Origin of the sequence: Ralstonia sp. ASV6 (genome assembly GCF_016429285.1) — a bacterium.
GTDB classification, from domain to species: domain Bacteria; phylum Pseudomonadota; class Gammaproteobacteria; order Burkholderiales; family Burkholderiaceae; genus Ralstonia; species Ralstonia flaminis.
On sequence record NZ_JAELUI010000013.1, the window covers coordinates 1 to 55,414 of the forward strand.

Annotated in this window: 54 protein-coding genes and 2 pseudogenes (1 of these 56 cut by a window edge); 23 read left to right on the top strand and 33 right to left on the bottom strand. The window is 64.5% G+C overall.

Annotated features, from left to right (window positions below; genetic code table 11):
- The 4 genes from JHD73_RS29710 to JHD73_RS03780 all read right to left on the bottom strand — a co-directional run.
- Nucleotides 1-896, bottom strand: an 896-nt coding sequence (locus JHD73_RS29710; RefSeq protein WP_368735494.1) for a TniQ family protein, incomplete at its 3' end; no start/stop codon positions are given.
- Nucleotides 781-1,680 (bottom strand): TniB family NTP-binding protein, encoded by a 900-nt coding sequence (locus JHD73_RS03770; protein WP_199027913.1) that lies wholly within the window; start codon nucleotides 1,678-1,680, stop codon nucleotides 781-783. The genes JHD73_RS03770 and JHD73_RS29710, both read right to left, overlap by 116 nt.
- Nucleotides 1,677-3,554 (bottom strand): Mu transposase C-terminal domain-containing protein, encoded by a 1,878-nt coding sequence (locus JHD73_RS03775; RefSeq protein WP_199027915.1) that lies wholly within the window; start codon nucleotides 3,552-3,554, stop codon nucleotides 1,677-1,679. Before JHD73_RS03775 ends, JHD73_RS03770 begins: the two co-directional genes overlap by 4 nt.
- Complete coding sequence (locus JHD73_RS03780; RefSeq protein ID WP_199027917.1) at nucleotides 3,533-4,222, bottom strand: TnsA endonuclease N-terminal domain-containing protein; 690 nt, start codon at nucleotides 4,220-4,222, stop codon at nucleotides 3,533-3,535. Before JHD73_RS03780 ends, JHD73_RS03775 begins: the two co-directional genes overlap by 22 nt.
- Before the next feature lie 57 nt (nucleotides 4,223-4,279).
- Between JHD73_RS03780 and JHD73_RS03785 the strand changes: the two are divergent.
- A pseudogene (locus tag JHD73_RS03785) lies at nucleotides 4,280-4,936 on the top strand (ATP-binding protein); the annotation flags it as partial.
- Here the strand turns inward: JHD73_RS03785 and JHD73_RS03790 are convergent.
- The gene (locus JHD73_RS03790; RefSeq protein ID WP_199027919.1) at nucleotides 4,933-5,430 is read right to left on the bottom strand and encodes a MarR family winged helix-turn-helix transcriptional regulator; all 498 of its coding nucleotides are present in this window, start codon (nucleotides 5,428-5,430) and stop codon (nucleotides 4,933-4,935) included. The pseudogene JHD73_RS03785 and the gene JHD73_RS03790 sit on opposite strands and share 4 nt — an antisense overlap.
- 163 nt (nucleotides 5,431-5,593) lie before the next feature.
- On the opposite strand from JHD73_RS03790, the gene JHD73_RS03795 reads away from it, so the two are divergent.
- Complete coding sequence (locus JHD73_RS03795) at nucleotides 5,594-7,021, top strand: MFS transporter (protein WP_199027921.1); 1,428 nt, start codon at nucleotides 5,594-5,596, stop codon at nucleotides 7,019-7,021.
- A 3-nt stretch (nucleotides 7,022-7,024) separates the two neighbouring features.
- Here JHD73_RS03795 and JHD73_RS03800 read toward each other — a convergent pair whose 3' ends face one another.
- The gene (locus JHD73_RS03800; RefSeq protein ID WP_199027923.1) at nucleotides 7,025-7,666 is read right to left on the bottom strand and encodes a LysE family transporter; all 642 of its coding nucleotides are present in this window, start codon (nucleotides 7,664-7,666) and stop codon (nucleotides 7,025-7,027) included.
- Nucleotides 7,667-7,848: 182 nt separating this feature from the next.
- A complete protein-coding gene (locus JHD73_RS03805; protein WP_199027925.1) occupies nucleotides 7,849-8,418 on the bottom strand; it encodes a hypothetical protein in 570 nt (189 codons plus the stop codon).
- 81 nt (nucleotides 8,419-8,499) lie between these two features.
- Between JHD73_RS03805 and JHD73_RS03810 the strand changes: the two genes are divergently transcribed.
- From JHD73_RS03810 to JHD73_RS03820, 3 genes are all read left to right on the top strand, one after another.
- Nucleotides 8,500-9,015: an O-acetyl-ADP-ribose deacetylase gene (locus JHD73_RS03810; protein WP_199027927.1), complete on the top strand. Its 516-nt coding sequence runs from the start codon at nucleotides 8,500-8,502 to the stop codon at nucleotides 9,013-9,015.
- 101 nt (nucleotides 9,016-9,116) lie between these two features.
- Nucleotides 9,117-9,668 carry a TlpA disulfide reductase family protein gene (locus JHD73_RS03815; RefSeq protein WP_199027929.1) on the top strand — a complete coding sequence of 184 codons (552 nt, stop codon included), beginning with the start codon at nucleotides 9,117-9,119 and terminating at the stop codon, nucleotides 9,666-9,668.
- Between the two features lie 133 nt (nucleotides 9,669-9,801).
- The gene (locus tag JHD73_RS03820; protein WP_199027931.1) at nucleotides 9,802-10,539 is read left to right on the top strand and encodes a DUF2278 family protein; all 738 of its coding nucleotides are present in this window, start codon (nucleotides 9,802-9,804) and stop codon (nucleotides 10,537-10,539) included.
- A 57-nt stretch (nucleotides 10,540-10,596) separates the two neighbouring features.
- On the opposite strand, the gene JHD73_RS03825 is transcribed toward JHD73_RS03820, so the two are convergent.
- From JHD73_RS03825 to JHD73_RS03835, 3 genes are all read right to left on the bottom strand, one after another.
- Nucleotides 10,597-11,913, bottom strand: a complete 1,317-nt coding sequence (locus tag JHD73_RS03825) for a sigma-54 dependent transcriptional regulator (RefSeq protein ID WP_199027933.1) — start codon at nucleotides 11,911-11,913, stop codon at nucleotides 10,597-10,599.
- Between the two features lie 38 nt (nucleotides 11,914-11,951).
- The gene (locus JHD73_RS03830; protein ID WP_199028020.1) at nucleotides 11,952-13,943 is read right to left on the bottom strand and encodes a sensor histidine kinase; all 1,992 of its coding nucleotides are present in this window, start codon (nucleotides 13,941-13,943) and stop codon (nucleotides 11,952-11,954) included.
- A 121-nt stretch (nucleotides 13,944-14,064) separates the two neighbouring features.
- The gene (locus JHD73_RS03835) at nucleotides 14,065-15,351 is read right to left on the bottom strand and encodes a dicarboxylate/amino acid:cation symporter (RefSeq protein WP_199027936.1); all 1,287 of its coding nucleotides are present in this window, start codon (nucleotides 15,349-15,351) and stop codon (nucleotides 14,065-14,067) included.
- 449 nt (nucleotides 15,352-15,800) lie between these two features.
- On the opposite strand from JHD73_RS03835, the gene JHD73_RS03840 reads away from it, so the two are divergent.
- From JHD73_RS03840 to JHD73_RS03855, 4 genes are all read left to right on the top strand, one after another.
- Nucleotides 15,801-16,130, top strand: coding sequence for a ferredoxin (locus tag JHD73_RS03840; RefSeq protein WP_199027938.1), 330 nt, complete (start codon nucleotides 15,801-15,803; stop codon nucleotides 16,128-16,130).
- Between the two features lie 31 nt (nucleotides 16,131-16,161).
- Nucleotides 16,162-16,818, top strand: a complete 657-nt coding sequence (locus JHD73_RS03845; protein WP_199027940.1) for an alpha/beta hydrolase — start codon at nucleotides 16,162-16,164, stop codon at nucleotides 16,816-16,818.
- Nucleotides 16,819-16,894: 76 nt separating this feature from the next.
- Complete coding sequence (locus tag JHD73_RS03850) at nucleotides 16,895-18,088, top strand: D-alanyl-D-alanine carboxypeptidase family protein (RefSeq protein WP_199027942.1); 1,194 nt, start codon at nucleotides 16,895-16,897, stop codon at nucleotides 18,086-18,088.
- Between the two features lie 20 nt (nucleotides 18,089-18,108).
- Entirely contained in the window at nucleotides 18,109-18,408 is a 300-nt protein-coding gene (locus JHD73_RS03855) for a YbeD family protein (RefSeq protein ID WP_199027944.1), read from the top strand.
- Between the two features lie 79 nt (nucleotides 18,409-18,487).
- On the opposite strand, the gene JHD73_RS03860 is transcribed toward JHD73_RS03855, so the two are convergent.
- Complete coding sequence (locus tag JHD73_RS03860) at nucleotides 18,488-19,450, bottom strand: transcriptional regulator GcvA (RefSeq protein ID WP_199027946.1); 963 nt, start codon at nucleotides 19,448-19,450, stop codon at nucleotides 18,488-18,490.
- A 149-nt stretch (nucleotides 19,451-19,599) separates the two neighbouring features.
- On the opposite strand from JHD73_RS03860, the gene JHD73_RS03865 reads away from it, so the two are divergent.
- The 3 genes from JHD73_RS03865 to lipA all read left to right on the top strand — a co-directional run bounded on the left by JHD73_RS03865 (nucleotide 19,600) and on the right by lipA (nucleotide 21,898).
- Nucleotides 19,600-19,959, top strand: coding sequence for a DUF2917 domain-containing protein (locus JHD73_RS03865; RefSeq protein ID WP_199027948.1), 360 nt, complete (start codon nucleotides 19,600-19,602; stop codon nucleotides 19,957-19,959).
- A gap of 178 nt (nucleotides 19,960-20,137) precedes the next feature.
- Nucleotides 20,138-20,839 (top strand): lipoyl(octanoyl) transferase LipB, encoded by a 702-nt coding sequence (gene lipB / locus JHD73_RS03870; RefSeq protein ID WP_199027950.1) that lies wholly within the window; start codon nucleotides 20,138-20,140, stop codon nucleotides 20,837-20,839.
- A gap of 57 nt (nucleotides 20,840-20,896) precedes the next feature.
- Entirely contained in the window at nucleotides 20,897-21,898 is a 1,002-nt protein-coding gene (gene lipA / locus JHD73_RS03875) for a lipoyl synthase (RefSeq protein WP_199027952.1), read from the top strand.
- Between the two features lie 78 nt (nucleotides 21,899-21,976).
- Here the strand turns inward: lipA and JHD73_RS03880 are convergent, their stop codons facing one another.
- Together JHD73_RS03880 and JHD73_RS03885 are read right to left on the bottom strand one after the other, a co-directional pair.
- Entirely contained in the window at nucleotides 21,977-22,438 is a 462-nt protein-coding gene (locus JHD73_RS03880; protein WP_199027954.1) for a hypothetical protein, read from the bottom strand.
- A 328-nt stretch (nucleotides 22,439-22,766) separates the two neighbouring features.
- Nucleotides 22,767-23,756 (bottom strand): zinc-dependent alcohol dehydrogenase family protein, encoded by a 990-nt coding sequence (locus JHD73_RS03885; protein ID WP_199027956.1) that lies wholly within the window; start codon nucleotides 23,754-23,756, stop codon nucleotides 22,767-22,769.
- A gap of 101 nt (nucleotides 23,757-23,857) precedes the next feature.
- Between JHD73_RS03885 and JHD73_RS03890 the strand changes: the two genes are divergently transcribed.
- A complete protein-coding gene (locus tag JHD73_RS03890) occupies nucleotides 23,858-24,751 on the top strand; it encodes a LysR family transcriptional regulator (RefSeq protein ID WP_199027958.1) in 894 nt (297 codons plus the stop codon).
- 55 nt (nucleotides 24,752-24,806) lie between these two features.
- On the opposite strand, the gene JHD73_RS03895 is transcribed toward JHD73_RS03890, so the two are convergent.
- The 4 genes from JHD73_RS03895 to JHD73_RS03910 all read right to left on the bottom strand — a co-directional run bounded on the left by JHD73_RS03895 (nucleotide 24,807) and on the right by JHD73_RS03910 (nucleotide 29,250).
- Nucleotides 24,807-25,109 (bottom strand): hypothetical protein, encoded by a 303-nt coding sequence (locus tag JHD73_RS03895; RefSeq protein WP_021196288.1) that lies wholly within the window; start codon nucleotides 25,107-25,109, stop codon nucleotides 24,807-24,809.
- A 63-nt stretch (nucleotides 25,110-25,172) separates the two neighbouring features.
- Nucleotides 25,173-25,991 (bottom strand): TorF family putative porin, encoded by an 819-nt coding sequence (locus JHD73_RS03900; protein WP_199027959.1) that lies wholly within the window; start codon nucleotides 25,989-25,991, stop codon nucleotides 25,173-25,175.
- Complete coding sequence (gene betA / locus JHD73_RS03905; protein ID WP_199027961.1) at nucleotides 25,991-27,712, bottom strand: choline dehydrogenase; 1,722 nt, start codon at nucleotides 27,710-27,712, stop codon at nucleotides 25,991-25,993. Before betA ends, JHD73_RS03900 begins: the two co-directional genes overlap by 1 nt.
- 14 nt (nucleotides 27,713-27,726) lie before the next feature.
- On the bottom strand, nucleotides 27,727-29,250 hold the full coding sequence (locus JHD73_RS03910) for an aldehyde dehydrogenase family protein (protein WP_199027963.1): 1,524 nt from the start codon (nucleotides 29,248-29,250) through the stop codon (nucleotides 27,727-27,729).
- Between the two features lie 268 nt (nucleotides 29,251-29,518).
- On the opposite strand from JHD73_RS03910, the gene JHD73_RS03915 reads away from it, so the two are divergent.
- The 3 genes from JHD73_RS03915 (at nucleotide 29,519) to JHD73_RS03925 (ending at nucleotide 32,493) form a co-directional block, all read left to right on the top strand.
- Nucleotides 29,519-30,964: a helix-turn-helix transcriptional regulator gene (locus tag JHD73_RS03915; RefSeq protein ID WP_199027965.1), complete on the top strand. Its 1,446-nt coding sequence runs from the start codon at nucleotides 29,519-29,521 to the stop codon at nucleotides 30,962-30,964.
- A 183-nt stretch (nucleotides 30,965-31,147) separates the two neighbouring features.
- Nucleotides 31,148-32,221 carry a DMT family transporter gene (locus tag JHD73_RS03920; protein WP_199027967.1) on the top strand — a complete coding sequence of 358 codons (1,074 nt, stop codon included), beginning with the start codon at nucleotides 31,148-31,150 and terminating at the stop codon, nucleotides 32,219-32,221.
- Nucleotides 32,218-32,493, top strand: a complete 276-nt coding sequence (locus JHD73_RS03925) for a hypothetical protein (RefSeq protein WP_199027969.1) — start codon at nucleotides 32,218-32,220, stop codon at nucleotides 32,491-32,493. The genes JHD73_RS03920 and JHD73_RS03925 overlap by 4 nt, the downstream gene beginning before the upstream one ends.
- 210 nt (nucleotides 32,494-32,703) lie before the next feature.
- Here the strand turns inward: JHD73_RS03925 and JHD73_RS03930 are convergent, their stop codons facing one another.
- The 7 genes from JHD73_RS03930 to JHD73_RS03960 all read right to left on the bottom strand — a co-directional run bounded on the left by JHD73_RS03930 (nucleotide 32,704) and on the right by JHD73_RS03960 (nucleotide 40,159).
- A complete protein-coding gene (locus JHD73_RS03930) occupies nucleotides 32,704-34,809 on the bottom strand; it encodes a phosphocholine-specific phospholipase C (protein WP_199027971.1) in 2,106 nt (701 codons plus the stop codon).
- Between the two features lie 75 nt (nucleotides 34,810-34,884).
- Entirely contained in the window at nucleotides 34,885-35,058 is a 174-nt protein-coding gene (locus tag JHD73_RS03935; protein ID WP_199027972.1) for a hypothetical protein, read from the bottom strand.
- Nucleotides 35,059-35,245: 187 nt separating this feature from the next.
- A complete protein-coding gene (locus JHD73_RS03940) occupies nucleotides 35,246-36,451 on the bottom strand; it encodes a VanZ family protein (protein WP_233176773.1) in 1,206 nt (401 codons plus the stop codon).
- 74 nt (nucleotides 36,452-36,525) lie between these two features.
- Nucleotides 36,526-37,194, bottom strand: a complete 669-nt coding sequence (locus JHD73_RS03945; protein WP_199027977.1) for an ABC-type transport auxiliary lipoprotein family protein — start codon at nucleotides 37,192-37,194, stop codon at nucleotides 36,526-36,528.
- Between the two features lie 9 nt (nucleotides 37,195-37,203).
- Nucleotides 37,204-38,163 carry an MlaD family protein gene (locus JHD73_RS03950; protein WP_199027980.1) on the bottom strand — a complete coding sequence of 320 codons (960 nt, stop codon included), beginning with the start codon at nucleotides 38,161-38,163 and terminating at the stop codon, nucleotides 37,204-37,206.
- The gene (locus JHD73_RS03955; protein ID WP_199027983.1) at nucleotides 38,163-39,038 is read right to left on the bottom strand and encodes an ABC transporter ATP-binding protein; all 876 of its coding nucleotides are present in this window, start codon (nucleotides 39,036-39,038) and stop codon (nucleotides 38,163-38,165) included. The genes JHD73_RS03950 and JHD73_RS03955 overlap by 1 nt, the downstream gene beginning before the upstream one ends.
- The gene (locus JHD73_RS03960; protein WP_199027986.1) at nucleotides 39,035-40,159 is read right to left on the bottom strand and encodes an ABC transporter permease; all 1,125 of its coding nucleotides are present in this window, start codon (nucleotides 40,157-40,159) and stop codon (nucleotides 39,035-39,037) included. The genes JHD73_RS03955 and JHD73_RS03960 overlap by 4 nt, the downstream gene beginning before the upstream one ends.
- Before the next feature lie 188 nt (nucleotides 40,160-40,347).
- On the opposite strand from JHD73_RS03960, the gene JHD73_RS03965 reads away from it, so the two are divergent.
- From JHD73_RS03965 to JHD73_RS03975, 3 genes are all read left to right on the top strand, one after another.
- Nucleotides 40,348-41,232, top strand: a complete 885-nt coding sequence (locus JHD73_RS03965) for a biotin--[acetyl-CoA-carboxylase] ligase (protein WP_199027989.1) — start codon at nucleotides 40,348-40,350, stop codon at nucleotides 41,230-41,232.
- On the top strand, nucleotides 41,229-42,092 hold the full coding sequence (locus JHD73_RS03970; RefSeq protein ID WP_199027991.1) for a type III pantothenate kinase: 864 nt from the start codon (nucleotides 41,229-41,231) through the stop codon (nucleotides 42,090-42,092). Before JHD73_RS03965 ends, JHD73_RS03970 begins: the two co-directional genes overlap by 4 nt.
- A gap of 90 nt (nucleotides 42,093-42,182) precedes the next feature.
- Nucleotides 42,183-42,959: an SPOR domain-containing protein gene (locus JHD73_RS03975; protein ID WP_199027992.1), complete on the top strand. Its 777-nt coding sequence runs from the start codon at nucleotides 42,183-42,185 to the stop codon at nucleotides 42,957-42,959.
- Between the two features lie 4 nt (nucleotides 42,960-42,963).
- On the opposite strand, the gene rfaE2 is transcribed toward JHD73_RS03975, so the two are convergent.
- Together rfaE2 and JHD73_RS03985 are read right to left on the bottom strand one after the other, a co-directional pair.
- Entirely contained in the window at nucleotides 42,964-43,461 is a 498-nt protein-coding gene (gene rfaE2, locus JHD73_RS03980; protein ID WP_199027994.1) for a D-glycero-beta-D-manno-heptose 1-phosphate adenylyltransferase, read from the bottom strand.
- Nucleotides 43,462-43,535: 74 nt separating this feature from the next.
- Nucleotides 43,536-44,471: pseudogene (locus JHD73_RS03985) on the bottom strand (DUF2138 family protein); the annotation flags it as partial.
- Nucleotides 44,472-44,810: 339 nt separating this feature from the next.
- On the opposite strand from JHD73_RS03985, the gene JHD73_RS03990 reads away from it, so the two are divergent.
- Complete coding sequence (locus JHD73_RS03990; RefSeq protein WP_199027998.1) at nucleotides 44,811-45,509, top strand: glutathione peroxidase; 699 nt, start codon at nucleotides 44,811-44,813, stop codon at nucleotides 45,507-45,509.
- A gap of 4 nt (nucleotides 45,510-45,513) precedes the next feature.
- Here JHD73_RS03990 and JHD73_RS03995 read toward each other — a convergent pair whose 3' ends face one another.
- The 6 genes from JHD73_RS03995 to JHD73_RS04020 all read right to left on the bottom strand — a co-directional run bounded on the left by JHD73_RS03995 (nucleotide 45,514) and on the right by JHD73_RS04020 (nucleotide 51,574).
- A complete protein-coding gene (locus tag JHD73_RS03995; protein ID WP_199028000.1) occupies nucleotides 45,514-46,698 on the bottom strand; it encodes a patatin-like phospholipase family protein in 1,185 nt (394 codons plus the stop codon).
- Between the two features lie 3 nt (nucleotides 46,699-46,701).
- A complete protein-coding gene (locus JHD73_RS04000; RefSeq protein ID WP_199028002.1) occupies nucleotides 46,702-47,658 on the bottom strand; it encodes a PhaM family polyhydroxyalkanoate granule multifunctional regulatory protein in 957 nt (318 codons plus the stop codon).
- A 38-nt stretch (nucleotides 47,659-47,696) separates the two neighbouring features.
- Complete coding sequence (locus JHD73_RS04005; protein ID WP_199028004.1) at nucleotides 47,697-48,515, bottom strand: enoyl-CoA hydratase/isomerase family protein; 819 nt, start codon at nucleotides 48,513-48,515, stop codon at nucleotides 47,697-47,699.
- A gap of 62 nt (nucleotides 48,516-48,577) precedes the next feature.
- On the bottom strand, nucleotides 48,578-49,747 hold the full coding sequence (locus JHD73_RS04010) for an ABC transporter substrate-binding protein (protein WP_199028022.1): 1,170 nt from the start codon (nucleotides 49,745-49,747) through the stop codon (nucleotides 48,578-48,580).
- Nucleotides 49,748-49,847: 100 nt separating this feature from the next.
- Nucleotides 49,848-50,510 carry a hypothetical protein gene (locus JHD73_RS04015; RefSeq protein ID WP_199028006.1) on the bottom strand — a complete coding sequence of 221 codons (663 nt, stop codon included), beginning with the start codon at nucleotides 50,508-50,510 and terminating at the stop codon, nucleotides 49,848-49,850.
- Nucleotides 50,511-50,569: 59 nt separating this feature from the next.
- Nucleotides 50,570-51,574, bottom strand: a complete 1,005-nt coding sequence (locus JHD73_RS04020) for an LLM class flavin-dependent oxidoreductase (protein WP_199028008.1) — start codon at nucleotides 51,572-51,574, stop codon at nucleotides 50,570-50,572.
- A gap of 104 nt (nucleotides 51,575-51,678) precedes the next feature.
- On the opposite strand from JHD73_RS04020, the gene JHD73_RS04025 reads away from it, so the two are divergent.
- Nucleotides 51,679-52,587, top strand: coding sequence for an IclR family transcriptional regulator (locus JHD73_RS04025; RefSeq protein WP_199028010.1), 909 nt, complete (start codon nucleotides 51,679-51,681; stop codon nucleotides 52,585-52,587).
- A gap of 3 nt (nucleotides 52,588-52,590) precedes the next feature.
- Here the strand turns inward: JHD73_RS04025 and JHD73_RS04030 are convergent, their stop codons facing one another.
- Entirely contained in the window at nucleotides 52,591-53,583 is a 993-nt protein-coding gene (locus JHD73_RS04030) for a fumarylacetoacetate hydrolase family protein (protein WP_199028012.1), read from the bottom strand.
- Between the two features lie 85 nt (nucleotides 53,584-53,668).
- On the opposite strand from JHD73_RS04030, the gene JHD73_RS04035 reads away from it, so the two are divergent.
- Both JHD73_RS04035 and JHD73_RS04040 read left to right on the top strand, forming a co-directional pair.
- The gene (locus tag JHD73_RS04035; protein ID WP_199028014.1) at nucleotides 53,669-54,562 is read left to right on the top strand and encodes an IclR family transcriptional regulator; all 894 of its coding nucleotides are present in this window, start codon (nucleotides 53,669-53,671) and stop codon (nucleotides 54,560-54,562) included.
- On the top strand, nucleotides 54,528-55,414 hold the 5' portion of the coding sequence (locus JHD73_RS04040; RefSeq protein ID WP_199028016.1) for a DUF3108 domain-containing protein. 241 nt of this gene lie beyond the right edge of the window; 887 of the gene's 1,128 nt are visible here — the first part of the coding sequence; it begins with the start codon at nucleotides 54,528-54,530; its stop codon lies off the right edge, out of view. Before JHD73_RS04035 ends, JHD73_RS04040 begins: the two co-directional genes overlap by 35 nt.

Consider the following 55,414-nt stretch of genomic DNA (forward strand, 5'->3'; position numbering starts at 1 on the left):
CCGACTGCCAACCCACCTGAACAGCCGCATTGACGAGCTGCTTCCTCACAATTGGCGCCTGGCGCGCTGAAGATACTCTCACTCACAACGCAGTTCGACTGGCAAGGTGGTATCGCCGGACGCTTACAGCATAGCGACAACAATGCGTGGAATATTTCAGCTACGCGCCCATCTGGCCAAGCATAGTGAAGCGCAGGGGCTCGGGTAATGTCGGTTCCGCATCGGTGGCACCTTGTAGGTGGATGAGCTTCCAACTGCGATTTGTGCCCAATGTCGCCTCGAAAGAATGCGATCGGCGCATCGCACACATGACAGGCATCTTGCATGAGAACGCGATGGACATCGCATTCCGTATAAAAGGCTAGGCACCAGCGAGCGCGAAAGTACGGTACTGCATCGGTCGAGAGGCAAGCCGGGCAATACTGCATCCCATGACATTTCCGCGTTCGATGGTAAACACCGGCTGGAAGTAGCCAGCGCGTAGCTCCATACAGATTGATCTGCTCGAATACGAGGCTCTCGAACTTGTGTAGCGAGGTCGCCTCGATAGTGCTTTGAGGTATGCCAGAAAGTTCAGACAGCCCCGCCAGAAGCCAACTGGGCGCAAGTACGTCGATATTACGGTTCCAAACCTGCTTGTCTCGTCCAAAATAGCTCTGGCAAAAGCTATGCACCTTGAGGCCGTTGCCGTGCGCCAACCGAAGCATCCACGAAGACAACAGCTCGTCGGGACGGGGATGCGGATGGACGGGAAGCAACCACGCAACGGCTAACGCGACATCACACGCGCGCGACAGCCGCCCTCCGCTCTGCCGGCGGGACGTAACCGCATGAATCCAGCGCGCGGGCGTCAATCCGTTCCGTCTTCCGCTTGATCGCGTAAATCGCCGCAGCATTGAGCAGCTTAGATAGCTCGCCGATCGTACCGCCGGTCATGTGTAACAGACGAGACGCCATCGCTCGTTCCGTCAGATTCGATGGAAGTGCCAGCGGTATTACCCGCTCGAAACTTGAAAGTAATCTCGCATAGTCGGCGTTGAGCTCCCAGCGGGGCAGCACTGCGGGAGTAAAGCGGTTTTGTAGTTGAAGGTCCACCTGGACAGCGCGAACGGCATCTCCCGTTCCCACACCGACGAGCGGCACTCGCAACTCGTTACCAACGTACTTGAGAACGTTCAGAAAATTCCGCTGCTTCAGCAAGGGCCCCGCGAGAAGATGGTGAATCTCATCGATGACAATCATGCCAAGATCGACCTGCCGCAATATACCTATCGTCCGGTCTCGCTTTTGATCAGTCGATTCGGATGGACGTAGCCGCTGAAATAGGCGGCTAAGGATCGCGTTGTAAAAGCCTCGTTCATCTGGCCCTGGTGGTGCTTGCACGTAAAGGACCGGAATGCGTACCGCTTCACCGTTTGGGTTGGGATCGGCCGGATGCAATGCGAGGAAATGCTCAATCAACACCGTCTTTCCGTTGTTGGTCTCACCAACGAGGAGCATGTTCGGCATGCGCGCTTGGCGCGGATGCCGCAATAGCAGCTCAAGGTCATCGAGCACTTCCTGTGCTCGTGGGTAACCAATCCAACGAGGTTTCAGGATATGTTCGATGCGGTCCCCAAGAGGCAAGCACAGCTTTTCCGCTGCCTTGGGAGTCAGGTGCGTAAACTCGGCCGCGCTCATTCGGCCTCCAGGATGTCGTCAAAGGGACGAATACTGGTCCCTGGGTAGCTGTCCACTGCCTCCGCTTGAGGCTCTATGTTGCCAGCCATGCCCGAAGATTTGGCTTGCCTCCATTGCTTCCTGCGCTGTTCATTTCGCCGCGCCTGCTTTGCTGCTCGCGTCTTGCCTAGTGCGCCGTTCTCAATCTCGCGCATCTTTCGGATGCCCTCGAAGATCAAATCCTCGTTGGGCTGTAGAAAATCATCCTCCTCAATACGTTTAAGCGCGGCGCGCAACTCCCACAGACTTATTGCTGGTCGAGATGAATCCCGATAGGGGACCACTACGTAGCTGCGCGTTGTTGGATCCAGGAAGTAGACAACACTGATATCACGCGGGTCCCGCGCGAAAATGAACCGCCGCTTGAGCTTTGGATTGACCTCATCACGTGCGTGAATCCAGGGCCTGAGTACGTCGGCGTAATAGTGAATGTTGTCGATGAGCACGCCATACTCTTGAATCGTGCGCTCAACATAGGGAAGAAAATCCAAACGCAGCCTGTCCTCATCCGCAACGAGTGACGGAAGACCGATGCCCGGTCGGTCGGGCGTGCCGAGGATGGATTGCTCGAATAGCTTGATTGGCGGCACATTGCTGATGCCCTTATGCACCCGCTGGTGGTAGACCTCCACAACGAATGTGGTGAACCACCGCTCGAACTCGTCCAGCGTCATGCTCGCGGTGTCATCAGAGCCATAATCCCCGCGTTCTCCGACATTGGAGAACGTTGTACCTGAAACCGTGTGGGTCTTGCTCATGAACGTCCGGAAGGCCCGCTCGACATGTCCCCCATAGTTGGGCTGCCCCTTCGGGCGGTACTCAAGGATGATTCCATGCTCGTTACAAGCTCGCTCAAGCATGGAGCCGCGAAATTCCTTCGCGTTATCAACATGGATCTTCCTCATCCGTCCCCATATTGGCCAGGGTGTGCTTAGTTCGCATTTTGCGAGCCACATATCCTTCTTGAGGATCGCGCGCGCGATACAAAGCCCAGCTGAAAGAGCGCCCGGCGGGTCGAGCGTGACGTAAAACCCAGCGATCATTCGCGAGTAGACATCAATTGCGATCGTCAGATAGGGGCGACCGATCGGCAGCCTATGCGTATCGTCAACCAGAATCAAATCGACTGGTGTGTGGTCGATTTGCACCACAGCGAGCGGGAAATCTGCACCTGGGAACTCGCCTCTGATCGGTTGGAACCGCTCGCGCGCGGCCTTGTGGCCGAGTCGCTTAGACATGAGCAACTTCTCGGAAAGCAGGGCGATGCGATTGCGCACTGTGTTTGGATGGGGCTCGGGAAGATTCTGCTCCCGGCAGCGCCGCGCAACTTCAAGGCACGTTTCGCTAACAGGTCGCCGCTGTTTCGTGAGATGGAATGTGTTGATGACCTCGTCGATCAGCTTTTCGATCTCTGGCGCTAAACGCCGGCTACCCTTGTCTTGCCGCCCGCTGCGCAACAAGGCCGAAACTCGGCCTGTCTCCTCATATCGCTGGATCCACCGATAGATCGTAGCCGGGTTCCGGCCAGCCGCATCTGCCACTGCGCGGACTGCTTCCGCTGATCGGCTCGAACCAGCTTCGAGCAGTGGAAGGATCATCTCGTACCTCGTCCATGCCTCCCGCCAGTCCTCGTCCTCAACGAGCATCAGATCCTGGCGCACAAACGTCTGCTCGACTGCTGCAGGTACAAGCTCGCCAATCGGCGCGAGATTAGTCTCGCCAGTTGCTGCGTCGCGAACAACGGCCTGCCCTAGATTGGCCAGGTCCAGAACAATATGGTCTCGATTGTGCCAACGCACCGGCACACCTGGAATCAGTCGCCCACGTGCCGGCATGTAAGCCCCCCCTTCGTCCAGATGCGCGACCGCATGGTAATTGGCTCGGATAAATCACAGCCGATCTCAAAGTTTGCGATCAAGTTCCACAGGCTAGGCAGAGCTTCAGCACGCTTCCATACGTCTGGGAACAATGACGTGATCAACGCTTCTGGATCCGACTCGCGCAAATCCGCGAGCTTGTCCAGCATCCGCATTTTGTCGTTGACGCTACCCGGCGCCGCCAAATAACCCGCCAAGAACCGGACGTTGGCCAAATATGGCGTACGTATCTCGTTCTCGGTAAAAACTCGAAAATCCCACCCTCGCTCGGAGGCATAGCGCTTCGCAACCCTGAACTTCGTAAGCAACGGTCTCCAGTTCGCTCGGAAGTCTGCCCTGTACTTCACTTCACATAAAACGTGGCGCATATCCCTAGCCGGCTCGATGTCCCGCCGATACTCGATCAAGCCGTCCGGGGTGTATCTGGATCGGCGGCCATCGTGATCCAGATAGCGGATAGTCAAAGGCTGCGGGGAATAGGTGAGGATATTTTTGTCGAAGCGAATCAGCTCCATGAAGTCTCGCTCCAGGGATGATTCGTACTGCCCTAGATTGGGCACGGTGCCCGTCATGCAACGAGAACTCAGGCCAATGCGGCGGACGGGAGAGGGATTCTGGATGCTCATTCGCGTCTAACCATGTAAGGTTGGCCGATTCTCGCACTTAGCGTTGGAATTTACAGCGGTAATACGCCGAGGCCCGGCGAGATCTCGCTGGCACATCAAGGCGTTCTATTTTTGGACGAACTCCCCGAGTTCGAGCGCCGCGTCCTCGAAGTCCTGCGCGAGCCACTGGAAACCGGCCACATCACCATCTCGCGCGCTGCGCACCAGACCGACTTTCCTGCCAGCTTCCAGTTGATTGCCGCGATGAACCCTTGCCCGTGCGGCTATCGCGGCCATCCGCTACGCGCGTGCCGCTGCACGCCAGACCAGGTGGAGCGCTACCAGGCACGTATCTCCGGTCCGCTCCTCGATCGCATCGACGTGCAGATCGAAGTGCCAACGCCTTCGCAGGAAGAATTGCTGGATGGCCCGCCAGGCGAGCCGACCGCCGATGTGGCCGAGCGCGTATCGGCGGCGCATGCCCGGCAACTCGCGCGGCAAGGCAAACGCAACGCACTGCTGGCTGGCCACGAGATCGATCTGCACTGCGCCCGCACGGATGCTGCCGATGGCTTGCTGCGTCATGCCATGACGCGCTTCTCGTGGTCCGCCCGCGCCTATGCACGCGTGCTCAAGCTGGCCCGCACCATTGCTGACCTGACCGGCGACGCGCAGATCGATGCCGTGCACGTGGGCGAGGCGATCCAGTATCGGCGTGGGGTGAAGGCAGACTAGTTCTCGTCCGCGCGCTGCCCGTCGATCAACTTCGCCAACAGCTTTGCCAGTTGCCGCTGCTCGGCGTCTGTCAGCACCGATAGCACGGCGCGCTGGTTCTCGACATGCGCGCTGACCGCCTTGTCGATCAACGCAAACCCCGCCTTGGTAAGCGCGACCAGCGTGCCGCGGCCGTCTTCCGGGTTGGGCCGGCGCTCCACCCAGCCGGCCTGCTGCAGGCGATCGATGCGATTGGTCATGCCGCCCGACGACATCATCGCCGCGTCGTACAACGCGGTGGGCGTGAGCGCATAGGGCGCGCCGCCGCGGCGCAGGGTGGCGAGCACATCGAACTCGCCGGGCTGCAAACCGAATTCCGCAAAGAGCGGGTTCAGCCGTTCACGCGCGATGATGAGGGCCGCCTCGCCCAGGCGCCCGAGCAGCAGCATCGATCCAACATCCAGGTCTGGGCGTTCGCGATTCCATTGTTCGACGGCCTGTGCAGCGCGGTCCATTCTCCCTTCCTCCAGCGGTGGTTATCTTGACGTCAAGACAACTCGTTTTTATCTTGACGCCAAGATAGTGCGATACCGAGCGATACAACGCAAGCCAACCGTCACGGCCAACCCGGCTGACGCGTCTTGCAGGTATCCCCCCCGACCCTTGCTGGAGCCCAAGATGAGTCCCACCTCGATCACCGCAGACGATGCCTCGTGGCTGGATCTGTTTCGCGGTGCCAATGCGCTGCGCGTGCTGGTGCTGGCCGCTGGCGTGGCGTTGCACGCCATCAATCTCTACCTGACCACGACGATCCTGCCGAGCGTGGTCGACGACATCGGCGGCGTGGCCTTCTATGCCTGGAATACGACGCTGTTCATCGTCGCGTCGATCACCGGGGCGGCAGTTGCGGCGCAGGTGATCCAGCATGTTGGGCCGCGCGGCGCCTACCTGCTGGGCGCGGCGGTGTTTGGCGGCGGCTCGGCGCTGTGTGCGCTGGCGCCCACCATGCCGGTGCTGCTGGTGGGCCGCGTGCTGCAGGGGCTGGGCGGCGGCGTGCTGCTGTCGGCACCGTATGTGCTGATGCGCAGCGTGCTGCCCGAGCCGTTATGGCCGCGCGCGCTGGCGCTACTCTCGGGCATGTGGGGCATTGCGACGCTGCTCGGACCGGCGGTCGGCGGCATCTTTGCGCAGTACGCGACGTGGCGGCTGGCGTTCTGGTCGCTGGTCGTGCTGATCGCGTTGGCAGCTGCCGCTGCCGTGGTCGTACTGAAGCCGACGGCTACCCAGGCGGAACATCCGACGCCAGTGCCCGCGCGTCAACTCGTGCTCCTGGCGGTTGCCGTGGTGGCGGCGTCATGGGCCAGCGTCAGCGACACACCGTGGCTTGGCGCGCTTGGATTGATCGCAGCAGGCATCACGCTGCTGGCCATCCGCCGCGTGGAGATGCGTTCGTCGCGCCGCATCCTGCCCGCCGATGCATACACGGGCCGCACGGCGCTCGCCGCACTGTACGGCGTATCTGCGCTGCTGGCCGTGACGGTCACATGCACGGAGATCTTCGTGCCGCTGTTCTTGCAGCGGCTGCATGGACAGAGCCCGTTGATTGCGGGCTACATCGCGGCAACGGCCTCGGCCGGCTGGACGCTGGGTGCCATCCTGAGCGCGGCGTTGCGCGAGGCGTCGGTCACGCGCGTGATCCGCGTGGCGCCGTGGGCCTGCGCGGCGGGTCTGCTGGTACTGGCGTTTCTGGTGCCGATGGGCGCGGGCGATACGTGGGTGACCGCGCTGATCATCGTCGCGCTTACACTGGTGGGATTGGGCGTGGGCGTTGTGTGGCCGCACCTTGGCAACCGCATCATGACGGCGGCGCCGGCAGTAGATCATGACCGCGCCTCGGCGTCGATCGTGACGGTACAACTGGTGGCAACAGCCTTGGGGGCAGCGTTGGGCGGCGTGGTGCTCAACACGCTGGGAGCTGCCGGCCCGGCTCCAGATCTGGGCACCGCATCGCGCTGGCTGTTCCTGCTGTTTGCGGTAGCGCCCGTGGGCGCGTTGGTGATTGCGCGCGCTGGGCTCGGCACGCGGCCAGCCCAGCGGGCACGGTAGCCGTCAGGCCGTCTGACGCTTCACGAAGAACAGCGCGGCACCGATGCTCATCAGCATGCCGCCAAAGAAACGGCTCTGCCAGCGCAGCGCGCGCGGATTGCGGAACAGGCGCTGCGCACGCGAGGCCAGCAGCGCATAGCCGTGCATGACGATCAGGTCAACGAACACCATCGTTGCCGCCAGGATGCCGAGCTGCGACAGCAGCGGCTTGGCCGGATCGATGAACTGCGGCAGCACCGCCACCATGAATAGGATGCCCTTCGGGTTCGTCAGATTGGTCAGCAACCCGACCAGGAAGCGACGGCGCGCGCCGCTGCCGGAAACCTTCACCGGCTCACCCTCGGCGGGCTTGTTGATCTGGATAGGCGTGCGCCACTGCACGATGCCCAGATAGATCAGATACAGCGCGCCAACGATCTTGATGGCCGTAAAGGCATGCTCCGACGCGATCAGCAGCGCGCCCAGCCCAGCGCCCGCAATGAACAGGATCACCACGATGCCAAGCTCCAGCCCGGCAATCGTGACTGACGTACGGCGCACGCCATGGGTCAGCCCGTGACTCATGCACAGAATCGCGCCCGAGCCCGGCGAAATGGCGATCACCCAGGCGGCCAGAAAGAAGGCCAGCCAGACTTGCAACGTCATGATGGTTCCCCGTGATGTGATGAGGTGAGATGTCAATCGGAAGACGACGATTGTGCACCGGCTATGGCCGACGCGCTCGGCAGGGTCTGTTCCTATTCCGACATGGAACATGCGCACGCAAGGGGCAAATGGGCTGACCCGAACAAGGGCCAACCTGCATGTGGTCCATGTGGGAACAGACCCTAGTAGGGGTGGAAGCTGGCGAGGAACTGCTCGACCTGCTCCTGCTGCCGAGCATCTCGTGCAGCATCGCCAGATTCCAGCACGACCGCCTGATAGGCGTGCTTGCCGGTGGCGACCACGCGGGCAGTCAGGCGGCGTGGCGCGGGGTCATCGCCGCCGGCCCCCTGCGCAACCAGCTCCACGGCTGGCAGCGACAGCGGTGGTTGTGCGGCTGTCTTCACGGCGATGTCGTGCACGGCCACGTTGCCCTTGAGATTGGCCGACAGCCCCGCGCGCAGTGCATCCACCGCTTGCTGGCGCCAGACCGGATCATCTGCCGGCAACACCACCACGCCGATGGCGAACAGCGTGCCGTCAATGCTGGCGGCCTGCATCGTCATCGGCAGGCGCTGGCCGTTGATGACGATGGGGCGAGCCTCGGCGGTGGGCTTGGCGGGGTAGTCGACGGCGTAGGCCCCTTCGTCAGAGTGCACCGTGCGCCAGTCGTACTTGGGCGAGCACGCCATCAGCAGCACGCACGCTGCCACGCCTAAACCTATCCGCCAACCTGCCGTTGTTGTGACTGCCACGCCGCCTCCGTCTTGTTTTGTCGGGTCACCAGCGGCCTATTATCGGACAGAGACCGCCGCCTCATCCCCAAGGACAGCGCTATGCCTCCCCTGACTGCCACCCTGCGAGCCCTGCACGGCGACATCACGACGCTCGACTGCGATGCCATTGTCAACGCCGCCAACAGCTCGCTGCTGGGCGGCGGCGGTGTGGACGGCGCCATCCATCGCGCCGCCGGGCCGGAATTGCTGGAGGCGTGTCGCGCACTCCATGGCTGCCGCACCGGTGACGCCAAACTCACGCCGGGCTTCGGCCTGATCGCGCGTTACGTCATCCACACCGTCGGCCCGATCTGGCGCGGCGGGCGCCAGGACGAGGCGACGCTGCTGGCCGCCTGCTACCGCAGCAGCCTAGTGCTCGCCCGGCAGCATGGCGTACACACGATTGCGTTTCCGTGCATCAGCACGGGCGTATATGGCTTCCCGCCGCACCTGGCCGCGCCGATTGCCGTGCGCATGGCACGCGAGCACGGCATGGGCCTCGACGAAATCACCTTCTGCTGCTTCTCCGCGGCGGATCTGGTGCTTTACGAAACAGCGCTCGCCAGCGGAAAGTGACGCTGAAATCGCAATAGACAGAATGTCGCAGCCAGCCAGCGGGCCCGGCACGACGCGCCTACAATAGATGTTTATTCCCCATTTCCGGAGCCGTTGCCGATATGGCCTCGACCCTGACCTCCTCTGCCGCCGCACCCGCTGCCGCTTCCGGCCGCCGCTGGCTGCTGCCTGTCATCGTGCTGGTGCTGGCCGTTGCCGGTTGGTTCGGCTGGCGCGCGTTCTCGCCGTCGCAACACGTGCCGGCAGCCACCTTCACGCTGCTCGATGGACAGAAACTGTCCACGCAAGACTTGAAGGGCAAGGTCTACCTCGTCAACTTCTGGGCGACGAGCTGCACCACGTGCGTCAAGGAAATGCCCAACATGATCCAGACATACAACAAGTACAAGGGCCAAGGCCTAGAGTACGTGGCCGTGGCGATGAGCTATGACGCGCCGATGTACGTGATGAACTTCAGCCAGACGCGCCAGTTGCCCTTCAAGGTGGCGATGGATGCCGATGGCTCCGCCGCCAAGGCTTTCGGCGACGTGCAGCTCACCCCCACCACCTTCCTGGTCGACCGTGACGGCCGCATCCTCAAACGCTACGTTGGCGAGCCGGAGTGGAGTTCGTTCGATACGCTCCTGAAAGACACACTGGGCAAGCAGGCCTGAGCGCTTTCCCCTGCCATCAAAACGCCCGGTCGATGCCGGGCGTTTTTATTTGCGGCGCAGCGGGTTCCACACAAGGTTCACGCGGGCCTGCTGCAATGGCAGCCCAGAACGAACACCAAGAGGGCACAATCGCATGGCCAATCACTACTGCATGTTCAAGGGCAAGCTGAAATTTGGCGTGCCCTACCTCGATGGCTACAACGGCAATCCGCACTATGCGATCGTGGTGCAGGCGCCGGACGGCTCGGAGTTTGTCGTGCTCGCCAACGTGAAATCCGATTCGACCATGCCCGGTGCCGGTGAAGCCGGCTACCACGTGCTCTATCAGTGGACGCAGGACTTCAAGCTGCCGATGACAGCCGATCTGGCTGCGTTAGAACCGGGCCTGCATCAAGACGGCTTCCCGCGCATTGATTACGTGCGCGACACGGGCATGGTCGACTTCCCAAACATGCAGCCGATTGCGCTCGATACCGCGACCGAGCACAACGACATCAACGCGCTGGTCGACGGCACGCTCACGCTCGACCGCACCGCCACGCCAATCGACTACGTCTACCACGGCAGCTCCGGCGACGACGACCGCAAAGGCTGGCCGCCGCGCGCTGACGTGACCGTCTACGGCTTCGGCTACCTGTTCGAGCCGCAGCACAACGGTCTGCACGAAACGCACATGAACCAGGGCAACCCGGTCGTGCATCAGCCCGGCGTGAAAGACCATTCGCGCGAGAACGGCACGCAGCAGGACGGCGCCGTCATCGTGGAGATCGACGGTCAGTTCCAGGCGCTGTTCATTGCGTTCCAGACGCAGCGGGTTCCGACGGATGCGCGCGGGTATCCAGTGCCGGGGGCCAAGCCGATTCTTGGCTGAGCGCCCATGCAAAACGCCCGGTTGATGCCGGGCGTTCTGTTGAGCAGGCGTGGCGCGTCAGAGGCCGTAGCGCTTGATCTTGTCGTACAGCGTGGCGCGGCCTACCTGCAGGATGTCCGCCGCCTGGTGCACCGACCCGCCCGTGCGCGCCAGCGTCTCGGCAATCACCGTGCGCTCGTAGCGCTCGACACGCTCCTTGAGCGGCATGCCGTCTTCCGAAGCATCCGTCACCACCGGCGTGCGGCCAACGCCGAGCACGAGGCGGTCCGCCGCGTTGCGCAGCTCACGCACGTTGCCGGGCCAGCTCGACTGCATCAGTTCGTGGCGCTGGCGCTCGGCCAGCATCGGCAAGGGGCGCTGGTAGCGCACGGCAGCTTCGAGCAGGAAATGCTCGAACAGCGGAATGATGTCTTCGCGTCGTTCGCGCAGCGGGGGCAGGTCGATAGCGACCACATTGAGGCGGTAGTACAGGTCACGCCGGAAACCGCCCGCGTCGATCAGCGCTTCCATGTCGCCCTTCGCGGCCGCCACGATGCGCACGTCGATGCGTACCGATGCGTTCGAGCCCAGCCGCTCCAGCGCGCCCTCCTGCAGCACGCGCAGCAGCTTCACCTGCAGCGCGATCGGCATGCTCTCGATCTCGTCGAGGAACAGCGTGCCGCCCGAAGCGTGCTCCAGCTTGCCGATGCGCCGCTTGCCCGCGCCGGTGAAGGCGCCGGCTTCGTGGCCGAACATCTCGCTCTCGAAAATCTGCTCGGGCACCGCACCGCAGTTGAGCGCAATGAACGGCTTGTCATGGCGCGGCGACAGCATGTGCAAGCTGCGCGCGACCAACTCCTTGCCGGTGCCGGTCTCGCCGTTGATGAGCACGGGCGCATCGGTGGTCGCCACGTTTTCGATCAACGCACGCACCGCGCCCATCGCAGGCGAGCGCCCGATGATGCGCGTACCCGCCGCCGGCCCGGCCAGTTCGCGGCGCAGTGCTCGGTTTTCCAGCTCCAGCGCGCGGCGCTCGACGGCGCGGCGTACGGTCTCGGTCAGGCGCTCAGCAGGGAACGGCTTCTCGATGAAGTCGAACGCGCCATCGCGCATCGCCTGTACAGCCATGGTGATGTCGCCGTGGCCGGTCACGAGCACCACGGGAATCCCCGTGCCGAACGACTGGCAATGCGCGAGCACATCCAGGCCGCTGGCACCTGGCAGGCGCAGATCGCTCACCACCACGCCGGGGAAGTTGGCGTCGATCTTGCCAACGGCGTCTTCGGCGCTGCCGAACGCCTGCACGTTGAAGCCGGCCAGCTCCAGGCTCTGCGCGGTGGCCTGGCGCACAGGCGGGTCGTCTTCGATGAAGAGAACGTTCAAGCCTTCGGACATGGGTCGTATGCGTATGAGAAAGGGATCAAAGCGACAGGTCAGGAAGGAGTGGCCGAGGTCACCTCGGCGCGTACCAGTGTCAGCGTAAATTGCGCGCCGCCACCCGGTACATTGGCTGCCGAGAGCGAACCGCCGAAGTCGCGCGCGATGCTGGTGGAAATCGCCAGCCCCAGGCCCAGGCCCTGGCCGATCTCCTTGGTGGTGAAAAACGGCTCGAACAGGTGTGGCATGGCATCGGGCGGGATGCCGGCGCCATTGTCGCGCACCGCAATACTCAACTGGTTAGGTTGCGACGGTGCGCCTTCCGCGGGGCCGATGTCGATGTCGATGCGGCCTGGGTGCCCGGCTTCGCTGGTGCCGATGGCATCCAGCGCATTGCCGATCAGGTTGATGAGGACCTGCTCTAGCTTAAGCTCATCGGCACGGACGATGGCTTCGACTTCGGGGATACGCCAATGCAGTTCCAACCGCACGTTGCCCAGGCGCGGACGCAGCAGTGCCAGCGAGTGATCAAGGGCTACGCGCACCTGCACATCGCTGTGCTTGCGGCGCGAACGCCCCGCAAAGAGCTTGAGCTGCGCAGTGATCTTGCCCATGCGCTCGGTCAGGTCGGCAATCGCCCGCAGGTTATCCGTGGCCGCACCGTGCTGACCGCGTTCCAGCAGGATGCGCGTGTTGTCGGAGAAGGTGCGCAGTGCGGCCAGCGGCTGGTTGAGTTCGTGCGTGATGCCGGCCGCCATCTGGCCCAGCGCGGCGAGCTTGCTGGCCTGTACGAGTTCGTCCTGCGTGGCGCGTAGCTCGGCCTCGGCGCGCGTGCGGTCGACGATCTCGTGCTGAAGCTGCTCGTTGGTGGCCATCAGGTCTGCCGTGCGGTCTTCGACGCGGCGTTCGAGTTGGTCATACGCGGTCTCAAGCATCCTGCGGCTGCGCAGCATTTCCATCATGCGCAGACGACGCTGGCGCCAATAGAACAGCAGCAGGCACGCAAACGCAAAAGCAAACGCGGCGGCCACCGTGGCGCTGCGCGCGGCACTCATCACCGGATCGACGGGGGTGAGGTACATCAGCGTCCAGTCGGGCTCGACCAGATCGCGCGAAACCTGCAGGTAGCGTGTGGCATTGACCCGCTCGCCAATGCGCACCAGCTCGGCGCCCTCGGGCAAGCGCCCGGTCAAGCGCAGGAACGCGGGCGCCTCAGGCTGCAGCGGCAGCGGCGTGATCTGCTTGCGGTAATACTGGCGGGTGGATTCCAACTGCGCCTGCAGATGCGGCGTCAGGGGCTCGACCGTGCGGTACTGCCACGCCGGTACGGAGGACAGGAAGATCACGCCGTTTTCGTCGGCCACCATCACCGGCTCCGACGCGTCATGACTCGCGCGACCAAACCATTCGAGGTTGAGCTTAACCACCGTCACGCCAATCACGCGGCCGTCTTGCATGACGGGTTGCGAGATGTAGTAGCCCGGCTCTTCACGCGTGATGCCGATACCGTAGAAACGCCCGACGTGGCCCGCCGCTGCCTGCTGGAAGTACGGCCGGAATCGATATTCCGCGCCGACAAAGCTGTCAGGCTGGTTGTAGTTGGATGCCGCCATCGCCCGACCGCTGGGGGCAATCACGTACGTGGCGGTGGCATGCGCACGGTCATTGACCTCGCGCAGATAGCGATTGGCGCGATCGACATTGGCCAGCGTCGGGTTGGCCAGCAGATCGTGGATGAACGGATGCAGCGCCACCAGCGCAGGCAGGTATTCGTAGCGGTCGAGCGTGCTCTTGAGGTTGGCGGCGTAGCGGTCGACGCGCCCACCTGCCGCCTGTTGTGCCTGCGCGAGACCGCGGTTCCACGTCACCACAAAGGTGGTCGCGCACACCACGGTCATCAGCGCCACGAGCCCGACCGCCACCAGCCACCAGAACCCGCGTCGCGAGCCGGAGGCGCTGGTGAACGAGAAATCGGGATCGGACATCGGTTGGAGGTGGGCGGCGGGGGCAGACGGTGTTGCCGTGCCCTCCAAAGCCACACCATCCATTCGGGCCGTCGTGCGTGTCACGAGGCGCTCCAAATAAGAAGCGGGGCCGTCTGGAAGACAGGCCCCGCAATCATACGCTTTCAAGCGGCGGCGCCCGCAGGCGCCTGCCAGTGTTGCCCGATCAGGCTGCCGGGGCGGCCGGCACGCTTGCACCGCGCTTGCCCGACATCACCTGGGCCAGCTTGCTGCGATCCAGCTCGCGTTCCCATGCCGAGATCACCACGCAGGCCACACCGTTGCCGGTGATGTTGGTCAGCGCACGGCATTCGCTCATGAAGCGATCGATCCCCAGGATCAGCACCATGCCTGCCACCGGAATGTCGGGCACCACGGCCAGCGTTGCCGCCAGCGTGATGAAGCCCGCACCGGTGATGCCCGAAGCGCCCTTCGACGTCAGCATGGCAACGGCCAGGATGGTCAGCTGCTGCGTCCAGGTCAGCTCGATGTTCAGCGCCTGCGAGATGAAGATCACCGCCATCGTCATGTAGATGTTGGTGCCGTCCAGGTTGAACGAGTAACCCGTCGGAACCACCAAGCCCACCACCGACTTCGAGCAGCCCAGCTTCTCCATCTTCTCCATCAGGTGCGGCAGCGCCGATTCCGACGAGCTCGTGCCCAGCACGATCAGCAGCTCTTCCTTGATGTACGCGACAAAGCGGAAGATGTTGAAGCCAACCAGCCGCGCGATGATGCCCAGCACCACCACCACAAAGATGATGGCCGTCAGGTAGAACGTGCCGACCAGCTTGAGCAACGGCACCAGCGAGATCACGCCGTATTTGCCGATGGTGAAGGCCATGGCGCCGAACGCACCGATCGGGGCCACGCGCGTGATGACGTGCACGATGCGGAAGAACACGTGCGAGATCTGGTCGATGAAATCCGTGACCATCTGCGCGCGGTCACCCATGGCGGACAGCGCACCACCAAACAGCAGCGCGATCAGCAGGATCTGCAGGATGTCGCCCTTGGCGAAGGCATCCACCACCGTGCTCGGGATGATGTTCAGCAGGAAGTCGACCGTGCTGGCCGAGTGCGCCTTGGCGGCGTACTGCGCCACCGCCTTGGCGTCGATGGTGTTCACATCGACGTTGAAGCCCGCGCCCGGGTTGAAGATGTGGCCCGCAGCCAGACCGATGATCAGCGCGAAGGTGGAAACGACCTCGAAGTAGAGCAGCGCCTTGCCACCCACGCGGCCCACCTTCTTCATGTCGCGCATGCCGGCAATGCCGGAGACGACCGTGCAGAAGATGATCGGCCCGATCACCATCTTGATCAGTTGGATGAAGCCATCGCCCAGCGGCTTCATCTTCACGGCCAGCTCGGGCGAGTAATGGCCCAGCAGAACGCCGATGACGATGGCCGTCAGCACCTGTACGTACAGGATTTTGTAGAACGGTTTTTTCATGTCTTCCTCGAGTGTCACAGACCGGCCGTGCGCTCAACTGCTCGCCCGGTCCGACCCGCCCTGGTGTGGTCTCTCTCCTGCCTCGCACCGCCGACGCATCCGGCGTTTCCTGCGGCAGGGCGTTCTTTATTGCAAGGGCTATGCCAGTGTTGATTTTGTTGACCGACAACCCGCCAGCCCTTGTGCCACCTAGTATCAGCTTGGTGTGCCTACGATGGCACCCGCCCCACCCGTCGTCAATCCCGGAATCCGCGCACACGGGCGTCCAGACATCCGGAAAACGTGTTGCGACGCAGCATCGCGCAGCGACATCACGGGGAATGCCCGCCTTGGCGGCCGTATAATGCCGGGTCGTTACGCAAATCCACACTGTGTGCGCGGCGCGTGGAAACCCTCCACACCGGCTCCGCGCACTGTCACCCAGCCCGCCGAGCCCGACCTGTCCGCCCATGAGCAGCCACTACCAGCACCACGTTTTCTTCTGCCTGAATGAACGCGAGGACGGCTCGCGCTGCTGCGCCGACTTTGGCGCCAAGACCATGCAGGAATACGCCAAGAAGCGCTGCAAGGAGCTCGGCATCAACGGCGAAGGCCGTGTGCGCATCAACAAGGCCGGCTGCCTCGACCGCTGCGAACTCGGCCCGGTGATGGTGGTCTACCCCGAGGCCGTCTGGTACACCTTCGTTGACAAAGAGGACATCGACGAGATCATCCAGAGCCACCTGATTGAAGGCAAACCGGTCGAACGCCTGATGGTCGACCGGCCAGCCACCGCCTGAGCCGCTTGAGCCTTACCGCATCCGCATTTCCATGAACGTGCATACCGAAGAACGCCTGATCGCCGGCCCTGTTGGGCAGATCGACCTGTCGATCGACCTGCCCGATGCGACCACGGGCGCACCCCGTGGCCTGGCGCTGGTTGGCCATCCGCACCCGCTGTTTGGCGGCACCAAGGACAACAAGGTCGCGCAGACATTGGCACGCACCTTCGTCGGCTTGGGCTATGCGACGGTGCGCCTGAACTTTCGCGGTGTGGGCAAGACCGAAGGCACGCACGACAACGGCATCGGCGAGCAGGACGACGTGCTGGCCGTGCTCGACTGGATGCGTACGCAAACCGGATGGTCGGCCGATGTGCCCACGCTGCCGCTGGCACTCGGCGGCTTTTCGTTCGGCAGCTTCGTGATCTCGCAGGTGGCACGTCGCCTAGCCGAGGCCGGCACGCCTGCCGAGCGCCTGGCGCTGGTCGGCACCGCCACCTCGCGCTGGGACGTGGCACCCGTGCCCGCCGACACCATCGTCATCCACGGCGAGCAGGACGACACCGTGCCCCTTGTCGACGTACTCAACTGGGCGCGCCCGCAGGAATTGCCAGTCATCGTCATCCCGGGCGCGGACCATTTCTTCCACCGCAAGCTGCACCTGATCAAGCAGCTCATTACCGGCGCCTGGGCGCCACGGCCCTAACCCCTTTGTTTTTCCGGATGCCGCGCCTCCCCCCTGCGCGGCATCGTTGAACTTCAAGCAGACCGCAGGACCCGCCATGCAGACCCGTTTCACCGCTTCCGTCTTCTCTTCCGCCGCTGCCACCGTTGTTGCTGCAGCCTCGCTCGTCACAGCGTTGCCGGCCGCGGCGCAGTCCGTGCCCGCCCCGCAAGTCGCGGCCCGCTCGTGGATGCTGACTGACGTGACCAGCGGCCAGGTGCTCGCTGGCGCCAACATGGACGAGCGCATCGAGCCCGCCTCGCTCACCAAGCTGATGACGGCCTACCTGGTGTTCGAGGCCGTGCGCGACGGCAAGCTCAAGTACGACCAGATGGTCACGCCCACCGAGACCGTGCGCAGCGTCAAGACGGATGAATCACGCATGTTCCTGCAGCCGGGCAAGCCCGTGTCGGTACGCGACATGACGCAGGGCCTGATCGTGCAATCGGGCAACGACGCCGCGCTGGTGCTCGCCGAGGCCGTGGGCGGCACGGAGACCAACTTCGTGATGCTGATGAACCGCGAAGCGCAGCGCCTGGGCATGAAGAACACGCACTTCGCCAACGCCGCCGGCCTGCCTGATCCGAACCACTACTCCACGGCACGTGATCTTTCGATCCTGACGGCAGCGCTGATCAAGGATTTCCCGCAGGACTACAAGTTCTATTCGCAGAAGGATTTCACCTATAACAACATCAAGCAGCCCAACCGCAACCGCCTGCTGTGGCTCGACCCGACCGTTGACGGCGGCAAGACGGGTCACACCAAGTCGGCCGGTTACTGCCTGGTCACGTCGGCCAACCGGCCGCTGCCGGATGTGCCGGGTGCAAACCGCCGCCTGCTGTCGGTCATCGTCGGCACCAAGAGCGACGCCATCCGCACACAGGAAAGCCTGAAGGTCCTGAACTACGGCTACCAGTTCTTCGACACGGTGCGCCTGTACCAGGCCCAGCAGCCGCTGCAGACGCCAGACGTGTACAAGGGCCAGGCCAAGACCGTGAAGCTGGGCGTGGCCGAAGACAAGTGGATCACCGTGCCCAAGGGCGCAGGTGCCCGCCTGAAGCCGGTGCTTGAGCGCCGCGACCCGCTGATCGCCCCGATCACGCAGGGCCAGCAGCTCGGCACGGTCAAGGTGATGGATGGCTCGACCGTGGTATCGGAGTTCCCGGTGGTGGCGCTGGAAGCCGTGCCGGAAGCCGGCTTTGTGGGCCGCACGATCGACTCGGTCAAGCTGTGGTTTAAAAAGAAGTAATCGACCCCATTTACTTCGACATGACCTCTTCGCACACACCCCCGCCGGGCCACATCCCGCCCGAGCAATCGCTGATCGAGTATCCGAGCGACTTCCCCATCAAGGTGATGGGGGCGATGCAGGATGATTTTGCCGAGACGATCGTACAGCTGGTTCAGCAGCACGATCCGGAGTTCCATGCCGGTCGCCTGGAAATGCGCCCGTCGTCGAGCGGCAATTACCTCGGCCTGACCGTCATCGTGCGCGCCACCAGCCGCGAGCAGCTCGATGCGCTGTACCAGGCGCTGACCAGCCACCCGATGGTCAAGATCGTGCTGTAAGACACCTCGCGCGCCAAGCAAAACGCCCCGGTCATGCCGGGGCGTTTGCATTTGCGACATGTGCGAAGCCGGTCAGGCGTCACCCTTTGGCGACGTGACCCAGGCAGACGGTGTTGTCGTCCATCAACCGCTCCAGCTTGAGCTTGAATGCGGCAATCTCGGGCAGCAGCCACGCACGGAACGCCTGCATCTTGGGCGTTTGCAGCGCGCTGTGGGGGCAGACGAAGTAGTAGTTCCATGGGCACGGCGTCGTCGTCTCGAACAGGCGCACCACGCGGCCCGCAAGCAACTCGTTGAAGGCCAGCGTCGGGCGGATCAGCGCAATGCCCTGCCCGGCCGCCGCGGCCTGCAGCAGCAGCGATGAATCCTGGAACATCAGCCCGCCGCGCGGCTCGACAAACCCCTCCATGCCAGCGGCCTCGAACCAGGGCGTCCAGTCCTCCCCCTCGCTGCGCAGCAGGGTCATGCCCGCCATTTCGGACAGCGTGCGTGGCAAGCGGCCACCGTTGTACGACGGGCTGCAGATCGGGAAGAACACGTCGTCGAGCAGCTTCTCCACATACAGGCCCGGATAGTTGCCCGAGCCCATGCGCAAGGCCACATCCACCTCTTCGCGCCCGAAATCGACCAGCGCAGGGCTGGAGAACAGCTCCACCTCCAGCTCCGGATGACGCTCGATGAAGGTGCCGATATGCGGCGTCAGCCAGCGCGCCGCAAACGACGGCATGGTGCTGATGGCCAGGCGGTTGTCGCGGTTGCCGGCGCGCAGTTGATGCGTGGCCTGGGCGATCTGGTCGAGCGCCTCGCGCACGCGATCGGCATAGACACGGCCCGCATGCGTGAGCGTGACACGCTTGCCGCGCCGCTCGAAGAGTGGCACACCCAGCTCCTCCTCCAGGGTGCGCATCTGATGGCTGACCGCACCGTGCGTGACGAACAACTCCGTCGCTGCACGCGAAAAGCTCTCATAGCGGGCTGCCGCCTCGAACACGCGCAGCGCGCCCAGTGGCGGTAGGCGCATCGGTTCGCGGATCTCCGTCATATTCCCTCCGGATTCTTGTTGTGCCGCTTCTGGCCTCTATGTGAGCTGCACTATCAAAGACAGCAATATATATCGTTTTGTACTAGGCAACCAAACACCTAGACTACTTCCACGGCAGCCCCCGCCTCGATGCCGTGAAGGAGCCGATCATGAAAGCTGTACTAACAAAAATTGTATTCACTCTCCAACCCGGTGAAGTGGTGGCACTGCGTATGCCAGCGAACCAGAACCTGCGCGTTGAAGAGGCCCATGGCCGTGACGTATGGGTCACGCATGAGAACAAAGCCGGCGATGAATGGCTGCATGCCGGCGGTAGCGTCGCTGTAAAGCGTGGTGAAGAAATTGTCGTCTCGGTGGACCCGAAAGCCGCCGGTCCGGTGTCGCTGGCCGTGGAAGCGCTGGACGGCCACATGCCGCGCAAGCCGTGGCACGTGACGGACGGCTGGCGCCATACGCTCGCAGCACTCGGCTGGAACGAGCACGCCGAAACGCCGATCGTGGCCGCCTGAATGGACCACCTGAGCACGCCAAACCTGTTTTAGCCTCCTTTCGCGGCGTATGCCGTGAAAGCCCGATGCCGGCGCGATGCCTCCCATCGCGCCGGCATCGTTTTTTGGGGCCAACCCTGCAAGAGAGTTGGACAAAGGCACCCGGCACCATCGGCGGCCCTGCGATACACTCGCGAGCATGATTCCGATTGACATCGTCGAACGCGGCTTGCAGGACTACGCCGCGTGCTTCGACGAAATGCAGACCTTCACCGCCAACCGCAACAAACCCGGCGGTCCCGACACCCCCGACACGATCTGGCTGGTCGAACACCCGCCGGTGTTCACGCTTGGGTTGGCGGGCGATCCAGCACATCTGTTGGCCCCCGGCAACATCCCGTTGGTAAAAGTCGACCGTGGCGGACAGATCACCTATCACGGCCCCGGCCAAGTCGTTGCCTACCTCTTGCTGGATCTGCGCCGTCGCGGGCTGTTCGTGAAGGCGCTGGTCGACGCCATCGAGGCCGCCGTTATCGAGACGCTCGCCACGTATAATGTCGCCTCCGAACGCAAGGCTGGCGCCCCCGGCATCTACCTGTCGAGCGGGCCGCATCAAGGTGCGAAGATCGCCGCGCTGGGGCTGAAGATCCGCAACGGCTGCAGCTACCACGGCGTGAGCCTGAACTTGGCGATGGACCTGTTGCCCTTCACGCAGATCAACCCGTGTGGCTATGCCGGCCTGGAAACCGTCGATATGGTGACCGCTGGTGCCCACGATGCGTCCGGGCGCACGGTCGATGCAAGCGACTGGCAACCCGTTTCCCGCGTACTGGCCAATGCGCTGGTCGCCCAATTGCAGCAACGCGCGCAAGCGCAACCCGCCGAGGTCGCTACCGCGTAGTGATTGGCAAGCAGGACCTGACCCAAGCGTGTGTCACAAGCGCACGCGGAGAACACGATGACCGATTCCGCCACCGGCGCCGCTGAAAGCGCCGTCACCTCCGTCCCGTCGAACAAACCTTACGACGCCACGGCCAAGCAGAAGTCACTCGACAAGACTGCGCGCATCCCCATCAAGATCGTGCCGGCCGAGAAGCTCAAGAAGCCGGACTGGATTCGCGTCAAGGCCGCCACCGGCAATTCGCGCTTCTACGAAATCAAGGACATCCTGCGCGCCAACAATCTGGTGACGGTGTGCGAAGAGGCAAGCTGCCCGAACATCGGCGAATGCTTTGGCAAGGGCACGGCCACGTTCATGATCATGGGCGACAAGTGCACGCGCCGCTGCCCGTTCTGCGACGTAGGCCACGGCCGCCCGGACCCGCTGGATGTGAACGAGCCGGAAAACCTGGCCAAGACCATCGCCCAGCTCAAGCTCAACTACGTCGTCATCACCAGCGTCGACCGCGACGACCTGCGTGACGGCGGTGCCCAGCATTACGTCGATTGCATCTCGCGTACGCGCGCACTGTCGCCGGCCACGCGCATTGAGGTGCTGGTGCCGGACTTCCGTGGCCGCCTGGAGAAGGCGCTGGATATCCTCCAGGAATGCCCGCCGGACGTAATGAACCACAACCTCGAAACCGTGCCGCGTTTGTACAAGCAGGCGCGCCCGGGCGCGGACTACGCGCACTCGCTCAAGCTGCTGAAGGACTTCAAGGCCCGCAACCCGAACGTGCCGACCAAGTCCGGCCTGATGGTCGGCCTGGGTGAAACGGATGAGGAAATCCTGGAAGTCATGCGCGACATGCGCGAGCACGACATCGACATGCTGACCATCGGCCAGTACCTGGCTCCGTCGGGCCACCACCTGCCGGTGCTGCGCTACGTGCACCCGGACACCTTCAAGATGTTCGAGGAGAAGGCCTACGAAATGGGCTTCACGCACGCCGCCGTGGGCGCCATGGTGCGCAGCTCGTACCATGCCGATCAGCAGGCGCACGAAGCCGGCGTGGTCTGATCGCCAGCCAGAAACGCGGCACAAACAAAAAGGGCCTTGGGGTTGAACCCAAGGCCCTTTTGCTTTGGTGCAGTTCGATTAGACGTTCGAAGCAGCGTCCTTCGGATACGAAGCATCGCCGTTCCACGACAGGTAACCGTAGGTGTCAGCCTGACGGTCAGCACCTTGCGTGTACGGGTCGAACTTGGCTGCAGCGCCATCCGTGTACGGATCAGCCTTGGCGATTGCACCATCGGTGTACGGGTCAGCCTTGCCGACGGCACCTTGGGTGTACGGGTCAAAGCGATCGCCCTTCCACGACAGGTAGCCGTAGGTGTCAGCCTGACGATCGGCGCCTTGCGTATAGACATCGTACTTGGCGGCAGCGCCCTGGGTGTACGGATCAGCCTTGGCGACAGCACCTTGCGTGTACGGATCGGCGCCGGTTTGCACAGCGGCGGCAGCCGGTTGGGCCGACAGCAGTGCAGCGGAAGCGGACACGGTGGCCACCAGGGCCAGCAGAGCATTACGGGAAAAGCGGGTTGCGAGACGGGTGTTCATGATTGGCTCCTTGTGTGCCTAGGTATTCGGTTGCGCTCAGTTCGTTGCGCTTGAGATCAGAATAGATCGTTGCCTCTCATGAATAAATAACCATATCAAGAAAAGACTGTTCTTCATACATCAACAATTAATATGTGAACAAGACGGCACATACGTCGCGCCAAACCTAGGGCTGACATGGGATAACGGCGTGCTGCCGCGCAGCGTTTTCTGTGGCTGGTCGCCTGATTGGTCAACGATGCCTTGGCACAGAACCGCACCAAGGAGCGTGCACTGCCCTTGGCGCTGGCGCAGCATCGCGCACCCAGCGCCTCCACGCTGAACCAATTCAGACCGTCACAACGATCTTGCCGAACTGCTGGTTGGATTCCAGATAGCGGTGGGCCTCGACGATCTGCTCCAGCGGAAACACACGGTCGATCACCGGCTTGAGCGCGCCAGAGGCCAGTCCATCGAGGATGAACTGCTTGGCAGCGGCCAGCTTGGCGGGGTCCCGCACCACCAGCTTGTACTGATAGCCCTGCACCGTCAGTTGCTTGCCCAGCACCGGGAACAGCGGGAACACGGTCGCCCCCGCGCTCAGTGCGCCGTACTCGATCAGGATGCCGTCTTCCGCCAACGCCTCGGCCAGTTGCTGCAGAACCGGGCCGGCGATCGGGTCGAAGGCCACGCGCGCGCCCTTGCCTTGCGTGATGTCCGTCACGCGGGTAACCAGATCCTCTTCATTGGTGACGATCACGTGGTCGGCGCCCGCCTCGCGCAACGCCCGCGCCTTGTCGCTGGTGCGCGTGCTGGCAATGGCAGTGGCGCCCACCATGCGCGCCACTTGGATCGCCGCCAGCCCGACGCTGCTCGACGCGGCGGTGATGATGACCACGTCACCGCGCTTGAGCTTGGCGATGTCGATCAGCGCACCCCATACGGTCACGTACTGCATCCATAGCGCTGCGGCCTCGGTCCAGCCCAGCGAGGCCGGGTGCTTGACCACCACCTCCGCCGGCACGGTGGCCACTTCGCCATACATGCCCCAGCGGGTGATCGACAGCGGCGGTACCACGCTCACTGCATCGCCAATTGCAAAGCCCGTCACCCCCGCGCCGATGGCGCTGACGATGCCGGCTGCCTCATAGCCGAGTCGGGCCGGAAACACCGGCGCCTCGACGTATTGCCCCGAGCGGAACATTGATTCGGCCCGGTTCAGGCCGAGTGCCTTGACCTGCAGGGTGATTTCGCCCGGCCCCGGCGGCGCGACTTCGATGTCGTCAAAGCGCAGCACTTCCGGGCCGCCGTTTTCGTGAATGCGTACAACGCGCGCCATGTTGGCTCTCCGTTAAAGAATCGAGCCCTGACTATAATTAGCGTCAATTCGGAGATAAATCTCGACTCTGATCCATCTATTGAAACGATTGGTTTGTAATCATGGATCGACTCACCAGCATGGCGGTCTTTGTCAAAGCCGCCGAAACAGGTTCGTTTGCCTCGGCCGGCATAGCGCTGGGGCTGTCTTCGCAACTGGTGGGCAAGCACGTGCGCTTTCTGGAGGCGCACTACGGCATGCGTCTGATCAACCGCACCACGCGCCGCCAGAGCCTGACCGAAGCCGGCCGCGCGTTCTACGAGCGCAGCCGCGCCGTGCTGGCGGAGTCCGAAGCGGTCGATGCGCTGGCCGCCAATCTGCAAGCCGAGCCACGTGGCACGCTGCGTATCAACGCGCCCATCAGCTTTGGCGTGCATTGTCTGGTGCCGATGCTGGCGTCGTATCTGCGCACCTATCCCGAAGTGCAGGTCGACCTGACGCTGTCCGATCGTATTGCCGATGTGGTGGACGAAGGCTATGACGCGGTGATCCGCATCGCGCCGCTGGCCGATTCCGGACTGATCGCCCGGGCACTGATGCCGTACCGGTTGGTGGTGTGTGCCTCGCCCGCGTACCTGGCCACACATGGCACGCCACAGCACCCGAACGAACTTGCGGAGCACGAATGCCTGGGCTTTGCCTACTGGGCGCTGCCCACCGCGCTCGACTGGCAGTTCACCGATGCACACGGACAGGAGCACGCCGTGCGCGTGAAGAGCCGCTTCTCGATCAACAACGGGGCCGGGCTGCGGATGGCGGCGCTCGAAGGGCTGGGCATCATCCTGCAGCCCGTGGAGTTGGTGCAGGAAGACCTCGCCCGCGGCAAGCTGGTCCAACTGCTGACGGAATACGAACCGCCGTCTCGGCCGATCCACCTGCTCTACTCGCCCGACCGGCGGCCCACGCCCAAGCTGCGCAGCTTCATCGATGCCGTGATCGCTGCATTCGGCAAATAGCGCAGGCGAAAAAAAACCGCGCTCGAAAGCGCGGTCCTGGCAAAACAACACGAACCTACTGCTGCGCGGGCTGCCCCGGGCGCGGTGCCCCAGGGGCTTCCGCCACTGGCCGCCCTGCCTGCTTGTTCCGCCACCAGCCCATCAGCGTCAACGCAAGCCAGAAGAATTGCGTCAGGAACGACGACAGGTTGAACGAACCCATCAGCGAAATCAGGATGCAGATCGGCCCGATCATGTTGAGCCGGACGGCAAATGCACTGGTTGGCGATTTATGTAAGACCTGCACGCCGAAGTGCGCAGAAACATAAGCGGCGACGCCGACCAGACCGACAACGTCGGTAAAACCCAGGGAGGCCATGGTGTGTTGCTCTCAGAGCGAAGGTTGTGGGGAAAGGGTTAAAGGAAAGACGCCGCCTGCCGCTCAGTACGTCGCCGTCATCTTGAGCACGACCGTGCGCCGGCCGAGCGTCATGCGGTCGGCGCCATTACGCGCCGACACCTGGTGGGCATAGGCAGACGCGTCCGCACCTGTGAGGGCGGCGGATAGCGTCAGAAACTTGTTGATGGGCCGCGACAGCTCGACGCGGTAATCGGTAAAGCTGAACGCGCTGTGGTTGCGCACGTGCTCATGGCCGATGTGCAGGCCTAGCGTGAAATTGTTAGGCAGTGGCACAGCCCAGTTGGCCTCGGCATAGGTCGAGCCGCGGCTGCCTTTGTCGATGCCGTCGGCCAGCGAGTTGCCATCAAAGCCGAAGTAGTTCGACAACGATGTCCACAGCTTGACCGACACGCCGTGCCACCCCGTGCCGACCATCCATTCCGTATAGCCGTAGCCGGTGGCTGGGCCGCCTGCAAAGGCCTTGTCATAGCGGGCACCCGGATACCAGTAGCGATACAGCCCGGTGGTCAGCTCGATGTCGTGCGCGATGGTGGTGGCGTAGCCAACGTAGGTGTCGATCTCCGCATGGCCGCCAGCGATGACGTGGTCGCTGATCTGCGAGCCCCATGCGCCAATGTGGAGGCCGTTCGGCATCGCGTAATCGATGCCGGCCTGCAGCGCAGGCTTGCCCCACGTCTGGCGCAGGCCGCGCGACACGTACTGCGAGACGACGGAAGCGTTGGCCGACCAGCGTTTGTCCTCACTGGCCGGTGCCTCATCGGCAAACGCAGTGGACGTGGGGAGTACGGCAGCGCAAGCCGCTGCCCCACCCAGCATCGTCGCGACCTTGCGCCAGCGCATCAGGCCGTCACTAGCTCGTTGGCGACCAACGGCTTGGCCGGCGCCTGCAGCGGCGATTTGCCATGCACGTAGAACGCCGCATCCGAACGCGCGAGCGGTGCCACGCCGCGAATGCGGTCGGCAATCTTCTCAGCCATCATGATGGTCGGCGCGTTCAGGTTGCCGGTGACGATGCGCGGCATGATCGACGCATCCACCACGCGCAGGCCATCGAGCCCATGCACGCGGCCTTCGTTGTCGACCACGGCCATCGGGTCATCGGCCGTGCCCATCTTGCAGGTGCAGGATGGGTGCAGCGCGGTCTCGGCGTGGTTGCGTACGAAGGCGTCGATCTCGGCGTCGGTCTGCACGCTCGGGCCGGGGCTGATCTCGCGGCCGCGGTACTGATCGAACGCACGTTGCGCGATGATGTCACGCGTGATGCGAACACCGGCGCGGAACTCGCGCCAATCCACATCGTGCGCCATGTAGTTGAACTGGATGCGCGGCTTGTCACGCGGGTCGCGCGAGGCGAGCTTCACGTAACCCTTGGACGGCGAGCGCATCGACCCGACATGGCACTGGAAGCCGTGCATCTTCACCGGGTTGCTGCCGTCGTAATTCACGGCCAGCGGCAAGAAGTGGTACTGGATGTTCGGCCACTCGAAGCTGTCGTCGCTGCGGATGAAACCGCCCGCCTCGAAGTGGTTGCTGGCGCCGGGGCCGGTGCCGTTCATGTACCACTCCAGGCCGACCTTTGGCTTGTTGTACCAGAGCGTTGATTCATAGATCGACACCGGACGCAGGCACTCGTACTGGATGTACATCTCCAGATGGTCCTGCAGGTTCTCGCCCACGCCCGGCAGGTGCGCGACCGAGTGGATGCCCATGGCGCGCAGCTCATCCGCGTTGCCCACGCCCGAGCGCTGCAGCAACTGCGGCGAGGCAATGGCACCACTGGCGACGATCACCTCACGGCGTGCACGCCACGTTTCGCGGTTGCCATCCATCAGCGCCTCAACGCCAACGGCACGCGTGCCCTCGAAGATCACGCGATCGGCCAGCACACGCGGCAGCACGGTCAGCGTAGAACGCTTGCGCGCGTTGTCGAGATAGCAGAGTGAGGTGCTGGCGCGGCGGCCCTTGGCGTTGACGGTGCGGTCCATTGGCCCCAGGCCTTCCTGGCGGTAGCCATTCAGATCGTCGGTGGCAGGAATGCCGGCCTGCTCACCCGCTTCGATGAAGGCGTGGAACAGCAGGCTGTTGTCCTGCTTGGGCGTGGTGACCTGCAGCGGGCCGGCATCGCCGTGCCAGTCGTTGGCGCCCTTGTCGTACGTTTCCGATTTGCGGAAGTACGGCAGGCAATCCGCGTACGTCCAATCGTTGAGTTGGAAATCGCTTGCCCAGCGCTCGTAGTCCATCGCGTTGCCGCGAATGAAACACATGCCATTGATGAGCGACGAGCCACCCAGCCCCTTGCCGCGGCCCTGCGACATACGGCGGTTGTTCATATGCGGCTCGGGCTCGGTTTCGTAGGCCCAGTTGTACGTCGTGCCCTGCAGCGGATAGGCCAGTGCGGCCGGCATCTGCGTGCGGAAGTCCCAGCGATGGTCGGGGCCGCCGGCTTCGAGCAGCAGCACGGTCACATCCGGGTCTTCGGTCAGGCGCGCGGCCAGCACACAGCCAGCCGAGCCCGCGCCCACGATGATGTAGTCGTATTCCTGTACGGTATTCGTCGTCAAAACAAGCCCTCCAGTTACGCAGCGTCCGTGCCAAACCAGCCCATCGGGGCCGGTGCGAGGTTGATGTAGCTGTGCTTGAGTTCGGTGTACTCGTCCAGGCCGCCGCGGCCGAGTTCACGGCCAATGCCGCTGGCCTTGTAGCCACCCCACGGTGCCTCTGGGAAGTACGGGTGATAGTCGTTGGCCCATACCGTGCCGAAGCGCAGTGCGCGCGAAACGCGGTTGGCGCGATCCAGATCGCGCGTCCACACGGCGCCGGCCAGACCGAACGGCGTGTTGTTGGCGCGGCGCACGGCTTCTTCTTCGGTGTGAAAGCGCTCAACGGTGAGTGCCGGGCCGAAGATCTCCTCGGTGGCGATCTTCATGTTGTCGTTCACATGGGTGAGCACCGTCGGCTCCAGCCAGAAGCCACGCTCGAAGGCTTTACCTTCCGGAGCCTTGCCGCCACAGCGCAGCACCGCGCCTTCGGCCACACCGGCTTGAACCATGTTGATGATCTTCTGGCGCTGGAAGGCCGATTGCACAGGGCCCATCTGCGTGCCGTCGTCAAAACCGTTGCCCATGCGGATGCGCTTGACGCGCTCGACCAGCGCCTCGACAAAGCGGTCGTGGATGCCGTCTTGCAGCATCAGGCGCGAGCCGGCCGAGCACACCTGGCCAGCGTGGAAAAACGCAGCGTTGACGGCGTGATCGACAGCGGCATCGAAGTCCGCATCGTCAAAGATGATGTTCGGATTCTTGCCGCCCAGCTCCAGGCCGATCTTCTTGAAGTTGCCGATGGCGGCATTCATGACGGCCGCACCGGCCACCGCACCACCCGTAAACGAGACCAGATCCACGTCCAGGTTGCGTGACAGCTCGGCACCCGCTTCGCCGGCACCGGTAATCAGGTTGAACACGCCCGCGGGCACACCCACTTCAATCAGCAGTTCGGTAAAGCGGTGCGTGGTCAGCGGCGTCAGATTGCTCGGCTTGATGACCACGGTGTTGCCCGCGCCCAGCGCCGGGGCGATCTTCCAGGCGGCTTGCAGCAGCGGGTAGTTCCACGGTGTGATGAGGCCGCACACGCCCACCGGCTCGCGCAGCGTGCGGCTGATGACGTGCGACGGCGCCTCGTTGACGAGGCCCGACTCGGTGGCAACCAGGCCCGCAAAGTAACGGAACGTGGCGGCAATGCCGTCCATGTCCCAGCGGCTTTCAATGATGGTCTTGCCGGTGTTCAGCGATTCGAGCGTGGCGAGGTTCTCAGCGTCGGCGTCGATCGCGTCGGCAATGCGGCTGAGCAGGCGAGCGCGCTCGCGCGTACCAGTGTTGCGCCACGGGCCTTCGTCAAAGGCGCGACGGGCAGCGGCGATGGCACGCTGCGCATCGGCCACGGACGCGTCGGCGGCCTGCGTCAGAACGTTTTCGTTGGCGGGATCGACGATGTCGCGGTACACGCCGCCTTCGGGCTGCACCCACTGGCCGTCGATGTACAGATCAAGACGGGGCGCCAGCGTGGCGGAACGAAAATCGGTGGAAAGGGAAGCTTGCGTCATATCCAGTAGCCCTGTTGATGGCTGGCGCGCAAAGAAGACGGCGCCCGAAATGCCGATACCGTAGCGCCTCGGTAGGCGCGATTTGGTACGGCGACCCAAAAATTCACTGTTGGTGTTTTTATTTACCTTTAGGGAATTATGAACTAGTCTAGGAAAAATTAGTTGCTCCCGGCCAATCGTTAAGACCTAACAATCACAAAATTAGATAGTTTTTCGCTATTTTTGAGACGTTATACTGTCGCGAATAACTTCCAGTGAATCCTGCTCCATGACCGCTGCCGCACTCCCGCCGTCCGACGGCCCGCTTGATGACGACAGCTTTGCTGGCCGCCTCAAAGGCGTGCTGACGCGCGGCCGCATTCAGCTCAAGCAGGTGGCGGCGGCACTGGGCGTGTCGCCCTCGGCGGTGCATAAGTGGACGCGCGGCGGCGAGATCGAATACGCCAACCTGCTGGCGCTGGCGCGTTTCCTGAACGTGAACTGGCTGTGGCTGCGCTATGGCGACCGTGCCCTGGCCGACCTGGAAGCCAACCTGAACACTGACGCCCGCGCCCGTGAAGGCCGCCAGAAGCACCTGGCCGCCATCATGGAAAGCGAGGCGCGCATGACCTTCGCGCAAGAGATTTCCGGCGTGGTCACGTGGGAGTGGAATCTGCTGACGGATGCGGTCGCCTACTCGCCCAACGCCGCACGCCTGTTCGGCCGGCCGATCCGCACACTGGAAGATTTTTGGCAGTGCGTGCTTCCCGAAGATGTACCTGGCGTGCAGGCGGCCATCGCGCAGAACCTGGCGACAGGCGGCGTCTACGCGCATGAATTTCGCATTGCGGTGGCGCCGGATGCGGTGCGCTGGATCGTCTCGCGCGCCACGCTCGTGCGAGATGCGCAGGATCGGCCCGTCAAGATGATCGGCCTGAGCCTGGACACCACCGAGCGCCACACGGCCGAGGCCGCGTTGCGTGATTCGGAAGCGCTGCTCGCCAAGGCACAGCAGATCGCCCGCTTGGGAAGCTGGGTCTGGGAACCCGGCAGCGACGCCTGCCGCTGGACAGACGAGGCCTATCGCATCTTCGGGTGGGCGCCGCAGGCCACGCCAGTGACCATGGCGCGCTATCTCGACGCCATCGTGCCCGCTGATCGCGCCCGCGTGCAGGCGGTGCTGGACCGGGCCGTCGTCACGCGCCAGCCGTATCGCGTGGAATACACCATTACCCTGCCCGACGGCACGCGTCGCCATCTTCGTGAGGAAGGCGAGGCGCAGGACCCGACAGCGGCGACGCCCACGATGATTGGCGCGGCCCAGGACATCACCGCCGAGGTGGAAGCGCAAGCCGCCTTCCGCGACAGCGAAGCCAAGCTGCGCACGCTGTTCGAGCAGGCGCCGGTCGGCATCGCGCAGGTCAGCCTGGAGGGCCGTTGCCTGCGCGCCAACCCGTGGCTGTGCAAGCTGCTTGGCCAGCCGGAAACAGCGCTGCAGCAGCGCACGCTGCTCGACCTCACGCACCGCGATGACCTCGCCCGCCACCTGCGCCAATACGGCGAGTTGCTTGCTGGAACGATGCCCGCGTATGCGCTCACGCTGCAATTGGTACGCGGCGATGGGTCGGCCGTGCCGGTGCGCGTCACCACCTCCTTGGCGCGCGATCCTGCCACCGAGGCGCCGCTACATCTGATTACCGTGGTCGACACGGTGCCCGAAGCGGGCGCGTCCTAGTCGTCATCGTCACCTGACGTCACAGACGTCAACTTCTGACAATCCCGTCAATCGTTGCGACTTTTTCCGGCACGCCTGGAGGGCCGGCGTAGACTCCGGAGAACTGTTAGTTAATTTATACACCTCCAGTAACTTAAGCGTCACCAGGCTTTCACCTGCGGCGCACAGAACAAGGAGATCGGTTTGGCGTCTTCCTCCGCCGCTCGCGCGGCACATCACAAACACACGCTCCAGTGGGGCTACCGCTGGGCACTGTGGGCGGCCATCCTGTGGGGCGCCTGGTACGTGCCGGGCACCGCTGTCTGGCACGAGTCGCCATTCGCTTCGCTCAACCTGTCCGATCCGCATGTGTTCCTGGTTTGCGCTGCCGTCATTACGGCGTTCAACAGCGCGCTGGTGATGCTGTTCCAGTGGGTATGGCTGGCTGCGCTCGGCAAGCTGGGCGACTACTTCCGCACCATGGGGCAGTTCCGCAAGATTTCGCGCTGGTACTTCATTGCCGCGATTGCCGGCGGGCTGATGGCCAACTTCGGCTCGTATCTGGCCATGGGCTACGTGGGTGCGGTGTTCGCGGCTGTCGCAGGCCTGCTGTATCCGGTGGTGGGCGCCACGGTGGCCAAGCTTTGGTACAACGAGCGCATCAGCGCACGGGCGGCGGTGGGCATTCTCATCATCATCGGCGGCGGCGTGGCGATCTATGCCCCGGCGCTGATGACCGAATCGCATACCAGCAGCCACCAGTGGATCGGCTACCTGGGCGGCGCCATGGCGGCCATCGGCTGGGGGCTGGAAGGCGCCATCGTCGGCCGCGCCATGGACGTGACCGACCCCGATTGCGGTGTGTCGATCCGCTACACGGCCGAGGCCATCTTCTGGGTCATCTTCGTGCTGCCGGCCATCGCGCTGTTTGCGCACGTGCCGGTGCCGGTGATGGACATCGTCTCCGGCGTCGCGCACAGCAAGGCGCTGCTGTGGCTGGCGGCAGGCGGCCTCACCTTCGCGTTCTGCGCGGTGGCTTGGTACAAGTCGTTCCCGCTGATCGGCGTGGGGCGTGGGCAGGCGCTGGGCGCGTTCTATGCGATGTTCGCCACCCTCTTCACGGCCCTCTTCACGTTGCAGTTTCCACAGTGGTACTTCCTTATCGGGCTGGCGCTGGTGATCTTTGGCGGCTTCGTGATGGTGTCGGAAAGCTCGGAAAACATGGAAGTGATTCGCGGCGCCGCCCCTGCCACCGCAACCACGGAGACACCCGCATGAACCTGCACATGAAGGGCTTCATCCTGCAACTGCTCGCCAACGGCGATGCCCTGTGGGACAGCGAGATCGCCCACCGCACCTGTATCGCCTACGGCAAACCCGAAAGCGATTACTGGATGGGCAGCATCCGCGCCACCCTTGCCGACTTGTACTCCGGCGGCCTCGTGCAAGCGCCCGAAGACACGCTCGACGACGCCACCGGCAAGGTGCACTTCCGCTACGTCCTCACCGATTTCGGCCGTCAGCGTATGGCCGAAACCGGGTTGATCTGACCCACCACCGAAGGAGAGCAAGCAATGAGCAGCTTCTGGGGCTATCCGTATGCAGACGTGCTGGCGACGGTGATGATCGTCGCGTTGAGCGCGCTGGCGCTGTATCAGGCACGCACCTACGTGCGGCACATCTGACGCCGCATCGGCATCATCGATAAGAAAACGGCCCGCTGACGTTGTCGTCAGCGGGCCGTTTTGCTTGGGTGCCGCTTATGCGCCCAGTGCCGGGTCCGACACGCTCGGGCGATCCGTCTCCACGTGGCCGGCCAGGCGGCGCTGGAAGCCGGCATCCGTGCTGGCCGTGATGGTCAGGTCATACCAGGCGTGCTGGCGGCGCAGGTCCAGGTACACCGAGGCATCATCCCCGCCACGCACTTCGCGCTGCACGCTCTCGCCCGTGTAGGCGCTCTTGATCGTGAAAGTCGTGTGCGCGCGACCGTGGTTGATCAGGCGCAGCTCCAGGTTGCCGTTGGCCACGTCGTAGCCTTCCTTCACCTCCAGTGCACGGCGGCCTTGCGGATGCAGCAGGCCCGACAGCGTGAGCTTGCCGGCAAAGCGACGCAGGAAGCCATTCGGGCCGTGCACCGTGAAGTCGTAGGCGCCGCCGGCACCCACCGGCAGCTTGTCCGACAGGCGCTTGCCGGCTTCCACCGTGTAGGTGCGCGGTGCGTCCACGCTGCCAGCGGTGTAGACGAGGAAGGCCGCGCCCACGTCGCCCGTATTGACGAAATCGAGCTGGAACTTGGCAGCGGCTTCGTCGTGGCGGCCACGCACGAACAGTTCGTACGGCAGCGCACGCGCCGGACGCACGCCGCTCTCCTGCTTGGGCACAGCCTGCAGCAGCGGCGGCAGCGGGATGTAGTCAGCGTGGCGCAGCTTGTCCTTGGGCACATAGGCGGCCGTGCTCGGCAGCGCCGGCACCACCTCGTTGGGCGTGGCGAAGTTGAACGCCGAAGTCAGGTCACCACACACCGCGCGGCGCCACTTCGAGATGTTCGGCGACTTGACGTTGTGCGTGCGCGCGTAGCGCTGCTCGATAAAGCGGATGATCGACGTGTGGTCGAACGTTTCCGAGCAGACGAAGCCGCCCTTGGACCACGGCGACACCACCAGCATCGGCACACGCACGCCCAGGCCGTAGCTGCCGGCGCCGTATTTGCTGTTGCCCCGGAAGTACTCGCCCGTGGTGTCGACGGTCGACAGGCCATTGCTGCCCGACGAGGCGAACGGCGGCACGAGGTGGTCGAAGAAGCCGTCGTTCTCGTCGTAGGTGATGAACACGGCGGTCTTGCTCCACACCTCGGGGTTGGAGGTCAGGATCTGCAGGACCTGGTCGATGTACCACGCGCCGTAGTTGGCCGGCCAGTTCGGGTGCTCGGAAAAGGCCTCCGGTGCGGCAATCCACGACACCTGCGGCAGCGTACCGTTTTGCACGTCGCGCTTGAGCACGTCGAAATAGCCGTCGCCGGCCGACACGTTGGTGCCGGTGCGGGCCTTGTCGTACAGCGGGGTGCCCGGCTGCGCGTTCTGATATTGCTTGAAGTACAGCAGCGAGTTGTCACCGTAGTTGCCGATGTAGGCGTCGCTGGTCCAGCCCCACGAGCCGGCGGCGTTCAGGCCGGTGCCGATGTCCTGATAGATCTTCCACGAGATGCCGGCAGCTTCGAGCACCTCCGGATAGGTGGACCAGCCGTAGCCGGCTTCCGCGTTGTCGATCACCGGGCCGCCGCCGACGTTGTCGTTGCCGACATAGCCCGTCCACATGTAGTAGCGGTTCGGGTCGGTCGAGGTGGGCGTGGCGCAGTGGTAGGCGTCGCAGATGGTGAAGGCGTCGGCCAGCGCGTAGTGGAACGGAATGTCCTGGCGCGTGAGGTAGGCCATCGTGGTGGTGCCCTTGTGCGGGACCCAGCCGTCGTAGCGGCCGCCGTTGACGGCAGCGTGCGTGTCGTTCCAGCCGTGCGGCAGGTCTTGCAGGAACTGCAGGCCCAGATCCGGCGCGCTCGGGCGGAACGGCAGCACCTCGCCCACACCGGCGGCCAGCGGCTGGTGCCACACGCTCTTGCCGGTGGGCAGCGTGACGGTGCGCGTATCGCCATACCCGCGCACGCCCCTGAGCGTGCCGAAGTAGTGGTCGAACGAGCGGTTTTCCTGCATGAGGATCACGATGTGCTGCACATCCTCGATGTTGCGGTGCGCGTTATGGGCGGGAATCGCCAATGCCTGGCGAATGCCTTCGGGCACCGCACCCATGGCTGCAGAAGCGGCAGCCAGTTGGGCGGCGGAACGGAGAAAACCACGGCGGCTCTTAGAGGTCATGTTCTCTACCTGTTGTCTGTGTTGGGGGGTTGGGGGGGGGGAACAACACGGGGTAGCGCCTGACTGATCGGGGCGTCAGTCGACGGTATGCATCACGGGCAGCGCCAGGCCATCGTGCGCAATGGTGGGCAAAGCGGCAGCCTGCGTAGAAGACGGGGACAGAGACAACGTGGATGCCGGCGCCCGCACGACAGCGGGCACATGCGGGTCGGCGGCATCGCAGCCGACCAGTGCAAAGTTGAGCGCCACCGCAACGAGAATCGCAGGGCGAAAAAACGGTCGACTGGCAGCACGGTTTGCATATACGGAGACCTCCAGATGACACCGGCGGCCTGCGCATGCAGCGCGCGCCCGTCACTCAACAGGCGCTAAGGTAGAAAGGAATCGTGTCGGCTACGTGACGGCGACGCACGCCATCAGGCAAACGGGTGGCGGGTCAGTCTGCGGGCCGGTTGGCACGCCGCTCGAGCTGGGTCTGCTCAGCCCGCCAGGCAAGGTAGCCAAGGCCGAGGAAAGGCCACAGCCAGCCGATCCATTGCGACAGGCTGTTGAAATGGACAAAGCGCCCAAGCCGCCAGCTCTGTGCCGACACCCACGAGTACGGGCTCGGCGGCAACACGTTGGACAGAAGAATCAGCGCAATCAGCAGCGTCATCGCCAGCGCGCCGCGCAGCCAGCGCGGCAGGCGCACCAGCAGCACCAGCACCAGCGAGCCCACCACCAGCCCGAAGCGCGCGCCCGACGAGAGCCAATCCCAAGCGCCGGCCAGCGGAAACTGCAGCAGCGTCGCCCCGGCCTTCAACAGCAGCGCGCTCGCCAGCAGTGCTGCCAGCAGACGCAGCAGCGGTGCCCCACGGCGCATGGCCACGGTAGCCAGCAGCCCGGTGCCGATCCAGCTGCAGGCGGTGATGAGCGCTTCCAGCAGTTCCTGGCGCTGCAGCGCCTCGGGGTGTGCCTGCAGGCGGTCATGCCAGTCGAACAGTTCCGGAAACCAGCTGTTGATGACGCTGGTGAGAAACGCATCCGGCGATGGGTCCAGCACGATGCTGCGGATCACCCCGCCCATGCTGAAGAGGAATTCCTGCGGAAAGATCTGCGCGAACGGCCACAGCAACAGCAGCAGGATCGCAAAGGTGGCATGCGGCTCGAACCATCGGCGGCGCAGGCGGCGCAGCCCGCCCCGGTCGATCAACCGCGCAGAGAACGGCAGCATGACGATCGCCCCAAGCAGTGCCCCCAGCGTATTGGTCGCTAGGTCGACGTTGGACGACACGCGCGTCGGCAGATAGGTCTGGATGGCCTCCATCGCGCCCGAAAGCAGCAGCCCGGCCACTAGCGCGATCAGCACCGCGCGCCAGCCGGTGATGCGCGGGTGGAGCGCCAACACCGTCAGCATGCCCAGCGGCATGTAGCCCCAGACGTTCGTGACCACATCGAAGACGGTGTTGTAGCGCGGCAGCGGCGCGCTCAGATAGGCAAACGGCGAGACCCCGGTATCCGTCCATCCCGCGAACGGATACAAACTCGCATAGACCACCAGGAAGACGAAACAGGCCAGCCCGGCGCGCGCGAGCGGCGAGTGGCGATGCGGGATGGGCGTGGAAGGTTGTGTGTGGAGGTCCGGCACCGGCGGGAGCTGCAGTCAAACTTGGGCGCAAGGCCCATGATACCGTCCGACGCCGCCGGACGCGGACGGTTCCCTCTGACGGTGGAGGGCTAGCGCGCGCGCACGGTCGGTTGCGATGCCGCGGTGGGCGTGCGGGCAGTCAGCTGCAGCCCCGCCACCCAGTCGAGCACCTCGCCGATGGCACGATCGGACGCCTGCGTGAGCGCCGCCACCCCGCCGGCCGCATCGGCGCTCGGGGCCGGTGCATCGGCCTGCACCACGCGCTGGTCGACCACCTCGCGCGACTTGAACACGGTCGCCCGCAGGCGTACCACGCCCCGGCTCGCACCCGGCTGGTCAAACACCTGCGAGAAGTCGACCAGTTCGACACGCAGCATCGGCACCTCCTGCCCGGCATAGCCGACCACCTGGCCACGCGCGGCGGCGGCGTTGCGCAGACGGGCGTCGAACAGGCTCACGGGCGACTCAACCCAGCGGCTGTTGGCATAGGCGTCAGTACGCTGGCTCTGTGCATAGGCAAGCCGGTAGTAGATGGCATTGCCGTCCATCCAGCTCGGACCGGCCACATCGGCCACGCGCAGAGCGGTAGGCAGGCGCGCACCGTTGGCAGCGGTAGGCGCGAGACCGAAATCGTAGAGTGCAGCCGGCGCAACGGGTGCGCTGGAGCATCCAGTCAGCGCCGTCACGAGCAACAGCGGGGCGAACAGCGCAAGCGCGCGGCTGCGTGTGGGACGCAAGACAGCAGACAACATCGGCATGGATTCTCCTCAGGGCTGGCGGGCAGCGGGCGCCGTGAAACCGGTCTCACCGGGGCCGGGCGCTCCGGGTGCCGGGCCAAACAGCACGCTTTGCGGTCGGGCGTTGAAACTCGTCACGGCGTTGTCGAAGCCGCGCACGGCCTGACGGGCCTCACGCGCAAAGCCATTGAGCTGCGGCAGTGTTTCGTACGTCAGCACGTTGGCGGCCGACTGCATCGACTGCGTGGCGGTCGCCAGGTCCGAGCCCGCGCCAGAAATCGTCGTCAGCAGCGGGCCCTTGGGGTCGGACAGCGTTTGCGACAGCTTGCGCGTAGACGTGATCGTCGCATCCAGGTTGTCGGCAATCTGCGGCAACTTGCGCAGGGTCGGCTCGGCCTGTTTCGCGAGTGTGCTGTAGGCGTCCATGGTCTTCTGGAACGACTGCATCGTGTTGGTGAGCTGCTGGCGGTGCTCGTCGTCAAACATGATCGACAGCGAGTTCAGCGTCTGATCCAGTTTGGAGAGCATCTGGTCGCCGCGCTTGTCCAGTTCATCCAGGAAACCCGCTTCCATGCGGATGCGGGCCGGTTCCTTGGCCGAGGTTTCAAGATGTGTCGGGTTGGGCGTGCGCTTGCTGTTGTCGAAGCCGCGATCGTCCAGCTGCACGTAGGCAAGACCGGTCACGCCCTGGTACGCCAGCCGACCGTAGGTGGTGGTGGTGATGGGCGCATCCTTGTCGACCAGCACGCGCACTACGATCTGCCCCGGCACCTTGTCGTCAAAGCGAATGCTGTCGACCTTGCCGACATCCAGGCCGCGGTATTTCACGGCGGCCTGCGGGTTCAGCCCGTTAACCGTCGAGCGGGTGACCACGTCGTACGGCACGCGCACGGTCTGGTCACGGTTGAACCACGTCACGGCCAGCGCAACAAAAATCACCAGCCCGATCGTGAACAGCCCGGCCAGGAATGCGTGGGCTTTGTTTTCCATCAATCCTCCTGCGTCGAAAGCGAGGCGGCGGCCACCACTTCCGTCATCTCAGGGCCCAATGCCATCAGGGCCCGCTTGCCCCGCTCACCCAGGAAGTACTCCTTGATGAACGGATGGTCGATCTGAATGATCTGTTCCACCGGCTTGGCCGCCAGCACCTTGCGGTCGGCCAGCACGGCAATGCGGTCGGACAGCGCCACCAGCGTATCCAGATCGTGTGTCACCATCACCACGGTCAGGCCCAACTCCCGGCGCAGTTCGCGAATGAGGGCAACGTAATCGTCGGAAGCGCGCGGGTCCAGGCCGGCGGTGGGCTCATCCAGAAAAACGAGTTCCGGCTCCAGCGACAACGCTCGCGCCAGCGCCACGCGCTTGATCATGCCGCCGGACAGGTCCGACGGCATCTTGTCGGCGTCGGTAGATTTGAGCCCCACCATCTGCAGCTTGAGCATGGCCACGCGCACGATGAAGGCATCGGGCAGCGTGCGCAACTCGCGCATCGGCAATGCCACGTTGTCGATCACCGACAGCGCCGAGAACAGCGCGCCGTGCTGGAACTGCATGCCCCAGCGGTTGCGCATCGACTGCAGATCGTTACCGATCTGGCAAGTCAGCTCCTCGCCAAAGATGTGGATCGTGCCCGAGGTGGGCTTCTCCAGCCCCACCACCTGGCGCAGCAGTGTCGTTTTGCCGCTGCCCGAGCCCCCAACAATGGAGAGCACCTCCCCGCGAAAAACATCCAGGTTGATGTTGTCGAGCACCGTCACGCTGCCATAGCGCTTGGTGACGTTGCGCACCTCGATCACGCGTTCGCGCGCAGGCGTGAGGGGTGGCGCGACCGGATGATCCAACTGAGCATGGCGGGGTCGCGTCATATGCCGACGTCCTTGAAGAGGATGGCGAACACCGCATCGGCCAAAATCACGATGGTGATCGACACCACCACCGAGGTGGTCGTGCCCTCACCCAGGCTTTGTGTATTTGGCTGGATGCGCAGGCCGAAGTGGCATGCCACCAATGCGATCAGCATGCCGAACACCACGCCCTTGCCAATGCCGAGCCACAGGTTGGCCACCGGCACCGCATCAGGCAGCGAGGTAATGAAATACGTCGGGCTGATATCAAGCTGGAATTTTGCGGCCAGAATGCCGCCGCCCAGCGCCAGCAAGTCCGTCCACGCCACCAGCAACGGCATGGCAATCGCCAGCGCGATCACCTTGGGCAGAATCAGCCGGAAACCGTGCGAAATGCCCATCACGCGCATCGCATCGAGCTCTTCGGTCACCCGCATCACGCCGATCTGCGCGGTGATGGCCGAGCCTGAGCGCCCCGCCACCAGGATGGCCGCCAGCACCGGCCCCAGCTCGCGGATGATGGACATCCCCAAAATGTTGACGATGAAGATGCTGGCCCCGAACACGCGCAACTGGTTGGCCGACAGGTAGCTCAGCACAATGCCGATCAGAAAGCCCACCAGTGCCGTGATACCGAGCGCCCTGTAGCCCGTGCTGTAGACATTGGCGGAAATCTCGCGCCAGGGGCCGAGGTGCGGCGCGCGCAGGAACCGCCCGAAGTCGAACATCAACTGGCCGACCATGGCGATGCCGTCACGGGCGTGATCGAAGAAATCGAACATGCCGTTGCCCAGGATCACCACCGGGTTGATGCGCGGCGCCAGGCGTTTCTTCCAGCCGCCCGGGTCGAGCTTGGCAACGCGGTCGATCATGCGGCGCTGGTCGGGGCGGGCATCGAGGTGTTCGGGCCACTCGTTGCCCCAGGCGCGCCAGAGCAATTGCGCGCCAAAGTGATCGATGCGACCAACTTCGGTCAGGCACCACGCGTTGGCGTTGTCCAGCCCGGCGCGAATCTGCTGGCGCGCGCTGCGCACGCCAGCCCGCTCGGCCAGCGCGAGCGTTGTCCAGTCGCCGGAGAGGAAGGCGACGGACTTCCCGTCGACAACGCGAACCTCAAGCTGGGGCGTACGGCAGGTGATCAAACGGGTTCTCCGGGGGTCGGGTGATGCCGGGTGATGCTGAGTATCGGTCGAATTGTAGCCAACACGCCGCCACACGCTGTCACACTATGGGGCTCACACGCCGCTTGAGGCAAGCTCCGCCCCCCGGTTTGGAGGCCCCGCTCGTACAATGCGCCCATTCCCCGCGCGAATCTGATCGCCCTTTTTTCATGTCTCTTGCCGAACCTTCCGCGCGCTGGCACCTCACGCGCGCGCGCATCCAGCCCAGCGGCCCGGCCGCCGACTGGCCGGTCGAGGTGGTCGAGGCCACCGGCTCCACCAATGCCGACCTGATGGCCGCTGTGCGCGAAGCCGCCTGGCCCGCACACACAGCTGGCGCTGGCCTCGCACCGCTGCTGTCCGCCCGCGTGCTTGCCGCGCAGCGCCAGACCGCCGGACGCGGCCGCCAGGGCCGCCCGTGGGATGGTGACCACGGCCTGACCTTCTCCATCGCCTGCGCCTTTGCCGGTGAACCGGCCCTGCTGGGCGGCCTGAGTCTGGCGGTGGGCGTGGCCGTCGCGGACGCCGTGGCAACCTATGTCGAAACCCATGGCGGCAGCGCACAGGCCTTGGCACTCAAATGGCCAAACGACGTGCAGATCGCCGGGCGCAAGCTGGCCGGCATCCTGGTCGAGACCGTGCGCACCGCGCCCGGACAGACCTGGGCCGTAATCGGCGTCGGCCTGAACCTGGAGCGCCCCCACGTATTGGAGGGCACACTGGGCCGCGAACTGTCGGGCGTGGAAGAACTGGTGGACGCGCCAGAGCCGAACGGGGTGTTGTCCGCGCTGCTCACATCGCTGGGAGAACACCTGCAGCGCTTTGGTGCACAGGGCCTCGCGCCTTTCGTTGCGCTGTTCGCCGCGCGCGATGCGTTTGCCGGTGAGCGCGTGCGCCTGTGGCAGGACGGCACCGTCGTGCTCGAAGGTGTGGCACACGGTATTGATGCGCAAGGGCGGCTGGCGATCGAATCAGGCGGTCGCGTGCAGTGGATCCACAGCGGCGAGGTCTCGCTGCGCAGCGCAAAGGATGCGCAACTGCGGGAGCGGCCATGACACGCCTGAAGGCCCCGTCGGCGCCCACGCGACCGCTGCTGCTGGTTGACGCTGGCAACACACGCATCAAGTGGGCATGGATTGCCAGCGATGTCGATGCACTGCCCGTGGAGCCCGGTGATACGCCGTGGCAGCACGCCGGTGCCCGCTCGCACGATCAGCTTGCAGAACTCGTTGAGGACTGGCGCGATTGCCATGCCCAGGGCGTCGCACCACCCGAAGTGTGGATCAGCGCGGTGGCCGGCCCCGCGCTGCGCGATGCACTCACCGCGCGCATCGCCCGCGTGTTCGACGGCGCACGCGTGCGCATTGCCACATCGGAAGCCGAGACCGCTGGCCTGCGCAATGGCTATCGCGAACCCACACAGCTCGGCACCGATCGCTGGGTTGGCGCGGTGGGCGCACAAAGCCTGTGGCCTGACACCGCCCTGCTGCTGGTAACCGCCGGCACTGCCACCACGCTCGACATCGTCTCGCCCGATGGCTTGTTTGCCGGCGGCCTGATCCTGCCCGGCATCACGCTGATGATGCGCGCGCTCTCGCGCAACACGGCACAGTTGCCCGAGGTCGACATCAGCTACCTCAGCGCGCGCGACGCCGTTGCGCCACCGTGGGCCGACAACACGCAGGACGCCATCGCACTGGGGTGCGTCACGGCCCAGGCTGGCGCCATCGCGCAGACGTGGCAGACGCTGCAATCGCAATACCCTGGCCCGGCCCGCTGCGTGCTGAGCGGCGGTGCGCGTGCTGCCCTTGCCCCGCATCTGCGCATGCCGTTCCAGATGCACGATAATCTCGTGCTGCTTGGCCTGCAGGTGCTGGCGCGCGCAAACCGGGAAGGTGCAGCGACGCTGGCGTGAGGGCCGGCCCACCGTTTCTGTTTTACCGTTGTTGCTGTCGCCGTGTTCCTGCATTCTGAGCCACCGTCCGAATCCCTCTCCGTCCGCACCATGACGCTTCGCCTCGCCCTGCTGCTCTTGCTGCTTGTCAACGGCGTTCTGCTGGCGGCCAATACTGGCGTGTTCGGGCCGAACGTGCCCTCAGCCTGGTTCGAGAGCGACCGCGAGCCCGAGCGCATGCAACGCCAGATCCGTACAGAAGGGATCCGCATTCTTGAGCCTGCACCCGCTGCCAGCGCTGTGGCACCCCAGGCGGCACCGGCATCGTCGCCCGCAGCATCCGGCGCATCGGCAGACCCCAAGGCCAGCGTCGAACGCACGGCGCTTGCTGCAGATACGGCGGGCAGTTGCACCGAACTCGGCGGGCTGACCGACGCTCAGGCCACGCGGGGCCTCGACCAGCTCAAGCAGATCGCCGGCGTACAGGTTGAACGCGTTACCCGCCAGGAAGACAACCGCTGGTGGGTCCACATGCCCGCCCGCGACACGCGTGACGACGCTGAGCGCAAGGTGGCCGAGCTCAAGCGCCGCAACGTGGCCGATTCGGCCATCGTGCAGGAAGGGAATACGTTTGTGGTGTCGCTGGGCTTGTTCCGAGACAAGGAGCGCGCGCAGCAGCGTCTGGATGAGCTGCGCGCCAAGGACGTGCGCACCGCCGTCGTCACGCAAACGCGCCGGCTCGGCGCGCAGACATCGCTGCGGGTAACCGCCACCGCCGATGCGGCTTCGGGCGTTGCAGCGCAACTTACTACCCTCAAGAAGACGCTCGGCGCCGAAGAACTGCGCGCCTGTGCCGCCTCTGCGGCAAACGTCACCGCATCGCGCTAAGCGCTCAGGACGTTGCGCGCACGCGCTTGAGCAGCGCGGTGGTTGAGCGGTCGTGCTCGAACGGAATCGCCAGCGCCGTCCCGCCCCAGCTCCGCACCACGCGCGTTTCTTCCAGCGCGTCGATGTCGTAGTCGCCCCCCTTGACGTAGATATCGGGGCGCACACGGCTGATGAGCTCGACCGGCGTACGCTCGGCAAACAGCACCACCAGGCTGACCGATTCCAGTGCGGCTAGAACGGCCAGGCGATCATCCTGCGTATTGAGCGGACGATCATCGCCCTTGCCCAGCATGCGCACCGAGGCATCGGTATTCACCCCCACCACGAGCGATGCCCCCAGTGCGCGCGCCTGCGCCAGATACGTGGCATGGCCGCGGTGCAGGATATCGAACACGCCATTCGTGAAGACGATCGGGCGCGGCAGCTTACGCACGCGGGCCTCCACATCGGCGGCATCGCAGATCTTCTGTTCAAAGGCAGGTGCGGGCTGGCGAACGGTCATGGCACAGAAACAATCGGAGTGGAAAACAAAACGGCCCATCGAATCGATGGGCCGCTGGATGCCAGTGGCAAGGATCAGGCAGGTTGTTCGGCCGAGCCGAGCAGACGTGCGTTCAGTTCCTTGCGATAGCGGTTCAGGTCTTGCACGGTTTCAAAGGTGCGCTCGAACAGCAGGCCCATGTTGTGCAGGATGCGCTCGATGACCTTCTTTTCCCAGCCAGCGTCAAACTTGATCTGCTCGTCCAGCCAGTGCTCCAGCCAGTCCGGGTTCGGCAGGCGGGACTGCACGGTGTCTTGCGGGAACAGCGCCTTGTTCACGTGCAGGTTGGTCGGGTGCAGCGGCTTTTCAGTGCGGCGGGCCGAGGCCATCAGCACACCAATCTTGGCAAACGCGCTGCGGGCGTTATCGCCAAACGTGCCCAGGTACTTCTTCATGTAGCGCAGGTAGGCGCCGCCATGGCGGGCTTCGTCCTGCGACAGGTGCTTGTAGATCGACTTGATGACCGGCTCGGTATGCCATTCAGAGGCACGGCGGTACCAGTGGTTCAAGCGGATCTCGCCGCAGAAGTGCAGCATCAGGGTTTCCAGCGGCGGGGCCGGATCGAACTCGAAGCGCACGTTGTGCAGCTCTTCTTCGGTCGGCACGAGGTCCGGGCGGAAGCGGCGCAGGTATTCCATCAACACCAGCGAGTGCTTCTGTTCTTCAAAGAACCACACGCTCATGAACGCCGAAAAATCGGAATCGTGGCGGTTGTCGCGCAAGAACATCTCGGTAGCCGGCAGGGCGGACCACTCGGTGATGGCATTCATCTTGATGGTCTGCGCTTGTGCGTCGGTCAACAGCGACGCATCGAACGTGTCCCACGGAATATCCTTTTCCATATTCCAGCGGACCGCTTCCAACGACTTGAACAATTCGGGATAGAGCATGGTAAGCCTTTGAATTTGCAGGCGGATTCTAGCAGACATGCTTGACCGGCCCCGGTTTTTCATGGCTACCGGGGCAAAGAACGGTGTCTGCCCGTTTCCTCATCACAACAGGCCTGCCGATGCCACACGTGCAACGTGGCTTGGCGACCCCCTTGATACGCCGGGTTGTGGCGCATCGCCTCGCGGTATGCCGCGATGTGATAGGCGACCGTCTGGTGACCGTCTGGTGACCATCGGGCCGTCGTCTTCTGTGGGGCATGCCCTCCAGTATAGGAAGTGCTACGCCTCAGATGAGAGACAAGCGCCGGCTGGCGCGCAACGCGCAAAGCACTTTTGGCGCGGCACGGCTCCGGGGCGTTATACCCTAGACTGAAGACAAATCGCGCATTGCCGCTTACCGCTGGCTTCCGGAGGCTCACCATGTTGTTTTCCGCCATCGCTGTCGCACCAAATCGACGCTCGCATTGGCGCCTGCACCCGCACGCTTCGGGCGTGCTGCGCCGGCACCACCTGCTGATCCTTGCAATCGCCATTGTCATCGGCGTCATTGCCCTGCTGCTGCCGCGCACCGGGCGCGCTGCAACGGCTGCGCCCAACGCGCAGCAGCCGGCCGCCGCCGCGTCGGGCAGTTGCCCGGCCAGCCTGAACTTCCGCGTCAAGCGGCTGCAAGACGATGCACCGCAAGACCTCTGCCAGTACGCAGGCCGCGTGGTGCTGGTGGTCAATACCGCCAGCTATTGTGGCTACACGTATCAGTACGAGGGGCTGGAAGCGCTCTACGCAAAGTACCGCGACAAGGGGCTGACGGTACTCGGCTTCCCGTCCAACGATTTCGAGCAGGAACCCGGCAATAGCAAGCAGATCGCCGATTTTTGCTACAACACATACGGCGTGAAGTTCCCGATGTTCTCGAAGACGGCGGTGGTGGGGCCGGGAGCCTCGCCGCTCTACACGTGGTTGACTGAGCAGACGAAGCAACCGCCCAAGTGGAACTTCCACAAGTACCTGCTGGACCGCAGCGGACGCGTGGTGGCGGTGTATCCAAGCAAAGTCGAGCCAGGCGATCCGGCGCTCACCAAGCGCATCGATGCGCTATTGGCGGAACCCGTGCCGCACTGATGAATCAGGCGGCTCGCATGGTGTCCGGCACCACGCCGTAGAGGAACGCGGCCAGTTCATCGCGTCGCGCCTCAACATCGCGCTCACCCAGGTCGATCAGCTCCTGCGTGTACTCCGGCTCGAACAACAGATAGCTGGCGAACGCCGCACCGCGCGCTTCGGTGCCGCCCAACGGCTTAAGCAGCGCACGCACCGTGCTCGGCAGACGCTGCACGTGGCGCGAGGCAATCAGCTCGATGCGCTCGGACGGCGCCATCACCAGCACTTCGATCTTGCGCCAGCCGTCGCGCGCGTCGGCAATCTCGGGGTTGCGGCTCACCATGGAGTTGATGTGCTGCAGCCGCTCGATGTCGGCTGACAGACCATCGAGAAAGATGCTCGCCAGTGCCTGCCCGGCAATCTGCGCCAATGATGGATAGCCGGAAGCCGGCACCGTGTCGTACCACCCTGGTTGCGCACGCGAGGCCGCGCCCACCACCAGAATGCGATTCGCGCCCAGGTGGATGGCCGGGCTCAGCGGCGACATCTGCCGCATCGTGCCGTCGCCAAACCACTCGTCGTTGCCCTCAAGCTGCACCGGTTCTGCCGGAAAGATGAACGGAATACTCGACGAGGCCAGCATGTGCGACACGCCGATCTGATCGGCCACCGAAATCCGTTGCGAGCGCCGCCACGGCAGTACCACGTGCGGCGACTGATAGAACGTGACATGGCGCCCCGTCGTGTACGACAACGCGGTGATGGCGAGCGCGCGCAACGCACCGGCATCGAAGGCAGCCTGGACCTGCTGGCCGTCGTGCTGGGCCGCCAACAGTTCGCGTAGCGGCGTGTTGTCGAACAGCGCGCGCGGCGTGTGCCCGGTCATCCAGCCAAACGCCAAGGCGGTCAGCCAGCGCGCGCCGCTGGCGCCCAGACGGCTGACGTCGGTGCGATAGACGCGATCGGCATGCAGGCTTGCCCACAGTTGCGTGAGCGCTTCGGTAGCCTGCGTGAAATCCTGCGCACCGCGTGCCATGCCCATGCTGTTGATGGCGCCGGCCGAGGTGCCGCAGATGACGTCAAATGGCGTGCGCGACACGCCCGGCGCATACTCGCGCGCCAGCCCGGCAATGCCGCGCAGCACACCCACCTGATAGGCGGCGCGGGCTCCGCCGCCCATCATCAACAGCGCGGTGCAATCGACCGACATCGATCAGGGCGTATCGTTGGCCGGCTTGCGCGGCGCAGTCTTGGTCGGCGCCTTCTTGGCAGCGGTCTTGGCGGGGGCCTTCTTCGCGGCGGTTGTCTTCGTAGCCGGCCCGGCAGACTTGCCAGCGGGCGCCTTGGCTGCCGTCTTGGGCGCTGCCTTGGCTGCCGCGCGCTTCGGCGTGGCCGGTGCGGTTTTCTCTTCGATGTCTTCCGGCGCCGAGTCGAGTCCCTCCGCACCTGGCGCGCCGCCAAACCCTGGGAAACCGCCGGGGAAACCCGGCATCAGGTTCTGCGGCATGGGCATGGCAGCCGCGGCGGAACTGGCGATCTGGTTGAATTGTTGCTGCAGCATGTTCCACCACGGTGACGGGTCCAGCGCAGCGGCGGCCGCGCGCGCTGCAGCGTGGGCCTGGGCTTGCGCCTGCGCAGCGGACTGCGCTCGCGCCTCGGCTTCGTCATCGTCGGCGTCTTCGGCTTCGATCTCGGGCTCGTCTTCGGCTTCGATCTCGGGCTCGTCTTCGGCTTCGATCTCGGGCTCGTCTTCGGCGGTGGGTGCGTCGGCTTCGGTCGCCTTGGTGGTGGCGGTGTGCGGCCACGCCGGCTTGGGCTCGGCGGCGGACTTGGCCGCGCTGCCCGACAGCCCGTCGAACGTGGCTTTCATTGCATCGGGCGACAGCGCCGAGCCGAACGTTTGCAATGCGACCAGCGTGGCGCGCTGCACCTCCAGCCCCTGGATGGCCGTGCGCAGCAGGCTGGCATTCAACTGCAGCCAGCTCTCCACGGCGCGCAGATCGTGGATGCGCTTGTCGAGCTCCTCCAGGTCCATCGGCGGTGCAGCAAAATTGGCCATGTTGGGCATCCCGGCACCTGACATACCGGCCATCCCCGCCAGGCCGCCGCCCCACAGCTTGCGCAGAAATTCAAAACCGCCTTCAGCGAAGTTGGGCATCTGGGTGAACATGGTGTCTCCTACAAGATCGGTCTGGGATCGGGTGCCGCTCAGGCACCGTCGAACGTGGGTGGGCGCTTCTGGCGCAGGCTCGCAATACCCTCGCGCACATCGGGGCCGGCAAACCCCATGAATTCGAGCGCCAGCGAGGTATCAAAGCTCGGCCCGGCCAGACGCAGCCAGTTGTTGAGTGCGTACTTGGTCCAGCGGATGGCTGTTTGCGAACCGGCAGCCAAACGCTCGGCAACCTCGAACGCGCGGTTGATGAGGTCCTTCTCATCCACCGCCAGCGACACGAGGCCGATGCGCTCGGCTTCATCACCCGTCACGGATTCGCACAGCAGCAGGTAGTACTTTGCCTTGGCCATGCCGCACAACAGCGGCCAGACAATCGCGGCGTGGTCGCCCGCCGCCACACCCAGGCGCGTGTGACCATCAACGATGCGCGCATCCTTGGCGGCAATCGAGATATCCGCCAGCAATCCAGCGACCAGCCCTGCCCCCACAGCGGGGCCATGCATGGCGCTGACGATCGGCTTGTCGCAATTGATGAGGTTGTAGACGAGGTCGCGCGCTTCATGCCAGACACGGGTGCGCACGGCAAAGTCATCGGCCATCTGCTCGACGAGGTGCAGATCCCCACCGGCAGAGAAGCCCTTGCCCTCGCCACGAATGAGTGCCACGCGCACCGAGGGCTCGGCGGACACGTCGCGCCAGATCTCGGCCAGTTCGCGGTGCAGGCTGGCATCGGCGGTGGACAGCTTGCGATTGGCCGATTGCGCGGCACCCATCACGATCTCGAGGATGGGGCCATGCTGGATGAGCGTAAGCGCCTGGTAGCGGGCGAAGCGGGGAGCGAGCGAGGTCATGATGGGTCGGAATGTGAATCAAGCATAGCGGATGAGGCCGCGCCTGCAACGCCAGATGTGCGTCATGGTGACTTTGCCTCGTCAGCCAAATGCCATTCGCCACGGCGTATCTGTGCCATCACGCGGGCGCGCTGGTCCAGGCCCACATGGTCCTGCCGGCTCATATTGACGACGCCGGTGCTGGTCGGCAGATCACGCACCTGTTCCAGCGCATCGCGCAGCGCTTCACGAAAGGCTGGCGTGCCCGGCTTGGCCCGCTTGAGGGCCACCGGCACGGCGCGCTGCAGCAGCAGGCCGATGTCGCCCGTGTAGGCGGCGAAGATCGACACGGTCCGTTTGCCGAACGCGGCCTCGTAGCGGCGGGTGAAATCGAGCGCCTGCGCCTTGGCGGAATTGCTGTCGGGCAACTGCGCGGCAACCATCACCGGCCCGGTGGGCACGTAGGCACCTTCGCACTCCTTGCCGCACAGCTTGACGAACTCGTTGTTGGACACGCCGTGGTTGAAGTAGATCTTGCCGGTGTAGCCGCGTTCGGCCAGCGCACGTGCCGGCAGCGCGGCCGGCGTGCCCGAGCCGCCGATGACCACCGCATCCGGCTTGCTTGCCAGCAGGTGCAGCACCTGGGCTGTCACGCTGTTGTCGGTGGGCGAAAAGCGCTCGGTATCGGTGATGCGAATGTGTTTGAGATCAGCAAAGCGCTGCACCTCGGTCAGGAAGGCCTCGCCCAGTGCGTTGGCAAACCCGATATAGGCGATGGTCTTCACGCCATGCGCGGCGGCGTGCTCGGCAATGAGCGACGCCATGTGCGAATCCGAATGCGGTGTCTTGAAGATCCAGCGTCGACGCGCATCCATCGGTTCGATCAGCCGGGCGGACGACGCCAGCGAGATCACCGGCGTCTTACCCTCGGCCGCCACGTCGATCATCGCCAGCGTATTGGGCGTGGTGGACGAGCCGACGATCAGGTCCACATTGGACTCGGTCATCAGCTTGCGTGTGTTGGTGACGGCGCGCGTGGTGTCAGAGGCGTCGTCAAGCACGATCACCTCGACCTTCTCGCCTGCGATCTCGCGCGGCCACAGCGTGGTGGCGTTCTTCTCGGGAAACCCCAGCGATGCCTGCGGGCCCGTGGCGGACACCGTCACGCCGATGCGGATGTCCGCCAGCGCGGTGGAGGAAAGCAACGCCAAACCAACCAGTCCGCCAACATATCGCCAATTCGGTCGCTGCATCGGTCGCCGCATGGGTGTCTCCTCCCGTGGTTTTGGGGGAAAGCGTAGCGGTTTTGCGGCGGTTTGGCGATGCGGGCACGCCCGAACGTCCAGCGCCCTCTCAGGCTGCCGCTGTCTGCTCCGGCACGCGCTCGCCCAGCTGGCGCAGTGCATCGCCATAGGCTTGGGTATCCATTTCTGTGCTGGACTTGGCCAGGTAGTACGCCAGCCCAAGGCGCGACGACGTGCGGGTGAAGAGTTGGTAAAAATCGCCCAGGTCATGCAGGCGCGCGACCTTCTGCCACGGGATCACCGCCGTCTTGCCAGAAGGCACCTGCACTGACAGCGCGGCGGGCAACAACGCCCACCGATGAAGCCCTTCCAGACGCGCGACGCTGCGTCGCACCGATCGCCGGGTGATGTTCGCGACAAAGGGATCGGTGACCCGGTCGAGCCGTGCCCTGAGCCATTGCGCGATGCGCAGAATGAAGCGGACCACCGCTGCGCCACAGCGCCACCAGAGCACGCCGTAGATGAGCGCGACCACAACAAAGGGCAGCAGCGTTCCCGCAACGCTCCCGCGGGACGGCATCGTCAGCACCACCAGCGCGGCCCCCGCAAGGGGAAAGACCAGCAGCATGAACGCCAGAAACCGCTGAAAAAACGCATCAATACGCGCCTGCATGGCCACCTTCCTGGCGGCGATCCGCGCGATGCGCTTGGCGGTGATGCGGTCAGCCAGCGCCTGACATTGCTCGGCGCTGATCCGGAAACGTAATTCCATGGCGGTGCCCTCGACTCGGTTCGGCCGTGATTCTAGGGCCACGCACGCCGAATGAGAATCTACGCAGCCAGTGCCGTCAGCCCCGCGCGCGGAAGCGCATCCTGCATCAGCGCGCGCATCGATTCCAGCACAACAGCCTGCGGCATCAGGCCGAAGTTGTACAGCGCCATGACGTGGTCGACGCCCATGTCGGACAGCCGCGCAAGCTTGTCGGCCACCGCAGCCGGTGTACCGAACAGGGACAGCCCACTCGCCAGCACGTCGTCATACGTTTGCCGGCGCGCATAGAGCCGCGTCGCAACGTACAGGTCGAACGGCAGCGCAGCGGCCTCGCGCACCGCCGCCTCCGTCGGGCCGACATGCGTGTGCAGCGCCACCGCCGCCATGCCGCGCATGTCGTGAATGCCAGTTTCTGCCAGACCGCGCCGGTAGTCGTCCATCAGCACGCGAATCTCGTCGAAGCCCTCCACCGAGGCGTAGGGCACGAACAACATGCGCCGCCCCTGCCGGCCAATGTGGTACGCCGCCTCGCGCCGCAGGATCGCCACGTGGATCGGCACCATGGCCTGTACAGGCAGCACGTTCAGGCGCACGTCGCGCAGCGTATGGAACTGGCCCTCGTAACGCACGCGCTCGCCGGCGAGCAAACGTTCGACCAGCATCAGCGCCTCATCAAAGCGCTCGCGCTTGGTGGCCGGGTCAACGCCGTAGCCCTCGAACTCGTGCTTCAGATACCCCGAGCCCACGCCCAGCGACAGCCGCCCGCCCGAGAGCGCATCGACCATCGCGTAGTTCTCAGCCACAGTGGCCGGGTGGTGGAATGTGAGGATGGAGATGGCGGTGCCCAGCCGCAGCCGATGCGTCTGCGCGGCCAGGTGCGACAGGAAGACCGCTGGATTGGGTACGGCGCCGTACTCGTGAAAGTGATGCTCGGCCACCCAGAAGGTGTCGTAGCCCAGCGCCTCGGCGTGGCGCGCCTGGGCGATGACGTCTGCGTAGAGTTGCGGCAGACTGCGTTGCCGGTCCGGATAGTGGTCCTGCACGGAAAAGATCGACAGCTTCATGGCGTCTCCAGGGTTTTCGTGTCTTTTCCAGCGCGCAGGCCGCCGCGCCGGTTGTATCTTTTTGCGTAACGCGTATCTTATAAAGCGACACCCGAGACTTCAAGATGCTCCCTGAAGACACCCTGCCGATTGGCGACGCCGCCGACGAACCGCTCGCCGAAGACACGCCCCCCGAGCGCACCAGCGCCGGCATCCAGTCCGCCGAAATCGCGCTGACGGTGCTCTCGGAGATGGCGCGCACTGGCGGCGCACATGCCGTCTCGGAACTGGGCCGGCAACTCGGCATGCCGCGTGCCAAGGTGCATCGCTATCTGGTGTCGCTGGAGCGCATGGGCTTTGTCGAGCAGGACCCGGCCTCGGCGCGCTACCGGCTGGGCTCGCAGGCATTGCAGGTGGGGCTGTCAGCGCTGTCGGACGTGGACTTCGTACGCGAAGGCAGCAACATGCTGCCCAAGCTGGCCGAGCGGTTGAACGAGAGCGTATTCCTCTCGGTCTGGACCGATCGCGGCCCGGTCATCGTGCGCTGGGAAGATGGCGGCCGGCCGGTCACGGTAAATGTGCGGGTGGGTTCGGCCATGCCGCTGCTGAACTCGGCGACAGGCCAGGCGTGTGCCGCATGGATGCCCGAGATTCAGATCGTTTCGCTCATCGACCGCGAGCTGCGCGGCCCTGGCGCCGGCAAGGCCGGCCTGACCGATTGGCTGAACTGTCGCGCGCGCTGGCAAACGGTGCGGCATGAAGGCGTGGCGCGCATTGCCGGCACGCTCATCAACGGGATCGACTCGGTGGCCGTGCCGGTGCTCGATGCGCAAGGCAAGCTGGCGGGGGCCATCACCGCGCTGGGGTTATCCAGCGTGTTCGATGCCACCCTGGAAGGGCCGGCCTCACGGCTGTTGCGCGAAGCCGGGCGGGCGCTGTCGCTGCGGCTGGGTTATCACGGTCAGGCGATGACGGCCGGTGCGGCGCAACCCAGGCGCGGGCGCCGTGCAAAGGCCGCACCTGAATCAGCGTAGTGCTCAGCTTTGCGTGCCAGGCGCGACGACTTCCTGGTCGATCGCCCCGAAAATCGACACGCCGCTGGCGTCAAACATCTCAATCTTTACCGTATCGCCGTAGCGCATGAACTCGGTCGTGGGCGCGCCGGATTCGATGGTCTCCAGCATGCGTTTTTCGGCAATGCAGGCGTACCCCTTGCTGCGGTCCACGTTGGAAATCGTGCCCGATCCGACGATACTGCCCGCACGCACGTTGCGCGTCTTGCAGATGTGCGCGATCAACTGGCCGAAGTCGAACACCATGTCGGTGCCGCACTCGGGCTGGCCGACCTTCTTGTTGTTCCAGCGCACGGTCATCGGCAGGTGCACCTTGCGCTCGCGCCAGGCGTCGCCCAGCTCGTCGGGCGTGACGGCCACGGGCGAAAACGCGGTCGCCGGCTTGCTCTGAAAGAAGCCGAAACCCTTGGCCAGCTCCGCCGGGATCAGGTTGCGCAACGACACATCGTTGGCCAGCACGACCAGGCGGATGGCCTCCGCGGCAACCGCAGGCTCGGTGCCCATCGGCACGTCGCCGGTGATGACAGCCACCTCCGCCTCGAAGTCGATGCCGAAAGCTTCGCTGCGGCAGACGATCGGGTCATGCGCACCAGCCAGGTCATCGGAGCCGCCCTGGTACATCAGCGGGTCGGTCCAGAACTCAGGGGGCATCTCGGCGCCGCGGGCTTTGCGCACCAGCTCCACGTGGTTCACATAGGCGGAGCCGTCCGCCCACTGGTAGGCGCGCGGCAGTGGCGCCATGCAGTTGGCTGCGTTGAACGCGAACGGATGCCGGGCTCGCCCGGTGTTGAGCTGCTCGTACAGTTCCTGCAGTTGCGGTGCATAGAAGCCCCAGTCGTCGAGCGCGCGTTGCAGCGTCCCGGCGATGTGCGTGGCGTAGTGCGCGGTCTTCAGGTCGCGCGAGACCACGGCCAGTTGGCCGTCGCGCGAGCCATCCTTGAGGGTGGCGAGTTTCATGGGCGTCATGTGCAGAGAAAGGCTGCGCGGATGGTACACCTTGCATCGGCTAAACTGGGCCGAACCGATCCACCGCACCCGCCCCATGTCCACGCTGCCCACCGACGCTGATCTCGACCTGGAGACCGATGTTGACGGCGACATCGCGTCCGACCTCATGTCCGACGATATGCCTGCGCGCTCGGGCATCCAGTCCATCGAGGTCGGCTTCCGCCTGCTGGACGTGCTTACGCACACCAATGGCCCGATGATGCTGCGCGACCTCGCGCGCGCGGCGCCCATGAACCCTGCCAAGGCGCACCGCTACTTGGTGAGCTTCGCGCGCCTTGGACTGGTCACGCAAACACCCGAGGGCCGCTACGACCTCGGCCCGTTTGCGCTGGAAATGGGCCTGGTGAGCCTGAACCGGCAAGATCCGATGCGCCGTGCGCGCCCCGCCGCTGCAGCGCTGCGCGACGAAATCGATCACACCATCGGCCTGGCCGTATGGGGCAACCTGGGCCCGGCCATCGTGCACTGGGAAGAGGCCAGCCACCCTGTCACGGTCAGCCTGCGCCTGGGCGATGTGATGCCGATGCTGAACTCGGCCACAGGCCGCGTGTTCGGCGCTTACCTGCCGCGCGCGCAGACGCTGCCCTTCATCCAGCGTGAGCTGGAACGCGCCGCCGCAAAGCATGACAACAGCGCGAACGACAACCCCGAACTGCCGCGCACGCTTGAGGCCTACGACGCCCTGTGCGCCGACGTGCGCGCGCACGGCGCCTCGCGCATCCACGGCGGTGTGCTGCCGGGCATCAACGCGATGTCGCTACCGGTGTTCGATGCCAACGGCCAGTTGTGCCTCGTCCTGATCGCCCTGGGCGCGCAGAGCACCTTCGACACCACGTGGAGCAGCCCGCTGGAGCGGCGCTTGCGGCAGGCCGCACAACAGCTCTCCTCTGACCTTGGATACGCTGCACCCCTTGCCTCGCAGTCCTGAAGAGCGGACGGCCACGCGCGCACGCCGCTGGCGCCGCTGGGGGCTGATCGCACTGGCTGTGCTGGTTGCGCACGGCATTGCCGTCGTGTGGATCGCACGCAGCCACCAGATGGCCTGGCCGCCGGAGCCGGAACAGATCATCCCGACCTTGCTGCTGCAACCGGAACCCGTCAAGCCGCCGGTGCCACCCGCCCCCAAGGCGCCGCCGAAACCCGCGCCGTCCAAGCCTCGCCCAGCGCCGCACGAGCCTGCACAGCCCCCCACGCCAGCGGCAGTGCCTGCCCCCGAGAATTCCAACATCCCGGTGGGTGCCGCTGCGGGAGAATCTGCCAATACCGGCATGATCCGCGATCTAGGCAGTGAAAGCGTTGAAGGCGGTGAGGGCAACGCACCGTCGGCACCTGAGGCGCGCTTCTCGCCGCCGCCCTCAACCACGCTGCACTACGCCACCTACGTCAACGGTGTGCGCAATGAAGATGGCGTGATCCGCTGGACTACGGACGGCAAAACTTACACGCTGTCGGTCGAAATTCCGCTGCCGCTGTTCTTCGGGGCGCTCGCCTTCCGCAGCAATGGCGTCATCGATACGTATGGTCTGACACCAGCACGCTACGAAGAAGTGCGCGGGCGCCGACAACCCGACGTGACGACCTTCCACTACGCCCAAGCGACACCCGCCTCCGGCGTAGCGGGCGCCCCAACCATCACATTCACACGTACGCCCAATGTGCTGCCATTGCCGGTGGGCACGCAAGATCGCTTCAGTGTGTTCCTGCAACTGACGGGACTGGCGCGCGGCAACCCCGAGCGCTTCACCAGCCCGGGCCTGACGCTGGAAATCCCCGTCGCCGA

Excerpts from the sequence above, each read along its gene's own strand:
- JHD73_RS04035 (WP_199028014.1), top strand. The coding sequence starts at position 53,669 with ATGTCCACGCTGCCCACCGACGCTGATCTCGACCTGGAGACCGATGTT.
- lipB (WP_199027950.1), top strand. The coding sequence starts at position 20,138 with ATGATTCCGATTGACATCGTCGAACGCGGCTTGCAGGACTACGCCGCG.
- JHD73_RS04005 (WP_199028004.1), bottom strand. The coding sequence starts at position 48,515 with ATGACCTCGCTCGCTCCCCGCTTCGCCCGCTACCAGGCGCTTACGCTC.
- JHD73_RS03950 (WP_199027980.1), bottom strand. The coding sequence starts at position 38,163 with ATGGAAAACAAAGCCCACGCATTCCTGGCCGGGCTGTTCACGATCGGG.
- JHD73_RS03925 (WP_199027969.1), top strand. The coding sequence starts at position 32,218 with ATGAACCTGCACATGAAGGGCTTCATCCTGCAACTGCTCGCCAACGGC.
- JHD73_RS03885 (WP_199027956.1), bottom strand. The coding sequence starts at position 23,756 with ATGGCGCGCGTTGTACGCATTCACGAAAACGGCGGCCCGGAAGTGCTG.
- JHD73_RS03780 (WP_199027917.1), bottom strand. The coding sequence starts at position 4,222 with ATGAGCATCCAGAATCCCTCTCCCGTCCGCCGCATTGGCCTGAGTTCT.
- JHD73_RS03975 (WP_199027992.1), top strand. The coding sequence starts at position 42,183 with ATGACGCTTCGCCTCGCCCTGCTGCTCTTGCTGCTTGTCAACGGCGTT.
- JHD73_RS03915 (WP_199027965.1), top strand. The coding sequence starts at position 29,519 with ATGACCGCTGCCGCACTCCCGCCGTCCGACGGCCCGCTTGATGACGAC.
- JHD73_RS03860 (WP_199027946.1), bottom strand. The coding sequence starts at position 19,450 with ATGACGGAGATCCGCGAACCGATGCGCCTACCGCCACTGGGCGCGCTG.
- JHD73_RS03840 (WP_199027938.1), top strand. The coding sequence starts at position 15,801 with ATGAGCAGCCACTACCAGCACCACGTTTTCTTCTGCCTGAATGAACGC.
- JHD73_RS04000 (WP_199028002.1), bottom strand. The coding sequence starts at position 47,658 with ATGTTCACCCAGATGCCCAACTTCGCTGAAGGCGGTTTTGAATTTCTG.
- JHD73_RS03795 (WP_199027921.1), top strand. The coding sequence starts at position 5,594 with ATGAGTCCCACCTCGATCACCGCAGACGATGCCTCGTGGCTGGATCTG.
- JHD73_RS03945 (WP_199027977.1), bottom strand. The coding sequence starts at position 37,194 with ATGCCGATGTTGTCTGCTGTCTTGCGTCCCACACGCAGCCGCGCGCTT.
- JHD73_RS03995 (WP_199028000.1), bottom strand. The coding sequence starts at position 46,698 with ATGTCGGTCGATTGCACCGCGCTGTTGATGATGGGCGGCGGAGCCCGC.
- JHD73_RS03890 (WP_199027958.1), top strand. The coding sequence starts at position 23,858 with ATGGATCGACTCACCAGCATGGCGGTCTTTGTCAAAGCCGCCGAAACA.
- JHD73_RS03830 (WP_199028020.1), bottom strand. The coding sequence starts at position 13,943 with ATGGATGGTGTGGCTTTGGAGGGCACGGCAACACCGTCTGCCCCCGCC.
- JHD73_RS03790 (WP_199027919.1), bottom strand. The coding sequence starts at position 5,430 with ATGGACCGCGCTGCACAGGCCGTCGAACAATGGAATCGCGAACGCCCA.
- JHD73_RS03820 (WP_199027931.1), top strand. The coding sequence starts at position 9,802 with ATGGCCAATCACTACTGCATGTTCAAGGGCAAGCTGAAATTTGGCGTG.
- JHD73_RS04015 (WP_199028006.1), bottom strand. The coding sequence starts at position 50,510 with ATGGAATTACGTTTCCGGATCAGCGCCGAGCAATGTCAGGCGCTGGCT.
- JHD73_RS03810 (WP_199027927.1), top strand. The coding sequence starts at position 8,500 with ATGCCTCCCCTGACTGCCACCCTGCGAGCCCTGCACGGCGACATCACG.
- JHD73_RS03970 (WP_199027991.1), top strand. The coding sequence starts at position 41,229 with ATGACACGCCTGAAGGCCCCGTCGGCGCCCACGCGACCGCTGCTGCTG.
- JHD73_RS03825 (WP_199027933.1), bottom strand. The coding sequence starts at position 11,913 with ATGTCCGAAGGCTTGAACGTTCTCTTCATCGAAGACGACCCGCCTGTG.
- JHD73_RS03900 (WP_199027959.1), bottom strand. The coding sequence starts at position 25,991 with ATGCGCTGGCGCAAGGTCGCGACGATGCTGGGTGGGGCAGCGGCTTGC.
- JHD73_RS04030 (WP_199028012.1), bottom strand. The coding sequence starts at position 53,583 with ATGAAACTCGCCACCCTCAAGGATGGCTCGCGCGACGGCCAACTGGCC.
- JHD73_RS03855 (WP_199027944.1), top strand. The coding sequence starts at position 18,109 with ATGACCTCTTCGCACACACCCCCGCCGGGCCACATCCCGCCCGAGCAA.
- JHD73_RS03910 (WP_199027963.1), bottom strand. The coding sequence starts at position 29,250 with ATGACGCAAGCTTCCCTTTCCACCGATTTTCGTTCCGCCACGCTGGCG.
- JHD73_RS03990 (WP_199027998.1), top strand. The coding sequence starts at position 44,811 with ATGTTGTTTTCCGCCATCGCTGTCGCACCAAATCGACGCTCGCATTGG.
- JHD73_RS03880 (WP_199027954.1), bottom strand. The coding sequence starts at position 22,438 with ATGAACACCCGTCTCGCAACCCGCTTTTCCCGTAATGCTCTGCTGGCC.
- JHD73_RS03770 (WP_199027913.1), bottom strand. The coding sequence starts at position 1,680 with ATGAGCGCGGCCGAGTTTACGCACCTGACTCCCAAGGCAGCGGAAAAG.
- JHD73_RS04020 (WP_199028008.1), bottom strand. The coding sequence starts at position 51,574 with ATGAAGCTGTCGATCTTTTCCGTGCAGGACCACTATCCGGACCGGCAA.
- JHD73_RS03955 (WP_199027983.1), bottom strand. The coding sequence starts at position 39,038 with ATGACGCGACCCCGCCATGCTCAGTTGGATCATCCGGTCGCGCCACCC.
- JHD73_RS03930 (WP_199027971.1), bottom strand. The coding sequence starts at position 34,809 with ATGACCTCTAAGAGCCGCCGTGGTTTTCTCCGTTCCGCCGCCCAACTG.
- JHD73_RS03865 (WP_199027948.1), top strand. The coding sequence starts at position 19,600 with ATGAAAGCTGTACTAACAAAAATTGTATTCACTCTCCAACCCGGTGAA.
- JHD73_RS03775 (WP_199027915.1), bottom strand. The coding sequence starts at position 3,554 with ATGCCGGCACGTGGGCGACTGATTCCAGGTGTGCCGGTGCGTTGGCAC.
- JHD73_RS03835 (WP_199027936.1), bottom strand. The coding sequence starts at position 15,351 with ATGAAAAAACCGTTCTACAAAATCCTGTACGTACAGGTGCTGACGGCC.
- JHD73_RS03895 (WP_021196288.1), bottom strand. The coding sequence starts at position 25,109 with ATGGCCTCCCTGGGTTTTACCGACGTTGTCGGTCTGGTCGGCGTCGCC.
- JHD73_RS03845 (WP_199027940.1), top strand. The coding sequence starts at position 16,162 with ATGAACGTGCATACCGAAGAACGCCTGATCGCCGGCCCTGTTGGGCAG.
- JHD73_RS03815 (WP_199027929.1), top strand. The coding sequence starts at position 9,117 with ATGGCCTCGACCCTGACCTCCTCTGCCGCCGCACCCGCTGCCGCTTCC.
- lipA (WP_199027952.1), top strand. The coding sequence starts at position 20,897 with ATGACCGATTCCGCCACCGGCGCCGCTGAAAGCGCCGTCACCTCCGTC.
- JHD73_RS03800 (WP_199027923.1), bottom strand. The coding sequence starts at position 7,666 with ATGACGTTGCAAGTCTGGCTGGCCTTCTTTCTGGCCGCCTGGGTGATC.
- rfaE2 (WP_199027994.1), bottom strand. The coding sequence starts at position 43,461 with ATGACCGTTCGCCAGCCCGCACCTGCCTTTGAACAGAAGATCTGCGAT.
- JHD73_RS04025 (WP_199028010.1), top strand. The coding sequence starts at position 51,679 with ATGCTCCCTGAAGACACCCTGCCGATTGGCGACGCCGCCGACGAACCG.
- JHD73_RS03965 (WP_199027989.1), top strand. The coding sequence starts at position 40,348 with ATGTCTCTTGCCGAACCTTCCGCGCGCTGGCACCTCACGCGCGCGCGC.
- JHD73_RS03850 (WP_199027942.1), top strand. The coding sequence starts at position 16,895 with ATGCAGACCCGTTTCACCGCTTCCGTCTTCTCTTCCGCCGCTGCCACC.
- JHD73_RS04010 (WP_199028022.1), bottom strand. The coding sequence starts at position 49,747 with ATGCAGCGACCGAATTGGCGATATGTTGGCGGACTGGTTGGTTTGGCG.